The organism is Pseudomonas sp. YL2 (genome assembly GCF_023063025.1).
Classification (GTDB): domain Bacteria; phylum Pseudomonadota; class Gammaproteobacteria; order Pseudomonadales; family Pseudomonadaceae; genus Aquipseudomonas; species Aquipseudomonas putida_A.
In genome coordinates, this window is the sequence record NZ_JAJSLU010000025.1 from 1 (window position 1) to 57,671 (window position 57,671).

At 60.5% G+C, this 57,671-nt stretch carries 47 protein-coding genes and 1 tRNA gene (1 of these 48 running past the window's edge); 29 read left to right on the plus strand and 19 right to left on the minus strand.

The features are described from left to right. Window positions 1–229: 229 nt before the first annotated feature. The 10 genes from trpE to LVD08_RS26160 form a co-directional block, all read right to left on the minus strand. Window positions 230–1,711, minus strand: a complete 1,482-nt coding sequence (gene trpE / locus LVD08_RS26115) for an anthranilate synthase component I (RefSeq protein ID WP_247269627.1) — start codon at window positions 1,709–1,711, stop codon at window positions 230–232. A gap of 71 nt (window positions 1,712–1,782) precedes the next feature. Continuing rightward, window positions 1,783–2,601: a phosphoglycolate phosphatase gene (locus tag LVD08_RS26120; protein WP_047296963.1), complete on the minus strand. Its 819-nt coding sequence runs from the start codon at window positions 2,599–2,601 to the stop codon at window positions 1,783–1,785. Then, complete coding sequence (gene rpe, locus LVD08_RS26125) at window positions 2,598–3,272, minus strand: ribulose-phosphate 3-epimerase (protein WP_003228808.1); 675 nt, start codon at window positions 3,270–3,272, stop codon at window positions 2,598–2,600. Before rpe ends, LVD08_RS26120 begins: the two co-directional genes overlap by 4 nt. 80 nt (window positions 3,273–3,352) lie before the next feature. Beyond that, complete coding sequence (locus LVD08_RS26130; RefSeq protein WP_247269628.1) at window positions 3,353–4,501, minus strand: iron-containing alcohol dehydrogenase; 1,149 nt, start codon at window positions 4,499–4,501, stop codon at window positions 3,353–3,355. A gap of 222 nt (window positions 4,502–4,723) precedes the next feature. After that, window positions 4,724–5,548, minus strand: a complete 825-nt coding sequence (locus tag LVD08_RS26135) for an ABC transporter permease (protein ID WP_247269629.1) — start codon at window positions 5,546–5,548, stop codon at window positions 4,724–4,726. A 12-nt stretch (window positions 5,549–5,560) separates the two neighbouring features. Then, entirely contained in the window at window positions 5,561–6,808 is a 1,248-nt protein-coding gene (locus LVD08_RS26140) for an ABC transporter permease (RefSeq protein WP_027610728.1), read from the minus strand. 182 nt (window positions 6,809–6,990) lie between these two features. Next, the gene (locus LVD08_RS26145) at window positions 6,991–8,034 is read right to left on the minus strand and encodes an ABC transporter substrate-binding protein (RefSeq protein ID WP_027610727.1); all 1,044 of its coding nucleotides are present in this window, start codon (window positions 8,032–8,034) and stop codon (window positions 6,991–6,993) included. A gap of 48 nt (window positions 8,035–8,082) precedes the next feature. Next, window positions 8,083–9,207, minus strand: a complete 1,125-nt coding sequence (locus tag LVD08_RS26150) for an ABC transporter ATP-binding protein (protein ID WP_007966453.1) — start codon at window positions 9,205–9,207, stop codon at window positions 8,083–8,085. Window positions 9,208–9,558: 351 nt separating this feature from the next. Beyond that, window positions 9,559–10,188, minus strand: coding sequence for a response regulator (locus LVD08_RS26155; protein WP_003228820.1), 630 nt, complete (start codon window positions 10,186–10,188; stop codon window positions 9,559–9,561). A 125-nt stretch (window positions 10,189–10,313) separates the two neighbouring features. Continuing rightward, window positions 10,314–12,710, minus strand: a complete 2,397-nt coding sequence (locus tag LVD08_RS26160) for a PAS domain-containing sensor histidine kinase (RefSeq protein WP_247269630.1) — start codon at window positions 12,708–12,710, stop codon at window positions 10,314–10,316. A gap of 74 nt (window positions 12,711–12,784) precedes the next feature. On the opposite strand from LVD08_RS26160, the gene LVD08_RS26165 reads away from it, so the two are divergent. Then, the gene (locus LVD08_RS26165; protein ID WP_247269631.1) at window positions 12,785–13,774 is read left to right on the plus strand and encodes an alpha/beta hydrolase family protein; all 990 of its coding nucleotides are present in this window, start codon (window positions 12,785–12,787) and stop codon (window positions 13,772–13,774) included. 130 nt (window positions 13,775–13,904) lie between these two features. Here LVD08_RS26165 and LVD08_RS26170 read toward each other — a convergent pair whose 3' ends face one another. The 3 genes from LVD08_RS26170 to LVD08_RS26180 are packed head-to-tail and all read right to left on the minus strand — an operon-like array spanning window position 13,905 to window position 16,361. Further along, a complete protein-coding gene (locus LVD08_RS26170) occupies window positions 13,905–14,672 on the minus strand; it encodes a TerB family tellurite resistance protein (RefSeq protein WP_247269632.1) in 768 nt (255 codons plus the stop codon). A 1-nt stretch (window position 14,673) separates the two neighbouring features. Further along, on the minus strand, window positions 14,674–15,345 hold the full coding sequence (murU, locus tag LVD08_RS26175) for an N-acetylmuramate alpha-1-phosphate uridylyltransferase MurU (RefSeq protein ID WP_247269633.1): 672 nt from the start codon (window positions 15,343–15,345) through the stop codon (window positions 14,674–14,676). Beyond that, window positions 15,342–16,361 (minus strand): aminoglycoside phosphotransferase family protein, encoded by a 1,020-nt coding sequence (locus LVD08_RS26180; RefSeq protein ID WP_027610722.1) that lies wholly within the window; start codon window positions 16,359–16,361, stop codon window positions 15,342–15,344. Before LVD08_RS26180 ends, murU begins: the two co-directional genes overlap by 4 nt. A gap of 130 nt (window positions 16,362–16,491) precedes the next feature. On the opposite strand from LVD08_RS26180, the gene LVD08_RS26185 reads away from it, so the two are divergent. The 11 genes from LVD08_RS26185 (at window position 16,492) to LVD08_RS26235 (ending at window position 30,576) form a co-directional block, all read left to right on the plus strand. Continuing rightward, window positions 16,492–19,290 (plus strand): LPS-assembly protein LptD, encoded by a 2,799-nt coding sequence (locus tag LVD08_RS26185; RefSeq protein ID WP_247269634.1) that lies wholly within the window; start codon window positions 16,492–16,494, stop codon window positions 19,288–19,290. Then, window positions 19,271–20,587, plus strand: coding sequence for a peptidylprolyl isomerase SurA (gene surA, locus LVD08_RS26190; RefSeq protein ID WP_183785569.1), 1,317 nt, complete (start codon window positions 19,271–19,273; stop codon window positions 20,585–20,587). Before LVD08_RS26185 ends, surA begins: the two co-directional genes overlap by 20 nt. Continuing rightward, window positions 20,584–21,573, plus strand: coding sequence for a 4-hydroxythreonine-4-phosphate dehydrogenase PdxA (pdxA, locus tag LVD08_RS26195; RefSeq protein ID WP_247269635.1), 990 nt, complete (start codon window positions 20,584–20,586; stop codon window positions 21,571–21,573). The genes surA and pdxA overlap by 4 nt, the downstream gene beginning before the upstream one ends. After that, window positions 21,570–22,388, plus strand: a complete 819-nt coding sequence (gene rsmA, locus LVD08_RS26200) for a 16S rRNA (adenine(1518)-N(6)/adenine(1519)-N(6))-dimethyltransferase RsmA (RefSeq protein ID WP_247269636.1) — start codon at window positions 21,570–21,572, stop codon at window positions 22,386–22,388. Before pdxA ends, rsmA begins: the two co-directional genes overlap by 4 nt. 114 nt (window positions 22,389–22,502) lie before the next feature. Then, the gene (apaG, locus tag LVD08_RS26205; protein WP_247269637.1) at window positions 22,503–22,883 is read left to right on the plus strand and encodes a Co2+/Mg2+ efflux protein ApaG; all 381 of its coding nucleotides are present in this window, start codon (window positions 22,503–22,505) and stop codon (window positions 22,881–22,883) included. Continuing rightward, window positions 22,883–23,764 (plus strand): symmetrical bis(5'-nucleosyl)-tetraphosphatase, encoded by an 882-nt coding sequence (locus tag LVD08_RS26210; RefSeq protein WP_247269638.1) that lies wholly within the window; start codon window positions 22,883–22,885, stop codon window positions 23,762–23,764. The genes apaG and LVD08_RS26210 overlap by 1 nt, the downstream gene beginning before the upstream one ends. Before the next feature lie 33 nt (window positions 23,765–23,797). Next, window positions 23,798–24,127, plus strand: coding sequence for a thiosulfate sulfurtransferase GlpE (glpE, locus tag LVD08_RS26215; RefSeq protein WP_247269639.1), 330 nt, complete (start codon window positions 23,798–23,800; stop codon window positions 24,125–24,127). A gap of 294 nt (window positions 24,128–24,421) precedes the next feature. After that, entirely contained in the window at window positions 24,422–26,344 is a 1,923-nt protein-coding gene (locus tag LVD08_RS26220; RefSeq protein ID WP_003228848.1) for a PrkA family serine protein kinase, read from the plus strand. Between the two features lie 107 nt (window positions 26,345–26,451). Then, window positions 26,452–27,723, plus strand: coding sequence for a YeaH/YhbH family protein (locus LVD08_RS26225; RefSeq protein WP_003228849.1), 1,272 nt, complete (start codon window positions 26,452–26,454; stop codon window positions 27,721–27,723). Next, window positions 27,720–29,282 (plus strand): SpoVR family protein, encoded by a 1,563-nt coding sequence (locus tag LVD08_RS26230; protein ID WP_003228850.1) that lies wholly within the window; start codon window positions 27,720–27,722, stop codon window positions 29,280–29,282. The genes LVD08_RS26225 and LVD08_RS26230 overlap by 4 nt, the downstream gene beginning before the upstream one ends. A gap of 64 nt (window positions 29,283–29,346) precedes the next feature. Beyond that, on the plus strand, window positions 29,347–30,576 hold the full coding sequence (locus LVD08_RS26235) for a multifunctional CCA addition/repair protein (protein WP_247269640.1): 1,230 nt from the start codon (window positions 29,347–29,349) through the stop codon (window positions 30,574–30,576). 80 nt (window positions 30,577–30,656) lie between these two features. Here LVD08_RS26235 and folK read toward each other — a convergent pair whose 3' ends face one another. Then, entirely contained in the window at window positions 30,657–31,175 is a 519-nt protein-coding gene (gene folK, locus LVD08_RS26240; protein WP_027610712.1) for a 2-amino-4-hydroxy-6-hydroxymethyldihydropteridine diphosphokinase, read from the minus strand. Continuing rightward, a complete protein-coding gene (folB, locus tag LVD08_RS26245; RefSeq protein WP_003228857.1) occupies window positions 31,166–31,522 on the minus strand; it encodes a dihydroneopterin aldolase in 357 nt (118 codons plus the stop codon). The genes folK and folB overlap by 10 nt, the downstream gene beginning before the upstream one ends. Before the next feature lie 74 nt (window positions 31,523–31,596). Here folB and plsY point away from each other — a divergent pair, with 74 nt between their 5' ends. After that, entirely contained in the window at window positions 31,597–32,166 is a 570-nt protein-coding gene (plsY, locus tag LVD08_RS26250; RefSeq protein ID WP_097089123.1) for a glycerol-3-phosphate 1-O-acyltransferase PlsY, read from the plus strand. A gap of 23 nt (window positions 32,167–32,189) precedes the next feature. On the opposite strand, the gene tsaD is transcribed toward plsY, so the two are convergent. Continuing rightward, window positions 32,190–33,215: a tRNA (adenosine(37)-N6)-threonylcarbamoyltransferase complex transferase subunit TsaD gene (gene tsaD / locus LVD08_RS26255; RefSeq protein WP_247269641.1), complete on the minus strand. Its 1,026-nt coding sequence runs from the start codon at window positions 33,213–33,215 to the stop codon at window positions 32,190–32,192. A gap of 199 nt (window positions 33,216–33,414) precedes the next feature. Between tsaD and rpsU the strand changes: the two genes are divergently transcribed. The 15 genes from rpsU to LVD08_RS26330 all read left to right on the plus strand — a co-directional run bounded on the left by rpsU (window position 33,415) and on the right by LVD08_RS26330 (window position 53,471). Next, window positions 33,415–33,630: a 30S ribosomal protein S21 gene (gene rpsU / locus LVD08_RS26260; RefSeq protein WP_002551877.1), complete on the plus strand. Its 216-nt coding sequence runs from the start codon at window positions 33,415–33,417 to the stop codon at window positions 33,628–33,630. 481 nt (window positions 33,631–34,111) lie between these two features. After that, the gene (dnaG, locus tag LVD08_RS26265) at window positions 34,112–36,076 is read left to right on the plus strand and encodes a DNA primase (protein ID WP_247269642.1); all 1,965 of its coding nucleotides are present in this window, start codon (window positions 34,112–34,114) and stop codon (window positions 36,074–36,076) included. 67 nt (window positions 36,077–36,143) lie between these two features. Further along, window positions 36,144–37,991, plus strand: coding sequence for an RNA polymerase sigma factor RpoD (gene rpoD, locus LVD08_RS26270; protein ID WP_027610709.1), 1,848 nt, complete (start codon window positions 36,144–36,146; stop codon window positions 37,989–37,991). A gap of 126 nt (window positions 37,992–38,117) precedes the next feature. Next, the gene (locus tag LVD08_RS26275; RefSeq protein WP_115988768.1) at window positions 38,118–41,864 is read left to right on the plus strand and encodes a bifunctional diguanylate cyclase/phosphodiesterase; all 3,747 of its coding nucleotides are present in this window, start codon (window positions 38,118–38,120) and stop codon (window positions 41,862–41,864) included. Between the two features lie 15 nt (window positions 41,865–41,879). Further along, window positions 41,880–41,956, plus strand: a tRNA-Ile gene (locus LVD08_RS26280). A 577-nt stretch (window positions 41,957–42,533) separates the two neighbouring features. Beyond that, window positions 42,534–42,995 (plus strand): Lrp/AsnC family transcriptional regulator, encoded by a 462-nt coding sequence (locus tag LVD08_RS26285; protein WP_027610706.1) that lies wholly within the window; start codon window positions 42,534–42,536, stop codon window positions 42,993–42,995. A 207-nt stretch (window positions 42,996–43,202) separates the two neighbouring features. Then, a complete protein-coding gene (locus tag LVD08_RS26290; protein WP_247269643.1) occupies window positions 43,203–44,885 on the plus strand; it encodes a flavin monoamine oxidase family protein in 1,683 nt (560 codons plus the stop codon). Window positions 44,886–44,897: 12 nt separating this feature from the next. Continuing rightward, entirely contained in the window at window positions 44,898–45,692 is a 795-nt protein-coding gene (locus LVD08_RS26295; RefSeq protein WP_247269644.1) for a carbon-nitrogen hydrolase family protein, read from the plus strand. 48 nt (window positions 45,693–45,740) lie between these two features. After that, entirely contained in the window at window positions 45,741–48,158 is a 2,418-nt protein-coding gene (gene pqqF / locus LVD08_RS26300; protein WP_247269645.1) for a pyrroloquinoline quinone biosynthesis protein PqqF, read from the plus strand. A 158-nt stretch (window positions 48,159–48,316) separates the two neighbouring features. After that, a complete protein-coding gene (gene pqqA, locus LVD08_RS26305; protein ID WP_003422658.1) occupies window positions 48,317–48,391 on the plus strand; it encodes a pyrroloquinoline quinone precursor peptide PqqA in 75 nt (24 codons plus the stop codon). An 81-nt stretch (window positions 48,392–48,472) separates the two neighbouring features. After that, window positions 48,473–49,384 carry a pyrroloquinoline quinone biosynthesis protein PqqB gene (pqqB, locus tag LVD08_RS26310; protein WP_247269646.1) on the plus strand — a complete coding sequence of 304 codons (912 nt, stop codon included), beginning with the start codon at window positions 48,473–48,475 and terminating at the stop codon, window positions 49,382–49,384. Between the two features lie 141 nt (window positions 49,385–49,525). Next, window positions 49,526–50,278, plus strand: coding sequence for a pyrroloquinoline-quinone synthase PqqC (gene pqqC, locus LVD08_RS26315; protein WP_247269647.1), 753 nt, complete (start codon window positions 49,526–49,528; stop codon window positions 50,276–50,278). Next, a complete protein-coding gene (pqqD, locus tag LVD08_RS26320; RefSeq protein ID WP_247269648.1) occupies window positions 50,275–50,550 on the plus strand; it encodes a pyrroloquinoline quinone biosynthesis peptide chaperone PqqD in 276 nt (91 codons plus the stop codon). Before pqqC ends, pqqD begins: the two co-directional genes overlap by 4 nt. After that, window positions 50,522–51,694 (plus strand): pyrroloquinoline quinone biosynthesis protein PqqE, encoded by a 1,173-nt coding sequence (pqqE, locus tag LVD08_RS26325; RefSeq protein ID WP_103368690.1) that lies wholly within the window; start codon window positions 50,522–50,524, stop codon window positions 51,692–51,694. Before pqqD ends, pqqE begins: the two co-directional genes overlap by 29 nt. Next, window positions 51,660–53,471: a S9 family peptidase gene (locus LVD08_RS26330; RefSeq protein WP_247269649.1), complete on the plus strand. Its 1,812-nt coding sequence runs from the start codon at window positions 51,660–51,662 to the stop codon at window positions 53,469–53,471. Before pqqE ends, LVD08_RS26330 begins: the two co-directional genes overlap by 35 nt. A gap of 136 nt (window positions 53,472–53,607) precedes the next feature. Here LVD08_RS26330 and LVD08_RS26335 read toward each other — a convergent pair whose 3' ends face one another. Next, window positions 53,608–53,766, minus strand: coding sequence for a YqaE/Pmp3 family membrane protein (locus LVD08_RS26335; protein ID WP_003228885.1), 159 nt, complete (start codon window positions 53,764–53,766; stop codon window positions 53,608–53,610). A 196-nt stretch (window positions 53,767–53,962) separates the two neighbouring features. After that, entirely contained in the window at window positions 53,963–55,246 is a 1,284-nt protein-coding gene (locus LVD08_RS26340; protein WP_247269650.1) for an aspartate aminotransferase family protein, read from the minus strand. Between the two features lie 169 nt (window positions 55,247–55,415). On the opposite strand from LVD08_RS26340, the gene LVD08_RS26345 reads away from it, so the two are divergent. Next, entirely contained in the window at window positions 55,416–56,345 is a 930-nt protein-coding gene (locus tag LVD08_RS26345; RefSeq protein WP_096796669.1) for a LysR family transcriptional regulator, read from the plus strand. A 227-nt stretch (window positions 56,346–56,572) separates the two neighbouring features. Here the strand turns inward: LVD08_RS26345 and LVD08_RS26350 are convergent, their stop codons facing one another. Further along, a protein-coding gene (locus LVD08_RS26350; RefSeq protein ID WP_096796670.1) for an acyl-CoA dehydrogenase C-terminal domain-containing protein crosses the window boundary here: on the minus strand, window positions 56,573–57,671 show its 3' portion. It continues 680 nt past the right edge of the window; the window shows 1,099 of its 1,779 coding nt (coding positions 681–1,779); its start codon lies off the right edge, out of view — the gene reads right to left on this strand; its stop codon occupies window positions 56,573–56,575.

The window sequence follows — 57,671 nt, forward strand, 5'->3', positions numbered from 1 at the left end:
GAGGTATTGCTCTTCGCCAGGGGGGGGGGAAGGGGGGGGTCCTTTGCTATTTTTTGCTCTGAGGCAAAAAAACCCGGGCCCCCCCCACGGGCGCCTCGTTTTTTATGGCTGATCACAACACAATGTGGGAGCGGGCTTGCTCGCGAAAGCGGTGTATCAGCCGACATCCATTTTGAATGCCAGCCCGTATTCGCGAGCAAGCTCGCTCCCACAGGGAGACTGTGTGGACTCAGCTTTCCGGGGTTTGCTCGGCCAATGCCACGGCACGGAACATCGCCCGACGCTTGTTCAGGGTTTCTTCCCATTCCAGCGCCGGCACCGAATCGGCAACGATGCCGCCACCGGCCTGCACGTGCAGTTCGCCGTTCTTGATCACCGCGGTACGAATCGCAATCGCGGTGTCCATGTTGCCGTTCCAGGCGAAGTAACCGACCGCGCCGCCATACACGCCACGCTTGACCGGTTCCAGTTCATCGATGATTTCCATCGCGCGGATCTTCGGCGCGCCAGACAAGGTGCCCGCCGGCAGAATCGCCCGCAACGCGTCCATCGCCGTCAGCCCGGCCTTCAATTGGCCGGTGACGTTGGAGACGATGTGCATCACGTTGGAATAACGCTCGATGACCATTTTCTCGGTGAGCTTCACCGAACCGATTTCCGAAACCCGGCCAGTGTCGTTACGACCCAGATCGATCAGCATCAAGTGCTCGGCGATCTCCTTGTCGTCCGACAGCAGATCTTCTTCCAGCGCCAGATCCGCTTCTTCGGTAGCGCCACGCGGCCGCGTGCCGGCAATCGGGCGCACGGTGATCAGGTTGTCTTCGACCCGCACCAGCACTTCCGGCGAACTGCCGACGACGTGGAAGTCGCCGAAGTTGAAGAAGTACATGTACGGCGTCGGGTTGAAGCAACGCAGGGCGCGGTACAGATCGATCGGCGCAGCCTTGAAATCGATCGACATGCGCTGCGACGGCACGACCTGCATGCAATCGCCCGCGAGGATGTATTCCTTGATGGTGTCGACGGCTTTTTCGTAATCGTCCTGAGTAAAACTGGAGCGGAATACCGGGTCAGCCGCTTGTTGCTTGCTGAAATCCAGGCCACGGCGCGGGGTGATCGGCTGGCGCAGTTTCTCCAGCAGTGCCTGCAATTGCGCCTGCCCCTGCTCGTAAGCATCGGCTTGCGCCGGGTCAGCGAGGACAATCGCGTGCATCTTGCCGGCGAGGTTGTCGAACACCACTACCGCATCGGACACCATTAGCAGAATGTCCGGCACGCCCAGTGGATCCGGGTTCGGGCATTTGCCCAGACGCTTCTCGACATAGCGCACGCAGTCATAACCGAAATAACCGACCAAGCCACCGTTGAAACGCGGCAGACCGGCGATGCTCGGCACGTTGTAGCGGGCCTTGAAGGTTTCGACGAAGGCCAGCGGGTCTTCGACGTCATGGCTTTCGGTCTCGACGCCATCGACTGTGATGCTTACGTGATGGTCATGCACCCGCAGTACGGTGCGGCACGGCAGGCCGATGATCGAGTAACGGCCCCATTTCTCGCCGCCCTGCACCGATTCGAGCAGGTAGGAGTTGGGCTGGTCGGCCAGTTTCAGGTAGATCGACAGCGGGGTGTCGAAGTCGGCCAGGGTTTCGCAGGCCAACGGAATGCGGTTGTAGCCGTCAGCGGCCAGGCGCAGGAATTCTTCGCGGATCATGGGGTGCCTCGTGGTGTGAGGGGCAAATCAGTCAGGTGTGCAAACGCGCCGGCAAGCCGGCCAGGCATCAGTCAGGCGCGCCAACGCCAGCGGGCCAGGGCCTTGATGACTTTCATCCAGAGTTTGCGGGTGACCACCACGATGGCGTTTCCAGAATGGGATTGAGAAGCGTCGGGCAACGTTATCTCAGCGGCTGTACCGAGGCAACCGGGAATTAGCTTGCGCAGATCGTCGATCACCAGTGCCGGGGATTCCTCGGCAATCGGTCGACCGTGGTTGTAGCCGTAGCTCAGCGCCACGCACTTGACCCCCGCCGCTTTCGCCGCCAGCACGTCGCTGCGCGAATCGCCGACGAACAGCGATTGCGAGGCAGGAATGTTGGCCATCTTCATCACGAAGAACAGTGCCGCCGGGTCGGGTTTTTTTTGCGGCAGGGTGTCGCCGCCGATGATCCACTTGAAGTAGCGGCCGATCTTCATCTGATCCAGCAGCGGCGCGACAAAACGCTCCGGCTTGTTGGTGATCAATGCCATGGCCACGCCCTGTTTGTGCAGCCATTTGAGAGTGTCGCGTACGCCGGGATAGACCACGGTCAACTCGTGGCTCGCGCCATAGGCTTCCATGAATACTTCCAGCGCGTGCTCGGCCTCGACGTCATCCACCGCCGAATGATCGATGCCACCGGCCAGCGCCCGGCGCACCAGCACCGGTGCGCCATTGCCGACCCACTCGCGCACCGCCTCGATGCCGGCAGGCTTGCGGCCGAGGGAGAGCAGCATGGTGTCCACCGCCGCCGCCAGGTCGGGAACCGAGTCGATCAACGTGCCATCCAGATCGAACATCACCAACCGTGGCAGTTGCCCCGGGAACAGCTGCTCAAAACCGCTCATGGGCGCGCCAGCGCCAATTCGGAACGCATCTTGTCGATGACTTCCTGATAGTTCGGTGCATTGAAGATCGCCGAACCGGCCACAAAGGTGTCAGCGCCAGCGGCCGCGATTTCGCGGATGTTGTTGACGTTGACGCCGCCGTCGATTTCCAGACGGATGTCGCGCCCCGAAGCATCAATGATCGCCCGTGCTTCGCGCAGTTTGTCGAGGGTGCCAGGAATGAACTTCTGCCCGCCGAAGCCCGGGTTGACGCTCATCAGCAAGACCATGTCGACCTTGTCGATCACGTACTTGAGCACGTCCAGCGGGGTCGCCGGATTGAACACCAGGCCGGATTTGCAGCCGCCTTCACGAATCAGTTGCAGCGAACGATCGACGTGCAGCGTGGCTTCCGGGTGGAAAGTGATGTAGGTCGCGCCCGCCTCGATGAAGTCGCCAACGATGCGATCCACCGGGCTGACCATCAGGTGCGCGTCGATCGGCGCGGTGATGCCGTACTTGCGCAGTGCCGCGCAAACCATCGGGCCGATGGTCAGGTTCGGCACGTAGTGGTTGTCCATGACATCGAAGTGGACGAAGTCGGCACCGGCGGCCAGAACATTGTCCACTTCCTCGCCGAGGCGGGCGAAGTCGGCGGAGAGAATCGACGGAGCAATTACGAAGGGCTGCATGACGCACCTTTTCTGAGCTAAATCACGATGGCGCGCATTGTATACCTCAAGTTTCCGTGCGCGCACCGTGACCGCGATGATCAGTACGCCGCTCGGTAGATCTTCTCGATATCCGCAGCGCTGAGCTTGCGCGGGTTGTTGCGCATCAAACGCTCGATTCCCGCGGCCTCCACGGCCATGGCCGGGATCGCCTCTTCCGGCACACCGAAACTGCGCAGCCCGGCCGGAATTTCCACCGCCGCGCACAGTTCGGTCATTGCCTGCACGGCTTTGTCCGCCGCCTCGGTGGCGCTCAGATGAACGGTCTTCACCCCCATGGCCTCGGCGATATCCTGCATGCGCTCGACGCAGGCCATCTTGTTCCAGGTCATGACATACGGCAGCAACAAGGCATTACTCACGCCATGGGCGATGTTGAAACGCCCGCCCAACGGATAGGCCAACGCATGCACCGCGCCGACCCCGGCATTGCCGAACGCCATCCCGGCCATCAGGCTGGCGGTGGCCATGTCCTCACGGGCCTGCAGATTGGCGCCATTGGCGTAGGCCTTGGGCAGCGACCTGGCAATCAACCTGATTGCGCCGAGCGCCAGCGAGTCGGTGATCGGCGAAGCGTTGACCGACAGATAGGATTCGATGGCATGCACCAGCGCATCAACACCACTGGCGGCGGTGACGCTGCGCGGACAGGTCAGGGTCATTTGCGGACTGACCAGCGCCACGTCCGGCAACAGGTAGTCGCTGACGATGCCTTTCTTCAGTTGCGCGACCTTGTCGGAGAGGATGGCGACGTTGGTCACTTCCGAGCCTGTGCCGGCGGTGGTCGGGATAGCGATCAGCGGCGGGCCTTTACGCGGCACCTGATCGACGCCGAACAGGTCCTCCAGCGCACCGTGGTATCCGGCATACGCGGCGACACTCTTGGCGATGTCGATGGCACTGCCGCCGCCGAGACCGATCAAGCCGTCATGCCCGCCCTCGCGATACACGCGCATGCAATCTTCGACGATGGCGATTTCCGGGTCCGGTAGCACCCGGTCAAAAATCTCGTACTCGCGCCCGCCCAATTGGCACAGCGCCAGCTCCACGGTGCCGGACTTGACCAGCGCGGCGTCGGTGACGATCAGCGGGTTGTCGATGTCGAGGCGGGTGAGTTCGGCGGCCAGTTGCTCGATGGCCCCGGCGCCGGTAATCAGTTTGTGAGCGATTTTGAACTGGGACAGACTCATCGTGCGCAGCCTCTTATAGATGTGGGAGCTGAGCACAAGGTTAGCTGGGGTTTTGAGGTTGTCTGGCATTCACCCCATGAATGACAAAAAACTTCGCATACAACACAAATCCTTGTGGGAGGGGGCTTGCTCCCGAAAGCGGTGTGTCAGTCGACATCAACTTCAACTGATCCACCGCTTTCGGGAGCAAGCCCCCTCCTACAGTTTTGACCGTGTACGGCGTCAGACCTGCGCGGTACGCAGTTTCTCGCTACGACCGCGCAGCCATTCAAGGGTTAACAGCAGGATGACAGAGAAGGCGATCAGCAAGGTTGCCGCCGCCGCAATCGTCGGACTGAGGTTCTCGCGAATGCCGCTGAACATCTGCCGTGGCAAGGTCGCTTGCTCGGGGCCGGCGAGGAACAGCGTCACCACCACTTCATCGAACGAAGTGGCAAAGGCGAACAACGCCCCGGAAATCACCCCCGGCGCAATCAACGGCAGGGTCACCCGACGGAACGTGGTCAATGGCGAAGCGCCAAGGCTGGCCGCCGCCCGCACCAGATTGTGGTTGAACCCCTGCAACGTTGCCGACACGGTGATGATCACGAACGGCACACCCAACACCGCGTGCACCACGATCAGCGAGAAGAAGCTATTGCCCAGTCCCAGCGGTGCGAAGAACAGATAACTCGCCACACCAATGATCACCACCGGCACCACCATCGGCGAAATCACCAGCGCCATCACCAGGGATTTGCCGGGGAAGTCGCCACGTGTCAGGCCGATCGCCGCCAGCGTGCCGAAGACCATCGCCAGTACCGTGGCCGCCGGGGCGACGATGATGCTGTTCTTCAGCGCGCGCATCCACTCTGCCGAAGCGAAGAAGTCGTGATACCACTGCAGCGAAAAGCCCTGCAGCGGATACACCAGGAAACTGCCGGAGTTGAACGACAGCGGCACGATCACCAGCACCGGCAGAATCAGGAACAGCAGGATCAGGCCGCAGAGGATCCGCAAGCTGTAGAACCACACCCGTTCGATGGGCGACATGTAAGGACTCAGCATTTCAAATTCCCCTTAGCTCAGACGCAGGCGACTGGCGCCCACCAGCCAGCTGTAGATCAGATAAAGCACCACGGTCGCCAGCAGCAACAGGCCGCCCAGTGCAGTGGCCATGCCCCAGTTGATGCTGGTGTTGGTGTAGAACGCGACGAAGTAACTGACCATCTGATCGTTCGGGCTGCCGAGCAGCGCCGGGGTGATGTAGTAGCCGATGGCGAGGATGAACACCAACAGGCAACCGGCACCGACGCCGGCATAAGTCTGCGGGAAATACACCCGCCAGAAACTGGCGAACGGATGGCAGCCCAGCGAGATGGCGGCGCGCATGTAGGTCGGCGAGATGCCTTTCATCACGCTGTAGATCGGCAGGATCATGAACGGCAGCAGGATGTGCACCATCGAGATGTAGACCCCGGTGCGGTTGAACACCAGCTCCAGCGGCTTATCAATGATGCCCATCGCCATCAGTGCGCTGTTGATCAGCCCGCCCGATTGCAGCAACACGATCCACGCCGCGACCCGCACCAGAATCGAGGTCCAGAACGGCAACAGCACCAGAATCATCAGCAGGTTGCTCTGCCGTGATGGCAGGTTCGCCAGCAGGTAGGCCAGTGGATAGGCGAGGAGCAGGCAGATCACGGTGATGATCAGGCCCATCCAGAACGTGCGGGCGAAGATGTCGAGGTAGATCGCCTGATCCGGGGTGGCCGGGGCCAGTTCGCCGAGATCATCGATACGGTGATCCACCGCCGCCAGCAGGTAGTAAGGCGTGATGCTGCTGGTGTTGCGTTTGACCGCTTGCCAGTAGGCCGGATCGCCCCAACGCTCATCGAGCGCTTCGAGGGCTTCTTTATAGGAGGCCGGTTCGCTGGCGAAGGGCAGCGCCCGGGCGGTTTTGGTCAGCAGGCTGCGATAGCCGGCCAACTCCATGTTCAAGCGCTTGGACAGATCGCCCAGCGTCTGGTTTTTGCGGGCTTCGGCGAGATCTTCGCCGGCCGCTTTGTACACCGGTTCAGCGGGCAGGCCACGGCCGTCCCAACTGGCGATGGCCGCCACGGTGCGCGGCATGCCGCCGACCACTTCCGGGTTGCCGACGCTTTTGTAGAGCAGCGCCACGATCGGCACCAGAAACACCAGCAACAGAAACAGCACCAGCGGCGCAATCAACGCCTGGGCCTTCCAGCGGTTGACCCGCTCGGCGCGCTTGAGCTTCTGCTTCAAGGTGGGGCTGGCGCCCTCGTTCAGGGGAACGGCGATGGCCATGACGTACTCCGCAAATCTTTGATCGTTACAGAGGTGGCGAACCACCTCGATCGATTGATGCACACAAATCCAGATGTGGGAGCGGGCTTGCTCGCGAAGGCGGCGCATCAGTCGACATCAATGTTGAATGTGCTGATGCTTTCGCGAGCAAGCCCGCTCCCACAGGAGAGCAAGCTCTCGGATTACTTCGCAGCCCAGGAATTGAAGCGCTGCTCCAGTTGCTCGCCGTTGTCAGCCCAGAAGCTGACGTCGATCTGCACCTGGTTGGCGATGTTTTCCGGGGTGGTTGGCATGTCTTTCAGCACGTCCTTGCTCAGCAGCGGTACGGCTTGGGTGTTGGCCGGGCCGTAGGCGATGTTTTCCGAGTAGGTCTTCTGTTGCTGCGGCTGAACCGAGTAGGCGATGAATTTCTTCGCCGCTTCGGCGCGCTTGGCGTCCAGACCTTTCGGGATGGCCCACGCATCGAAGTCGTAGATGCCGCCGTTCCACACCACTTTCAGGTTGGATTCTTTCTGCACGGCGGCGATGCGACCGTTGTAGGCCGAGCTCATGACCACGTCACCGGAAGCAAGGTATTGCGGTGGTTGCGCGCCGGCTTCCCACCACTGAATGCTCGGCTTGAGTTCATCGAGTTTCTTGAACGCGCGATCCTGCCCTCCCTTGCTCGCCAGCTCTTTATAAACGTCCTTCGGTGCAACACCGTCGGCCATCAGCGCGAATTCCAGGGTGTACTTGGCGCCTTTGCGCAGGCCACGCTTGCCCGGGAATTTCTTGGTGTCCCAGAAATCGGCCCAACTGGTTGGCGCGGTTTTCAGCTTGTCGGCGTTGTACGCGAGCACGGTCGACCAGACGAAGAAGCCCACGCCGCATGGCTGAATCGCGCCTTTGACGTAGTCTTCAGTCTTGCCGAACAGCGCCGGGTCGAGCTGTTCGAACATGTCTTCATCGCAACCACGGGACAGCTCTGGCGATTCGACTTCCACCAGATCCCACGACACGCTCTTGGTGTCGACCATGGCTTTGACCTTGGCCATTTCGCCGTTGTACTCGCCGGCAACGATCTTGCCGTTGCCCGCCGCTTCCCACGGTGCGTAGAAGGCTTTGACTTGCGCCGCCTTGTTCGCCCCGCCAAACGACACCACAGTCAGATCGGGACCGGCGGCCATAGCGCTGGCCGCACCCATCAGGCCCAGGGTCAGGGCGGTGAACTTCAGGGATCTCAACATTTATTGTTCTCTCCACGTGCAGGGTTGGTGTTGGTATTGCCGGGGCGCTTAGTGCGCCTCTAGAAGAGGATCGAGTGCGCGAACGTGCTCGACCTGCCAGCCAAGCGGAACCACGTCGCCGACCGCGAGCGCTGGATCGAGCTCGGCAATCGGCTGTTTCACGAAGAAGTCGGTCTTGCCGCAGACTTCCAGGCGCACCCGGACGTGGTCGCCCAGATAGATGAATTCCGCCACCCTCCCTGAGAAGCGGTTGACGCATTGGTCGCTCGAACCGTTGAGGCTGACGCGCTCCGGACGGATCGACAGGGTCACCGGTTCGCCGGTCTGGCCGACGTTGACCGCCAGCGCCTCGACCTTCTCGCCCCGGCCCAACTCGACCACGCAACGCTCGCCGCTCTGGCTGAGCAGTCGGCCGTTGAGGCGGTTGTTCTCGCCGATGAAGTTGGCGACGAAAGTGTTTTTCGGTTCTTCGTAGAGCGTGCGCGGTGGCGCGATCTGCTGGATCTCGCCCTGATGAAACACGGCGACGCGGTCGGACATGGTCAGGGCTTCACCCTGGTCGTGGGTCACATAGACCACGGTCACGCCGAGGCGCTGGTGCAGGTGTTTGATCTCCATCTGCATGTGTTCGCGCAGTTGCTTGTCGAGTGCGCCCAGCGGTTCGTCCATCAGCACCAGTTGCGGTTCGAACACCAGCGCCCGGGCCAGCGCTACACGCTGCTGCTGACCGCCGGAGAGTTGTGCCGGATAACGCGAAGCGAAGGCGTCGAGCTGGACCATGCTCAGGACTTTCTTGACCTTGTCGCTGACGTCGCTCTTGTTCAGGCCACGTACGGTCAGCGGGAAGGCCAGATTCTCGGCCACGGTCATGTGCGGGAACAGCGCGTAGTTCTGGAACACCATGCCGATGTCGCGCTTGTGCGGCGGCACGTTGTTGATTGCACGGCCGGCCAGGAGGATTTCGCCGGCGGTCGGGGTTTCGAACCCGGCGAGCATCATCAGGCTGGTGGTCTTGCCCGAGCCGGACGGCCCGAGCAGGGTCAGGAACTCGCCTTTGCGAATGTCCAGGTTGAGGTCTTTGACGATCAGGTTCTCGCCGTCGTAGCTCTTCTGCACTCCACGAAAGCTGACCAGCACGTCACTGGCCCCTGCGTTTGAATCGACCTGGCTCATACCCACACCTTTGTTATTGGTAACTGCTGTGGATTAAGCCTAGTGGCTGGCGCCAGCCACGCAAATCGGGGCGCAGGAGAGAATCGCCTCAGCCGGATGGAAGGTTGGGGGTAGGGATTGCCCTACAAGGATGGCGCGTTTTGGCAAACGAGCTACGAGCACCAAGCGGCAAGCCACGAGAACAAGCAAAAGCGGTTGTCGCTAATGGATATGCTCGCAATATCGGGCGCTATGAAGATCCCCTGTAGGAGTGAGCCTGCTCGCGATAGCGGTGGCTCAGTCACTGAAGTATTGCCTGACAGACCGCTATCGCGAGCAGGCTCACTCCTACAGTTTTAACTGCGGTGATCTTTAGAGAAGTTTGTGCTCCATCGCGTATTTGACCAGCTCGGCCAGCGAGGTGATGTTGAGCTTCTGCATCAGCCGCGCCTTGTGGGTGCTGATGGTCTTGCTGCTCAACGCCAGTTGTTGGGCGATGTCGTTGACGTTGGCGCCCTGGGCCAGGCGCTCGAACACCGAGAACTCACGCTCGGACAGCAGCGAATGCAACGGACGCGTGTCGGTCAGGCCGACTTCGAAGACCATGCGGTCGGCCAGTTCCGGGTCGATGTAGCGTCCGCCGGCCGCCACTTTGCGAATCGCCGTCAGCAGCAACGCCGGATCGCTGTCCTTGGTGGCATAGCCCGCGGCGCCGACCTTCAGCGCACGGGCGGCCATTTGCGCCTCATCGTGCATCGACAACACCAGAATCGCCGGCGGATTGTTCAGCGCACGGATTCGCGGGATCGCCTCCAACCCATTGACGCCAGGCATCGAGATGTCCAGCAACACCACTTCACACGGCACGCTGCGCAAGGTTTCGAGGAGCTGCTCGCCATTGCTCGCCTCCCCCACCACTTGCAGATCCTTGGCCAGGCCGATCAATTGCTTGATGCCTTCACGGACGATGGTGTGGTCTTCGGCTACCAATACACGGATCACATTCTTCTCCATTATTCTTATTCAGCGCCAAGGTCATTCGCGAGCAGGCTCGCTCCCACAGGGAAGTGCATTGCAATGTGGGAGCGAGCCTGCTCGCGATAGCGTCAGCTCAAACACCACAACCTTCAAACCTCATTCACCGGCACCCAAACATTCAGACTGGTGCCCTCCCCCGGCTCACTCTCAAGCAACAAGCGTCCGCCCATGATCAGCACCCGCTCGCGCATACCGACCAAACCAAAGGACGTCGGCCGATCCGCCGCAGCGACAAAGCCTACGCCATCGTCGCTGACCGTCAGACACAACTCGTCGCCTTCCAGCGCCAGTGTCAGCTCCACAGTATGCGCCTGAGCATGGCGCATGACGTTGGTCAGCGCCTCCTGCAGGATGCGGAACAGCCCGATCGCCTTGGCATCGCTGAGCACCGGCAGATTGTCCGGCACCTGCACCAGACACGGAATCTGCGTACGCGCCTCGAAGCGCCGCGCCTGCCACTCGATCGCTGAAGCAATCCCGGCATCGAGAATCGGCGGGCGCAACGCCGTCGCCACATCACGCACCAGCTGGAACAACTGGGCGATCAGGCGTTTCATGCTGTTCAAGCGCTCGTGCAGCCCCGGGTCGAGTTGTGCGTAGGCCAGTTCGCACATCGAGGTTTCCAGCTTCAGCACCGTGAGCATCTGCCCCAGTTCATCGTGCACTTCCCGGGCGATCCGCGCCTTCTCTTCTTCGCGCACGCTCTCCAGGTGCGCCGACAATTCGCGCAGTTGCTCGCGGGAGGCGGCAAGCTCCAGCTCGATACGTTTGCTTTCGCTGATGTCCCAGACGATGCCGTCCCAGACATAGGCGCCATCCTTCAGCTGTCGGGTGATTGCCTTGATCTCGGCCCAGCGCTGCTCGCCCTGACGGGTGAGGATGCGACCCTGCCACGACCAGTCACTGTCAGTGTCCAGCGCTTGATCCTGAGTCTGGTGGTAACTGGCCCTGTCGTCCGGGTGCACCAGACTGCGCAAGCCCATGTCGCGATGGGCGATGGCGGCCGGCGCATAGCCGACCAGACTCTCGCTGCCCTCGCTGATGTAGGCGAAATCGATCTGCCCGGTCACCGGCGCCCGCTCCAGGCGAAACACCAGCCCCGGTACGTTGGCGGCGATGCCTTGCAGGCGCGCTTCACTTTCCTGCAACGCGGCCAGGGCGCGGCGGCGCTCGGTGACGTCGGTGAGATAAACCACCAGATACTCGCTGTCGCGAAAACGCAGAAAACTCAGCGAGACGTCCGCCGGCAGGATGCTGCCATCGGCGCGCACGCAACTGGTTTCAAAACTCAGCGGCCCTTCTTCACTGGCCCGCGCGCGTTTCCACAGGTTGAGCCAGCGATCCATGTGCAGGCCGGGTTCGAAGTCGATCAGCGGCCGTTCGATCAGCGCGCCCTGTGGATAACCGAGCATGTGCTCCGCAGCGCGGTTGGCGTAGCGCACATGGCTATCCCAGTTGACCCAGAGAATGCCGACGGTGCTTTGGTCGATGGAAAACTGGGTCAGGCGCAAGGCTTCTTCGCTGGCCGCGCGCAGGGCGATGTCTTCACGTGCAGCCAGCAGACGCTGTTCGAGGCTGTGTTGCTGGCGTCGTTGCCAGACAACGATGGCCAGGCAACTGAGCAACAACACCGCAAACAACAGGCTGAGGTTCTGCCAGAACCCCGGCGACTCCGTGAGCCGTGGGTACTTGGGTTGCAGCCATTGGTTGTGCAGGCGCTCCAGATCCTTGGCCGGGATCGCTCGCAAGGCGCTTTCGATGATCCCGGCCAATTGCGGCCAGTCGCGCCGCGTGGCAACCCGCAACAGCTGCGGCAAGCCGATATCGCCGACCACCACCAACCCGGCGAACTCCGGCTCGGCGGACAAGCGCCCGAGTTGCGCTTCATCTATCACGGCGTAGGACGCTTGTTGGGTCAGCAACAGTTGCAGTGCCTGACGCTCCAGCGGCACGCCTTGCAGATTCAGATGGGGATAGGTGCTGCGCAAATAATCCGCGGTGACGCTGGGCATGCGCACCGCGACGCGGGACAGGCTGTCGAGCTTTTCCAGCTCGACCACGCCGCCGCTCTTCTGGTCGCTGACCACCAGTTGCGGCACACGCATGTAGGGATCGGAAAACAGCCACAGGCGCAGCGCACCCGGGGTCTGGGTCAGGCCCGGGGCGATGTCGATTTCACCTTCGCGGGCGGCGTCTTCCAGTTGCGCCAGATCCTGAAAATTGCGCCAGCTCAGCTCGACGTTCAGGGTCTTGGCCAGCGCCTTCATCAATTCGACATTGGCCCCGGACAAGCGCTGCAAGCGCCGGTCGTATTGCGCGTACGGTGCCTGCAATACCAGACCGACGCGCAACTCACGGTGCTGCGCCAGCCATTGCTGCTCGCCGGGCGTCAACAGCGCTGCATGTGCCGCCGGCGCAGACGCCGCCCAGCCCATCAAGGGAAAACACAACCAGCCGATAACCCACAGGCAGCAAAAACGCATCATTGAAGTCTCTTGCACTGACAAATTCTGACCAACCCATTAGGCTGCCGGGATACTTTTCTGGCCTGGAATAACCGATGCCCTCTGTCTACCGCCTGGCAATGCCAGCATTGTGCCTGTCGCTGATCCTGCCTTGTGCGTTTTCCGTCGAAGCCGCCGATCCGGCACCTGCCTCCACCGCCGAGCAACCGGCCGCCGAAAAACCGGCCGAACGCCAGCCACTGCTTGAGCGTAGTCAGGAAGAAGCCTCAGCACTCGAACGCAAAGTCCCGGCACAAGAACAGCAGCAATTGCAGGCCGGCGCCGATACTTTCCTCGCCCTGTGGAAACCGGCCAACACTGCCGAGCCCAAAGGTGCGGTGATTATCGTCCCCGGCGCCGGTGAAACCGCTGACTGGCCGCAAGTGATCGGCCCACTGCGCAGCAAATTGCCCGATGTCGAGTGGAGCAGCCTGAGTATCACCCTGCCGGATCTGCAAAGCGATGCCATCGCACCGCGGGTGATTGCGCCCGCCGCCGCGCCGAAAGCCCCGGAAAGTGGCAGCAAGGATTCCACCACTGCGCAACCGATCGAACAGGCGGCGGGCGGTGAAGCGGAAGTGGCGGATCAGGTGGTCGCCGAAACGACTGAAGAACAATCCAAAGCTGATGCCGAACGGATCTTTGCGCGGATCGATGCGGCGATCGCCTACGCCGAGCAACAAAGCGCACGCCGGATCGTGGTCCTCGGTCACGGCACGGGCGCCTACTGGGCGGCGCGCTTCCTCAGCGAGCGGCAGAGTTCGCAGGTCGAGAAACTGGTGATGGTCGATGCGCAAACGCCGAGCAAGGCCAAGCCACAGCTGGCCGAGCTGACGCCGACCCTGAAGTTGCCGACCGCCGACATTTACTACATGGACAAGGCGCTGGATCGCAACGCGGCGCTGGAGCGCATGCAGGCCAGCAAGCGCTTGAAGACTTCGACCTTCAGCCAGGTGGCGCTCAAGGCGTTACCGGATAAAAAGGCTGAGCAGGAACAGCTGTTCCGGCGGGTGCGTGGCTGGTTGAATCCGCAGAAGACGGACTGATAGACCGAGTCGCCCCATTCGCGAGCAGGCTCGCTCCCACATTTGAATGCATTCCATCTGTAGGAATGCGATCAGTGTGGGAGCGAGCCTGCTCGCGAAGAGGCCCTCATCAACAACTAACTTCTAACGATCAGCGAAAATCCCGTCGCGCTCGAATCAACGTAAACGCGTTGTGCAGCTCGCGGGTTTTCTCGGTCGCCTCACGCACCTGCTCCGGCGTCGCGCCGCTGCCGGCGATCTTGTCCGGGTGATGACGGCTGAGCAGTCGGCGATAGGCGCGCTTGATCTGCGCCGGCTCGCTGGTCGCCGACACCCCGAGCAGGCGCATCGCTTCCTGATAACTCACCGCGGCACTGACAATCGGCCGTTTATTGGGCTCGTAATCATTGGCCAGCGCCTGAATCTGGTGGGTTGTCCAACCCAGCCACTTGCCCCACTGCGCCAATAATTCACGCTCACTGACGCCCGCACGACCGTCGGCCCAGACCATCCGCCAGCAGGCGCGCAACACGCCCTCGGCGGCATGCGGCTGAGCACTCAGGCGGCGCAGATAACCGCGCAGGCGGTCGCCGCCGGACTTGCCGCGATTGAACGCAGCAATCGCCCGCCGCCGTGCCGGCTCGCTCATTTCCAGGGCGTTCATTTCATGGCGGGCCTGCTGGATATGGCCGTCCGTCACTCGCCCATCACTCTTGGCCAGACGCCCGAGCAACACGAACAGCAATTCGTCGTTGCGCAACATCGGCCGTCCGCCGAGTTTTTCCCGCAAGTGCCCCCAGCTTTGCAGGTGCAGGCGCCGATCCAGCGCCTGTCCCAACAATGCCCCAAGCATGGCCCCCGGAATGCTGGCGATCGCAAAACCCGCTCCGGCTCCAATCAGAGTCCCTGGCCACAACATATCAACGACTCGCTTCTATCAATGCTTCAGCTTCGGCCAGACGCTCATGCGTACCGACATCCACCCAGTGACCTTTCAGACGCTCACCGCTGACCTGCCCGTCAGCCATGGCTTTGCGCAGCAGTGGTGCGAGCTTGAATGCGCCGTCCGCGCAGCCATCGAACAACTGCGGATGGAGCACGGCGATGCCGCTGTAGGTCAGGGTTTGCGCGCCTTGCTGGCCATCCTGTACCCGGCCGTCAGTCAGGGTGAAATCGCCCGTCGGATGATGAGCCGGGTTGTCCGCCAGTACGAGATGCGCCAGACCGTTGATCGGTTGATGCAGCACGCTGAAGTCGTAATCGGTCCAGATATCGCCGTTGACCACCAGGAACGCATCGTCACCGAGTAACGGCAAGGCGCGGAAAATGCCGCCGCCGGTTTCCAGCGGCTCACCTTCCGGCGAGTACTGGATGCTCACACCGAACTGCGAACCGTCGCCCAGGTAATCTTCGATCTGCTGACCGAGCCAGGCATGGTTGATCACGATCTCGCTGTAACCAGCCGCCGCCAGCGCGCGCAGGTGATATTCGATCAACGGCACGCCGCCGGCACGCACCAGCGGCTTGGGGGTGGTCAGGGTCAGCGGGCGCATGCGCTCGCCCTTGCCTGCCGCCAGAATCATCGCCTTCATGCGCTCACTCCGCCACGCAGACTGGCGAGCAATGCCTGCAGATCCGCCAGTTCAGGACGGCGCGCGATCACCGCTTCTATATAGGCGAAGAAACGCGGCACGTCGGCCAGGTAGCGCGGCTTGCCATCGCGATGACAGATCCGGGCGAAGATGCCGATGACTTTCAGGTGGCGTTGTACGCCCATCAGGTCGCTGGCACGCAGGAAGTCTTCGAAATCCGCTTGCACCGGGATGTCCAGCGCCGAGGCTTGCTGCCAGTAGCTTTCCAGCCAGCCACGCACGCGCTCTTCAGGCCAACTGAGGAAGGCGTCCTTGAACAGGCAGGTGACGTCGTAGGTGACCGGGCCGTAGACCGCATCCTGAAAGTCCAGTACGCCCGGATTCGGCTCGCTGAGCATCAGATTGCGCGGCATGTAGTCGCGGTGCACCAGCACTTTCGGCTGGGCCAGGGCGCTGTCGATCAGCAGATCGCTGACGGCTTGCCATTGTTGCTGCTGTGCCGCGTCGAACTCGATGCCGAGTTCGCGCTTCACATACCACTCGGGGAACAGTTCCAGCTCGCGGCGCAGCAGCGCCACGTCGTAACTCGGCAGCGGTGCGACCATCGGCAATTGCTGAAAAGCCAACAGCGCCTGCAGGGCATCGCTGAACAAAGCGTCGGCATTTTCGCTGTCGATTACGTCCAGATAGGTCTTGTTGCCCAGATCATTGAGCAAAAGAAATCCGCGTTCGAGGTCTTCTGCATAAATTTTCGGCACGTTAATTCCGGATTTCGCCAGCAAAAAGGCGATATCCACGAACGGTTTGCAGTTTTCCTGGGGCGGTGGCGCGTCCATCACGACGAAACTGCGACCCGCGCCTTCCCAACGGAAATACCGGCGGAAACTCGCGTCGCTGCTGGCCGCGGTCAACGTGGCCGGGGGCACGGCGCCCCAGCCCTGATCTGCAAACAGGATTGCCAACTGCTCATCGAGCCAAACTTTCAGGTGTTGCAAGCGTACATCTTGGTCAGGCATTGCAAGGGTCTCCGACGGCGCTAGCCGTCAAGCGGGTCATGCTTTATTATCCAGCATCTTTTTCAGACCATCGAGAGGCGTGCGGCCCACACCGCGGGCAGATGGCACGCAGGAAGCCCGGACTAATAAGATGGCATTGAAATCCCCCGCGTTTCGTAAAAAATTTCCGTTGTTGGTAACCGGCAGTCTGCTGGCTATGCAACCTCTGGCCAGTCAATTCGTTGTTGCCGCAGAGCAGTATGACTGCGCCGTCTCGGCAACGGGTGGCTGGGCGTGTGCGCCCAAGACGCCGGCAGCTGCATTGCCGCCGCGTCCGGTGCATGACGGCAGCGCTGTCAGCGCCGCCGGCGAAGCCCCGACCCAGAACGGTTCCACATCCGACACCGGCGCCAAGCCTGTGCTGGTCACCGAAGCCAAAGGCCGCGGCCTGAAATCCCGTAGCGAAGACTACAGTCACCTCGACTGGGTTCCGCGCGAGAAGCTCACCGCCGCCCAATTGGCCGAGACCGGTCCTTACTGCTCTGGTTCCTATATCGAACCAATTCGTCCTGGCATGAATGACAAGACGAATAAAAGTGACGCACCGACCTTTATCGGCGCCAAGGCCTCGCGCTACAACACCGAAGATCAGGTGGGTACGCTGGCCGGCGACGTGGTCCTGCGTCAGGGCAGCATGCAGGTCGAGTCCGACGAGGCCAGCCTGTATCAGGCCGAGAGCCGCGCCGAACTCAACGGCGACGTGCGCATCCGCGACAACGGCGCACTGATCGTCGGCGACCACGCCGATGTGCAGCTCGACACCGGTGAAGCCAAGGTCGACAACGCCGAATACGTGATGCACAAATCGCGCATCCGCGGTAACGCGCTGTACGCCAAGCGTGCCGAAAACGCGATCATTCGCTTGAAGGACGGCACGTACACCACGTGCGAACCAAACAGCAACGCCTGGCAGCTCAAGGGCAACAACATCACCCTGAACCCTGCCACCGGCTTCGGTACCGCGACCAACGTGACACTGCGGGTCAAGGACATTCCGATCCTGTACACGCCGTACATCTACTTCCCGATCGACGATCGTCGCCAATCGGGCTTCCTGCCGCCGACCATCGGCACCGGCAGCGATACCGGCTTCATGCTGGTGACCCCGTACTACTTCAACCTGGCGCCGAACTACGATGCCACGTTGTACCCGCGCTACATGAGCAAACGCGGCATGCTGGTCGAAGGCGAGTTCCGTTACCTGACCAAGTCCAGCGAAGGCCAGTTTGGTGCGGCGTATCTGAACGACGAAGATACCGATCGCAGCAAGCAGTCCGACTACGAAAAGAATCGCTACATGTACAACTGGCAGCACAAGGGTGGTCTCGACTCCCGCGTGATGACTCAGGTTGACTACACCAAGATCAGCGATCCGTACTACTTCCAGGATCTGACCACCGATCAGATCGGTGTGAAGAGCGCTGACTTCGTGAACCAGCAGGGTTCGGTGACTTACCGAGGCGACAGCTATACCGCGCGCCTGAACGCTCAGCAGTACCAACTGGCTACTGTTTCGAACATCACGCCATACGGCCGTCTGCCACAGATCACCTTCGACGGTCAGCTGCCGTATCACCCGGAAGGTTTGAACTTCGATTACGAGACCGAGATTGTTCGGTTCGATCGCGACCTGCAAAACGGCAACTTTACCAATGAAGACGGCACCATCTCGCCTCGCCTGGATACAAACGTTCAGGGCTTGGCGCGCGCCAACGGCGATCGTCTGAACCTGAAGCCGGGCGTCAGCCTGCCGATGAACTGGACCTATGGTTTCCTGAAGCCATCGCTCAAGTACCAGTACACCCAGTATCAACTGGATCTGGACGGCACCGGCAAGTCCCAGATTGCTGCGCAAACCGCCGAGCAGAACAAACTCAACGGCACCTTCGACAGCAATCAGAGCCGTGGCGTACCGATCGCCAGCGTCGACAGCGGCCTGTACTTCGACCGCAACACGTCGTACTTCGGCAAGAACTATCGCCAGACTCTGGAACCGCGTCTGTTCTACCTGTATGTACCCAAGGTTGATCAGGAAGACATTCCGGTATTCGACACCAGCGAATACACCTTCAACTATGCGTCGCTGTTCCGTGACAACCGCTTCTCCGGCTCCGACCGCGTCGGCGACGAGAACAAGCTGTCGCTGGGTGTGACCAGCCGCTGGATCGAAGACGACGGTTTCGAGCGTCAGCGCATCAGCGTCGGCCAGGCTTACTACTTCAAGGATCGTGAAGTCCAACTGCCAGGCATCGCGTTCAACGATCGTAAAGATGCCCAGTCCGACGTATCACCGTACGCTCTGGAATACGAATATCGCTGGAACCGTGACTGGCGCACCACCGCCGACTACAACTGGGACCCGGACAGCCGCAGCCCGCGTTCCGGCAGCGCGATGTTCCATTACCAGCCTGAAGACAACCCGAACAAGGTGGTCAACGTCGGTTATCGCTATCGCAACGACCAGGTTCGTTACGATCAGAACACCGGTAAATGGTCGGTGGGTGGTGGCGACTACGGCACGCCGGGCCAGCCTGGCTACGTGAAGGACTACTACAAGATCCAGCAGCATGACTTCTCGGTCATCTGGCCGATCGTTCCGCAGTGGAGCGCGATCAGCCGCTGGCAGTACGACTACAACCGCAACCGTACGCTGGAAGCCTTCGGTGGTTTCGAATACGACAACTGCTGCTGGAAACTGCGCCTGATCAATCGTTACTGGGTCAGCTATGACGAATTCAGTCAGAACGCCCCGGAAAACGAAAAAGGCGACCACGGCGTCTTCCTCCAAATTGTTCTGAAGGGACTCGGCGGCCTGACTGGCGCCAAGGTAGAGAGCTTCCTCGACAAAGGCATCCAAGGTTATCGTCAACGTGAAGACCAAGCTTTCTGATTCTCTGCGCCCGCTGCTGCTGGGCGCGCTGTTCCTGGGTACTGCGGCCAACGCCGCAGTACAGTCCATCGATAAAGTGGTCGCGATCGTTGATAACGACGTGGTCATGCAGAGCCAACTGGACCAGCGCGTCCACGAAGTTCAGCAGACCATCGCCAAGCGTGGCGGCGGCATGCCGCCTCCAGGCGTGCTGGATCAGCAGGTGCTCGAGCGCCTGATCGTCGAAAACCTGCAACTGCAGATCGGCGAGCGTTCCGGCATCCGCATTACCGATGAAGAGCTGAACCAGGCGGTCGGCACCATTGCCCAGCGCAACAACATGACCGTGGATCAATTCCGCGCCGCCCTGGCACACGACGGTTTGTCCTATGACGACGCCCGTGACCAGATCAAGCGCGAGATGATCATCAGCCGTGTGCGTCAGCGTCGTGTGGCAGAGCGCATCCAGGTCTCCGAGCAGGAAGTGAAGAACTTCCTCGCCTCCGACCTGGGCAAGATGCAGCTGTCCGAAGAACTGCACCTGGCCAACATCCTGATTCCTACACCGGAAAGCGCCAACTCTGATGCGATTCAGAGCGCTTACCGTCAGGCGATGGACGTTTACCAGAAGCTCAAGCAAGGCGCCGACTTCGGTCAGATGGCCGTTGCCAAATCCGGCAGCGACAACGCCCTGGAAGGCGGCGACATGGGCTGGCGTAAAGCTGCGCAACTGCCACCGCCGTTCGACCGCGAGTTGAGCAGCATGGCGGTTGGCGACATCACTCAGCCTGCACGCACTCCGGGTGGTTTCATCATCCTCAAGTTGCTGGCCAAACGTGGTGGCGAAGCGCAGATGCGTGATGAGGTGCATGTGCGCCACATCCTGGTCAAGCCAAGCCCGATCCGTGACGAAGCCAAGACCAAGGCCCTGGTGCAGTCGCTGTATGACCGCATCCTGGCCGGTGAAGACTTCGCTGAACTGGCGAAGAACTACTCCGAAGACCCGGGTTCGGCGCTCAACGGTGGTGACCTGAACTGGATCGATCCAAACGCACTGGTACCGGAATTCCGCGAAGTGATGGCCAAGACCCCACAAGGTCAGCTGTCCAAGCCGTTCCAGACTCAGTACGGTTGGCACGTGCTGGAAGTCCTTGGCCGCCGCGCCACCGACAGCACCGAGTCGGCTCGCGAGCAACAGGCAATGAATGTTCTGCGTAACAAAAAATACGATGAAGAGCTGCAAAACTGGCTGCGTCAGATTCGTGAAGAAGCCTACGTAGAAATCAAACTCCCTGGTGCAGACCAGGCAGCGCAGTGAAACCCAAGCGTTTCGCGCTGACACCCGGCGAACCAGCCGGCATCGGTCCCGACCTGTGCCTGCTGCTCGCCTCGCAAGCCCAGCCACACCCCCTGATTGCCATCACCAGCCGCGACCTGCTCACCGAGCGGGCCGCGCAGCTGGGGCTGGCCGTCTCTTTGCTGGAAGTGGCACCCGGTCAATGGCCGGATGCGCCAGCAGCGGCCGGCAGCCTGTACGTCTGGGACACCCCGCTGAGCGCTCTCGTGGTTGCCGGGCAACTGGATAAGGCCAACGCTGCCTTCGTTCTGGAAACCCTGACCCGCGCCGGCAACGGCTGCCTGAACGGCGACTTCGCCGGGATGATCACCGCCCCTGTACACAAGGGCGTGATCAACGAATCCGGCATCCCGTTCTCCGGACACACGGAATTTCTCGCCGACCTGACCCACACCGCCCAAGTGGTGATGATGCTCGCTACTCGCGGTTTGCGCGTAGCCCTGGTCACCACTCACCTGCCCCTGCGCGAGATTGCCGATGCAATTACGCCGGAACGGCTGGAGCGGGTCACGCGGATTCTGCACGCCGACCTGCAAGACAAATTCGGCATCGCCCGGCCACGCATCCTGGTCTGTGGGCTCAACCCGCACGCCGGTGAAGGCGGACACCTGGGCCATGAAGAAATCGACATCATCGAACCTACCTTAGAGCGCCTGCGCGGCGAGGGCATGGACCTCCGTGGCCCGCTGCCTGCCGACACTCTGTTTACCCCCAAATATCTGGAGCACTGCGACGCAGTGCTGGCGATGTACCACGACCAGGGCCTGCCCGTGCTGAAGTACAAAGGCTTCGGCGCCGCAGTCAACATTACCCTTGGCCTGCCGATCATCCGCACCTCGGTCGATCACGGCACCGCCCTGGATCTGGCCGGTAGCGGCAAGATCGACACCGGCAGCCTGCAGGTCGCCCTGGAAACCGCCTACCAGATGGCCGAGACCCGTTTATGACCGAGCAATACCAACACAAGGCGCGCAAACGCTTTGGCCAGAACTTCCTGCACGACGCCGGCGTCATCGACCGCATCCTGCGCTCCATCAGCGCCAAGCCTGACGACCGCATGCTGGAAATCGGCCCGGGCCAGGGCGCGCTGACCGCCGGCATCCTCAACTCCGGTGCGCAACTCGACGTGGTCGAGCTGGACAAGGACCTGATCCCGATCCTCAACCAGCAGTTTGCCGGCAAGAGCAACTTCAACCTGCATCAGGGCGATGCGCTGAAGTTTGACTTCAAAACCCTCAACGCCGCGCCGAACAGCCTGCGCGTGGTCGGCAACCTGCCGTACAACATCTCGACGCCGCTGATTTTCCACCTGTTGAACAACGCCGGCATCATTCGCGACATGCACTTCATGTTGCAGAAGGAAGTGGTCGAGCGCCTGGCCGCAGGCCCGGGTGGCGGCGACTGGGGTCGTCTGTCGATCATGGTTCAGTATCACTGCCGTGTGGAACACCTGTTCAACGTCGGCCCGGGCGCTTTCAACCCGCCGCCAAAGGTCGACTCGGCCATCGTCCGCCTGGTGCCGCATGCGGTACTGCCGCACCCGGCCAAGGATCATCGCCTGCTCGAGCGTGTCGTTCGCGAAGCCTTCAACCAGCGTCGCAAGACCCTGCGCAACACCCTCAAGCAATTGATGACCGCTGCCGAGATCGAAGCCGCCGGTGTCGATGGCAGCCTGCGCCCCGAGCAACTGGACCTGGCCGCATTCGTGCGCCTGGCCGACAAGCTCGCCGAGCAGGTTCCTGCCGCCCCCGCCGCCGACTGACCGGCGATGAACGCTATCGGGCAGGCCGCCACTCTGGTTTACTGCCCGATACTTGCCTAGACTGATTCCCCATCAGCTACGCCTCGCGTTCCGCTTTGCTTAAGGCCCTTTTGCATGTCCGATTCTCGTTATCAGGTCGACGTCAGTGTCGTTACCCGCTACCTGGCAGACCAATCGCAACCCGAGCACAACCGCTTCGCCTTCGCCTACACCATCACCGTGCAAAACAATGGCGCGCTCCCGGCCAAGCTGTTGTCGCGGCATTGGGTGATCACCGACGGTGACGGGCATGTCGAAGAAGTGCGCGGCGCCGGTGTCGTCGGCCAGCAACCGCTGATCGACACAGGCAAGAGCCACACTTACAGCAGCGGCACAGTGATGACCACCAAGGTCGGCACCATGCAGGGCACTTACGAAATGGTCGCCGATGACGGCAAGCATTTCGACGCGATCATCAAACCTTTCCGCCTCGCCGTCCCCGGAGCCCTGCACTGATGACGACGTACGCCGTCGGCGACCTGCAAGGCTGCCTCGATCCGCTCAAGTGCTTGCTCAAGCAAGTGGCGTTCGACCCGAAGCTCGATCGGCTGTGGCTGGTCGGCGACCTGGTCAACCGCGGCCCGCAATCGCTGGAGACCCTGCGTTTTCTCTACGGCATGCGCGATTCGCTGGTTTGCGTACTGGGTAACCATGACCTGCACCTGCTCGCTGCGGCCAACAACATTGAGCGCCTGAAGAAGTCCGATACCCTGCGCGAGATCATTGAAGCCCCCGACGCAGCCGATCTGCTCGAGTGGCTGCGCCAGCAGAAACTCATGCACTACGACGAGCAACGCGATGTGGCCATGGTGCACGCGGGCATCCCTCCGCAATGGTCCTTGCGCAAGGCCTTGAAGTACGCCGCCGAGGCCGAAGCCGCACTACGTGACGACAACCTGTTTCCGCTGTATCTCGATGGCATGTACGGCAATGAGCCGGCGAAGTGGGACAGCGATCTCACTGGCGTGACCCGCCTGCGCGTCATCACCAACTATTTCACCCGCATGCGCTTCTGTACCGCCGATGGCAAGCTCGACCTGAAGAGCAAGGAAGGTCTCGACACCGCCCCGCCCGGCTATAAGCCATGGTTCCAGCACAAAGAGCGCAAGACCCGTGGTCTGCGCATCATCTTCGGCCACTGGGCCGCGCTGGAAGGCGATGTCCGTGAACCGGGCATCTCGGCACTGGACACCGGTTGTGTCTGGGGCGGCAGTCTGACCCTGATGAACGTCGACAGCGGCGAGCGTGTGTCATGCAAATGCGATGAACACGGCGGGCTTGCGCCATCAGTCGCACCACTTATCCCCGAAACTTCGCCAGTCAGCGCGCCGCGTTAGACTGCGCATTCTGCCGAGCAACAGGAACCCGCCATGAGCGAATTCAAACGAATCCCCCCGGAACAGGCCCAGGCCCTGCGCGAGCAAGGTGCCGTGGTGGTCGATATCCGCGACCCGCAAACCTATGCCGCGTTGCACATCGCTGGATCGACCCATCTGGATAACCACTCCATTGCCGACTTCATCCGCAATGCCGATCTCGACGCGCCCTTGGTAGTGGTCTGTTACCACGGCAACTCCAGCCAGAACGCAGCGGCGTACCTGATCAGCCAGGGCTTCTCCGACGTCTACAGCATGGACGGCGGCTTCGAGCTGTGGCGTGCGACTTATCCGTCGGAAACCGCGCAAGGCACCGCCGAATAATTTTTTTGTCACGTGCAGGCCCCGGCTGCCGTGGGCCTGCGCGGGGCAGACGAACGGTCTGCCACAACTAATTACGTATCTCGCCTTTACCTCTCGAATTCCCAACTATCCTTAAGCCCAGGCCATCCAAAACAGGGGAGAGCCGGTACACCGGCGCACGGGTCATCGGGAGTGACTTTCAAGGTTGTCGACCGCGAAAGTGTTCTGGGGGGTAAACAAGCGGCCACCGCGGCTGCTTGCCAGCATCGACTGAGTGATCCGGCGTCGGCTCCACGTATCGAGCGAGGTGACGTCATGAGTATCTTTAGCCACTTCCAACAACGCTTCGAGTCCACACGCCAGGAAGAACTCTCGCTGCAGGAGTACCTGGAGCTGTGCAAAAAGGACCGCAGCGCTTACGTTTCCGCCGCCGAGCGTCTATTGATGGCCATCGGCGAACCCGAGCTGCTCGACACGTCGACCAACTCGCGGCTGTCGCGGATCTTCTCCAACAAGGTGATTCGCCGCTATCCGGCCTTTGAAGACTTCCACGGGATGGAAGAATGCATCGACCAGATCGTCTCGTATTTCCGCCATGCCGCCCAAGGCCTGGAAGAGAAGAAACAGATCCTCTACCTGCTCGGCCCCGTCGGTGGCGGTAAATCGTCCTTGGCCGAGAAGCTGAAACAGTTGATGGAAAAAGTGCCCTTCTACGCGATCAAGGGCTCGCCGGTATTCGAATCGCCTCTGGGTCTGTTCAACGCCACCGAAGATGGCGCGATCCTCGAGGAAGACTTCGGCATCCCACGGCGCTACCTGAACACCATCATGTCGCCGTGGGCGACCAAACGCCTGGCCGAATTCGGTGGCGACATCAGCCAGTTCCGTGTGGTCAAACTGTATCCGTCGATCCTCAACCAGATCGCCGTGGCCAAGACCGAACCGGGTGACGAGAACAACCAGGACATCTCGGCGCTGGTGGGCAAGGTCGACATCCGCAAACTCGAGGAATACCCACAGAACGACGCCGACGCCTACAGCTACTCCGGTGCGCTGTGCCGGGCCAACCAGGGCCTGATGGAATTCGTCGAAATGTTCAAGGCACCGATCAAGGTGCTGCACCCATTGCTGACCGCCACGCAGGAAGGCAACTACAACAGTACCGAAGGGCTGGGGGCGATTCCGTTCACCGGGATCCTGCTCGCGCACTCCAACGAATCGGAGTGGCACACCTTCCGCAACAACAAGAACAACGAAGCGTTCATCGACCGGATCTACATCGTCAAAGTGCCGTACTGCCTACGGGTCAGCGACGAGGTGAAGATTTACGACAAATTGCTGTTCAACAGTTCGCTGGCCAAAGCCCACTGCGCCCCCGACACTCTGAAGATGCTGGCGCAGTTCACCGTGCTGTCGCGCCTCAAGGAGCCGGAAAACTCCAACATCTATTCGAAGATGCGCGTCTATGACGGGGAAAACCTCAAGGACACCGATCCAAAGGCCAAGTCGATCCAGGAATACCGCGATTCGGCGGGCGTCGACGAAGGCATGAACGGTCTCTCGACCCGTTTCGCGTTCAAGATTCTGTCCAAGGTGTTCAACTTCGATCCGCATGAAATCGCCGCCAACCCGGTGCACCTGTTGTATGTGCTGGAACAACAGATCGAGCAGGAACAGTTCCAGGCCGAGACCCGCGAGCGCTATCTGCGCTACCTCAAGGAGTACCTGGCGCCGCGTTATATCGAATTCATCGGCAAAGAGATCCAGACCGCGTACCTGGAGTCTTACAGCGAGTACGGTCAGAACATCTTCGACCGCTACGTGCTGTATGCGGACTTCTGGATCCAGGATCAGGAATACCGCGATCCGGAGACCGGCGAGATTCTCAACCGTGTCGCCCTGAACGAAGAGCTGGAGAAAATCGAGAAACCGGCGGGCATCAGCAATCCGAAGGATTTCCGCAACGAAATCGTCAACTTCGTGTTGCGCGCCCGAGCCAACAACAACGGCAAGAACCCGACCTGGCTCAGCTACGAGAAACTGCGGGTGGTCATCGAGAAGAAAATGTTCTCGAACACCGAAGACCTGCTGCCAGTCATCAGCTTCAATGCCAAGGCGAGCAAAGAGGATCAACAGAAACACAACGACTTCGTTACTCGAATGGTCGAACGCGGCTACACCGACAAACAGGTAAGGCTTCTGTCCGAATGGTACCTACGGGTCCGGAAATCGCAGTAAAACAGCTACAAGCTTCAAGCTACGAGCTGCAAGAAAAAAGCATGTGAACGCTGTGCTTCTACTTGCGGCTCGCAGCTCACAACTTGAAGCTGCCCGGAGGGCCACGTATGAGCTATGTGATCGACCGACGTCTCAATGGCAAGAACAAGAGCACGGTAAACCGCCAGCGCTTCCTGCGGCGTTACCGTGATCACATCAAGAAGGCTGTCGAAGAGGCAGTCAGCCGCCGTTCCATCACCGACATGGAGCACGGCGAACAGATCAGCATTCCCGGTCGCGATATCGACGAACCGGTGCTTCACCACGGTCGCGGCGGCAAGCAGACCGTGGTTCATCCCGGCAACAAGGAATTCACTGCCGGCGAACACATAGCAAGACCTCCGGGGGGCGGCGGTGGCCGCGGTCCCGGCAAGGCTGGCAATTCCGGCGAGGGCATGGACGAATTCGTCTTCCAGATCACCCAGGAGGAATTCCTCGAGTTCATGTTCGAGGACCTTGAACTGCCGAATCTGGTGAAACGCAATCTGAGCGGCACCGACACTTTCAAGACCGTGCGCGCGGGGATCAGTAACGAAGGCAACCCGTCGCGGATCAATATCATCCGCACCCTGCGCTCGGCCCACGCCCGGCGCATTGCGCTGTCCGGCAGCAGCCGTGCCAAACTGCGCGAGGCCAAAGAGGAACTGGCGCGATTAAAGCGCGAAGAGCCAGACAACTTCGGCGATATTCAGGAACTCGAAGCGGAAATCGAGAAACTCAGCGCGCGCATTCACCGCGTGCCGTTCCTCGATACTTTCGACTTGAAATACAACCTGCTGATCAAGCAACCCAACCCCAGCTCGAAAGCGGTGATGTTCTGCCTGATGGACGTGTCCGGCTCGATGACCCAGGCGACCAAGGACATCGCCAAACGCTTTTTCATCCTGCTGTACCTGTTCCTCAAGCGGAACTACGACAAGATCGACGTAGTGTTCATCCGCCATCACACCAGCGCCCGGGAAGTGGACGAGGAAGAGTTCTTCTACTCGCGGGAAACCGGCGGCACCATCGTCTCCAGCGCCCTGAAGCTGATGCAGGAGATCATGGCCGAGCGCTACCCGAGCAACGAGTGGAACATCTACGCCGCGCAGGCTTCCGACGGCGACAACTGGAACGATGACTCGCCGATCTGCCGCGACATCCTGATCAATCAGATCATGCCGTTTGTGCAGTACTACACTTATGTGGAGATCACCCCGCGCGAACACCAGGCCCTCTGGTACGAATACGAGCGCATCGCCGAAGCCTTTTCCGACACGTTTGCCCAGCAGCAACTGGTCTCGGCCGGGGATATCTATCCGGTCTTCCGTGAACTCTTCCAGCGCAGGTTAGTGACATGACCGCCAAAGAGCAGAAACGCCAACCCATTTCCACCGGCTCCGAATGGACGTTCGAGCTGATCCAGGCCTACGACCGCGAGATCGCCCGGATTGCGGCCGGCTACGCCCTGGACACCTATCCCAACCAGATCGAAGTGATCACCGCCGAACAGATGATGGATGCCTATGCCTCGGTCGGCATGCCACTGGGCTATCACCACTGGTCCTACGGCAAACACTTCCTCAGCACCGAGAAATCCTACAGCCGCGGCCAGATGGGGCTGGCCTACGAGATCGTGATCAACTCGGATCCGTGCATTGCCTATCTGATGGAAGAAAACACCATCTGCATGCAGGCGCTGGTGGTGGCACACGCGTGCTATGGCCATAACAGTTTCTTCAAGGGCAATTACCTGTTCCGCACCTGGACCGATGCCAGTTCGATCATCGATTACCTGGTGTTCGCCAAGCAGTACATCATGCAATGCGAGGAGCGCCACGGTATCGATGCGGTGGAGGACCTTCTTGATTCCTGCCATGCGTTGATGAACTACGGGGTCGACCGCTACAAACGTCCCTACCCGATATCCGCCGAGGAAGAACGCCGGCGGCAGAAGGATCGTGAAGAACACATGCAAAAGCAGATCAACGATCTGTGGCGCACCATCCCCAAAGGCGCGGACAAGTACAGCGACAAGGACAACGCCCGGTTCCCGGCCGAACCGCAGGAAAACATCCTGTATTTCATCGAGAAGCACGCGCCGTTGCTGGAGCCGTGGCAACGGGAGATCGTGCGGATCGTGCGCAAGATCGCCCAGTATTTTTATCCACAGCGTCAGACGCAGGTGATGAACGAAGGCTGGGCCACCTTCTGGCACTACACCCTGATGAACGACCTGTACGACGAGGGCCTGGTGACTGACGGGTTCATGATGGAATTCCTCACCTCGCACACCAGCGTGGTGTTCCAGCCAGGCTTCGACAGCCCTTACTACAACGGGATCAACCCTTACGCACTGGGTTTCGCGATGTATCGCGACATCCGCCGCATGTGCGAAAACCCCACCGAGGAAGACCGGCGCTGGTTCCCGGACATCGCCGGTTCCGACTGGCTGTCGAGCATCAAGTTCGCCATGAGCAGCTTCAAGGATGAGAGCTTCATCCTCCAGTACCTTTCACCCAAGGTGATCCGTGACCTGAAGCTGTTCAGCATCCTCGATGACGACCAGAAGGACGATTTGCTGGTGCCGGCGATCCACGACGAAACCGGTTACCGGATCATCCGCGAAACCCTGGCCGCGCAGTACAACCTCGGCAACCGCGAACCGAACGTGCAGATCTACAGCATCGACCGACGCGGCGACCGCTCGCTGACCCTGCGTCACCAGCAACATGACCGCAAACCCTTGGGCGATTCCACCGACGAGGTACTGAAACATCTGCACCGGTTGTGGGGCTTCGACATTCACCTGGAAACCCTTCAGGGCGACCAGATCATGAAAACTCACCACGTACCGCCGCGAAGTGAACACAGCGAGGGTGATTACGGTCGACTCGACCTTGCCGTGATTCATCTCTAGATGCGGTTCTGACCTCCGAAAGTCCGACACAAGGGTTATCCTGTCGGGCTAACGGAGGTTTTTTATGCAGATTTTCAAGGTTGGCGGTGCGGTACGCGATCGCTTGCTGGGTATGCCGGTCACCGACGTTGATCGGGTGGTGGTGGGCGCGACCACTGAGGAAATGCTCGCCCAGGGCTTTCGCCCCGTGGGTGCGGATTTTCCGGTATTCCTTCACCCGAAAACCGGCGAGGAATACGCCCTTGCCCGCACCGAACGCAAAAGCGGTCGCGGTTATGGCGGGTTCACTTTTCATGCAAGCCCCGAAGTCACTCTGGAAGAAGACCTGATCCGCCGCGACCTGACCATCAATGCAATGGCCGAGGACGACCAGCAAAACCTCACCGATCCTTATCATGGGCAACGCGATCTCGAAGCGCGGATCCTGCGCCACGTTTCCCCCGCATTCGCCGAAGATCCGCTCCGCGTGCTGCGCGTTGCGCGCTTTGCTGCCCGTTATGCCAGTCTTGGCTTCACTGTCGCACCAGAAACACTGGAACTGATGCGCCAGCTCAGCGAGTCCGGCGAACTGCAGGCGCTGACCGCCGAACGCAGCTGGAAAGAAATCTCCCGCGCACTGATGGAAGATCAGCCGCAGGTATTCATCCAGGTGCTGCGCGATTGCGGCGCACTGAAAGAACTGATGCCGGAAGTCGACGCGCTGTTTGGCGTGCCACAACCGGAAGTGCATCACCCGGAAATCGACACCGGCCTGCACACTCTCAGCGTTCTGGAGCAATCAGCGCTGCACAAACAACCGCTGACGGTACGCTGGGCTTGCCTGCTGCATGACCTCGGCAAAGGCCTGACGCCGGAAGAAGAGTGGCCACGACATATCGCCCATGAACACACTGGGTTGAAGCTGATCAAAGCAGTCAACGAACGCTTCAAGGCACCGAAGGATTGTCAGGAGTTGGCCTTGCTTGTCGGCAAGTACCACACCCACTGTCACCGGGCGCTGGAATTGAAAGCCTCAACATTGCTGGAGCTGTTGCAGAGCTTTGATGTGTATCGACGACCGCAGCGGTTTGAAGAGTTTATCGGCGCATGCGAAATGGACGCCCGAGGCCGTAAAGGGCTGGAGCAGAGAAGTTATCCACAGGCCGATTATTTACGCGGCGCTGCCCAGGCTGCGCGGGAAGTCGCGGTGCAGCCGTTGCTGGAGAAGGGATTCAAAGGCCCGGAACTGGGCGAAGCGCTGAAGCGAGAACGACTGAAGGCGCTAAAAGCCTACAAAGACAAGGCGTCAGCCTGAAAAGCTTCGCGAGCAAGCCCGCTCCCACAAGGGGAATGCATTCCAAATGTGTGGGCTTGCTCGCGAAAGCGGCCGTTAATTCAACGTAAATCCGAAGACGTCAGTTGCTGCCCACGCCACTCAAAGGCCACCGGCGCCAACACCTGATCAATCTGCGCCTCGGCCCACAACGTCGCGAAGCTTTTTCCCACACCCGGATGCACTCGATCCGGCGCAATCAGCGACAGCGGCCACAACACAAAGGCGTTTTTTAGGATTTCGGCACGCGGCAGGATCAAGCCGTCGAAGTTACCGGTCAGATCGCCGTATAACAGCACGTCGATATCGAGCGGCAGCCCCTTGCGATCCGGCGCATAGCGACCGTTATCGGCTTCGATGAATTTCAGGCGCCGATCCAGCTCCATCAAGGGCAGATCGGTAAGCGCCGAAACCACGAAATTGAAGAAAGGCCCGCTCTTGATCCCCACCGGCTGACTCTCGAACACCGCCGAACAGCGGATATCCACCAGAAACGTCGCCAAAGCGTCGAGCCCGGCGCGCAAATGGGTTTCGCGCTCGATATTGCTACCGAGCCCGAGGTACACCTGAGTCAGCGACATCCGCGCTCGATCTCCACACCCACGCCACCCTTGGCCGCCGGCACTGCGCCAGGCTTGGTCAGCTTCAGGCGAACCCAGGTGATCTTGAACTCGGCCATCAGCACTTCGACCAGGCGCTCGGCAAAGGTCTCGACCAGTTGATACTGGGATTGCTCGGCAAAGGCCTGGATACGCGTGGAAACGCTGGCGTAATCGAGCGCCAGGGTCAGGTCGTCACCCGCGGCGGCCGGGCGATTGTCCCAGGCGAAGCTCAGATCAAGACGCAGGCACTGTCGAATGCCCCGCTCCCAGTCGTAAGCACCGATCACGGTGTCGACTTCCAAGCCCTCGATAAACACTCTGTCCAAGCACTTTTCTCCGCTGCACGACAAGGGCGCAATGCGCCGTTAGAATCAGGGCGTCCTCGCCCGGAATAGTTAGCATGTTTTGGTTACTGGCGACTCTCGCCTACCTGCTCGGCTCTCTGTCCTTCGCCATTTTGCTCAGCCGCCTGACCGGAAACCCGGATCCGCGAATGAGTGGCTCGGGTAATGCCGGCGCCACCAACATGCTGCGCCTGGCCGGTCGCAAACTGGCGATCCTGACCCTGCTGGGTGATCTGTGCAAAGGCCTGGTACCGGTGCTGATCGCAGCGGCCGCTGGCCTTTCGTTGCAGGATCAGGCCTGGATCGGCGTGTGCGCCGTTATCGGTCACCTGTTCCCGCTGTATTTCCGTTTTCGCGGCGGCAAAGGCGTCGCCACGGCTGCCGGCATGCTGCTGGGCCTGTATCCACCCGCCGCACTGCTGGCGGTGTGCGCCTGGCTGCTGACGTTCTACCTGACCCGTACCAGCTCGCTGGCGGCGTTGATCGCCACGCCCCTGACCTTGCCCTTGCTCGCCTGGCAGGAACCGGAAGCGCTGCTGCCGATGAGCGCATTGACATTGCTGATCGTCTGGCGCCACCGCGGCAATCTACGCGACCTGTTTGCCGGGCGCGAACGGCATTTTTAAATACCGCTCAGCCACACCGCCAATCACAGTGCCGACAACTGCTCCATCGGCCAGCGCGCCTGCACGCTGATCGCCAGACTTTCCTGCTGACCGGCCTGCAAACGCTGACAACCGGCAAACGCGATCATCGCGCCATTGTCGGTGCAGAACTCCGGGCGGGCGTAGAACACATCGCCCTGCATGTCGCCGAGCATCTTTTCCAGCGAAGCGCGCAAGGCCTTGTTGGCGCTGACGCCGCCAGCGATCACCAGACGCTTCATGCCCGCGTGTTTCAGGGCGCGCTTGCACTTGATGGTCAAAGTCTCCACCACGGCCTGCTGGAACGCCAGCGCGATGTCGCAACGGGCTTGCTCGCTGTCGTCCCCGGCGTTGAAGCATTGCTGCCAGGTATTGAGAGCAAAGGTCTTCAAGCCGCTGAAGCTGAAATCCAGGCCCGGGCGATCACACATCGGACGCGGGAAGGTGAAACGTCCTGCGACGCCCTTCTCGGCCAGCTTGGCGATTTCCGGCCCGCCCGGATAATTGAGGCCCATCATTTTCGCGGTTTTGTCGAACGCTTCGCCGGCGGCATCGTCGAGGGTCTCGCCGAGCAGGCTGTATTGGCCAATGCCATCGACCTGAACCAGCTGCGTATGCCCACCGGAAACCAACAAAGCGACGAACGGGAATTCCGGCGGCTTTGGCTCCAGCATCGGCGCCAGCAAGTGGCCCTCCATGTGGTGCACACCAAGTGCGGGAATGCCCCAGGCAAACGCCAGCGCCTGAGCGCACGAGGCACCCACCAGCAGCGCCCCGACCAGGCCCGGGCCCGCGGTGTAGGCGATCGCATCAATCTCGGTCGGCACGCAGTCAGCCTCGGCCAACACCTGACGAATCAAGGGCAGCATGCGTTTGACATGGTCACGCGAGGCCAGCTCCGGCACCACGCCGCCATAGACGCGGTGCAGGTCGATCTGGCTGAACAGCGCGTCGGCCAGCAGGCCGCGTTCACTGTCGTATAATGCGACGCCGGTTTCGTCGCAGGAGGTTTCTAATCCCAGTACTAGCATGGGTTTGCGCCTTGTTTAGGCTGAATTCGAAGGCGCGCATAATAGTCGCCATGCGATGCCCCGACTAGCGGTTTTCGATCAGAGGCTTTGCATTCCGAGCGATGAGGGGTTAACATCCGCAACCCTTAAAAACCGACGTCTTCAAGTGCTCTTTTGCCGCGAGGATGTTGACCCCGGTAATGAATGAAGGTAGCTCTGGATGCCAGCCGTCAAAGTTAAAGAGAACGAACCCTTCGACGTAGCTCTGCGTCGTTTCAAGCGCTCCTGCGAAAAAGCCGGTGTACTGGCTGAAGTTCGTAGCCGCGAATTTTACGAGAAGCCAACTTCTGAGCGTAAGCGCAAAGCAGCAGCCGCTGTTAAGCGTCACGCCAAGAAAGTTCAGCGCGAACAGCGCCGCGCCGTTCGTCTGTACTAATACACAGACGATCGTAGCAAGCTTCTTGCCTAAGCCCGGCCCTCAGCCGGGCTAATGGCATTTGCGTAAAACGCTTGATGCTTCACCGTCGAAGCCGCACATGCGACCGAGACAAATCTGCTTCACGCGTCAGACCTGGCTCTTTTGCCAGCGGTGCACGTCTTTTCTGACGAGCCTTTCAAGGCTACTGACGAGCACACCCACTGATTCCTCTTACGACGATCAGCCCAAGGCACCTGCATGCGTGCCCGTTTTATTGAGCTATCCGGGGCCATTTATCGGCCGTCAGCGGATTCAGCGCAACACTTTCAAATAGTCGAAAACTGATGAGTACTAACGTCAGTGGTTTTTCGGCAGATACACTTCCCGACAGCGATCACGCAACCGAACCCGGTCGAGCCGCCCACTTTGTGCGCCTCACTCAAGACCTGCGTCCGGCCGCCCTTCGCATCGGACTCATTACAGCGCAGACGAGAACGCCATGGCCGGGCTGATTCCCCAGAGCTTTATTGACGACCTCCTGAACCGCACCGACATCGTCGACGTGGTCAGCTCGCGTGTGCAACTGAAAAAGGCCGGCAAGAACTACACCGCCTGCTGCCCGTTCCATAAAGAGAAAACCCCATCGTTCAGCGTCAGCCCGGACAAGCAGTTCTATTACTGCTTCGGTTGCGGCGCCGGTGGCAACGCCCTCGGCTTTCTCATGGACCACGACAACCTGGATTTTCCCCAGGCGGTTGAGGACCTGGCTAAAGCCGCCGGCATGGAAATCCCCCGCGAAGAAAGTGGCCGCCCGCACAAACCGCGGCAGCCAACCGATTCGCCGCTGTACCCGCTGCTCACCGCCGCCGCCGATTTCTACCGCCAGGCGCTCAAGAGTCATCCGGCGCGCAAGGCTGCGGTGGATTATCTCAAGGGCCGCGGACTGACCGGCGAGATCGCCCGGGACTTCGGTCTCGGCTTCGCGCCGCCGGGCTGGGACAACCTGTTCAAACATTTGAGCAGCGACACTTTGCAGCAGAAGGCCATGATCGACGCCGGCCTGCTGATCGAGAACGCCGAAACCGGCAAACGCTATGACCGCTTCCGCGATCGCGTGATGTTCCCGATTCGCGATACCCGCGGCCGCATCATCGCTTTCGGTGGCCGGGTACTCGGCGACGACAAGCCGAAATACCTGAACTCGCCGGAAACCCCGGTCTTTCATAAAGGCCAGGAGCTCTACGGCCTCTATGAAGCACGCAAGAACAACCGCAACCTCGACGAAATCATCGTCGTCGAGGGTTACATGGACGTCATCGCCCTCGCCCAGCAAGGTTTGCGCAATGCCGTCGCGACCCTGGGCACTGCAACCAGCGAAGAACACCTCAAGCGTCTGTTTCGGGTAGTGCCGAACGTCTTGTTCTGTTTCGACGGCGACCAAGCCGGCCGCAACGCCGCATGGCGCGCACTGGAAGCAACATTGCCGTGCCTGCAGGACGGGCGCCGCGCGCGCTTTCTGTTTTTGCCCGAAGGCGAAGACCCGGACACCCTGGTTCGCGCCGAAGGCACTGATGCCTTCAAGGCCCGAATCAACCAACATGCGCAACCGCTGGCCGATTATTTCTTCCAGCAACTGACCGAGGAAGCCGATCCGCGCTCGCTCGAAGGCAAGGCCCATATGGCCACCCTCGCCGCGCCGCTGATCGACAAAGTGCCGGGCGCCAACCTGCGCATCCTGATGCGCCAGCGCTTGACCGAAATTACCGGTCTGAGCAGCGAAACCGTCAGCCAGCTGGCGCAAAGCGCGCCGCAGGAAGCGCCTCCCGCCTACGATCCGGGCATCGATTACGACGCAATGCCGGATTACAGCGACTACCATCAGCCGCAGGCACAAGACATGTATGTGCCGCAGCAGGAGTGGACGCCGAAGAAACCCGGCGCCGGCGGCAAGAAATGGGACAAGAAACCCTGGGACAAGAACGGCAAGCGTGGCGGCGATCGCGATCAACAACGCCCGCGCACGCCGATTGGCGTCGAATCACCGACCCTGACCGCCCTGCGAACATTGCTGCATCACCCGCAACTGGCCGAGCGCGTCGAGGACGCCGGGCACATTGCGGACGAAAATCAGACCAACGCACAGTTGCTTGTGTCGCTGCTCGAAGCCGTACAGAAGAATCCCAAGCTAAACTCATTTCAGTTGATCGCGCGATGGCACGGCACTGAACAGGGTCGCTTGTTGAAAGCGCTGGCGGAAAAGGAGTGGCTGATTGACGGAGAAAACCTTGAACAACAGTTTTTCGACACCATTACTAGCTTGTCAGCCCGCCAACGCGAGCGAAATCTGGAACAGTTGCTCAGGAAAGCGCGTCAAAGCGAACTGAGCGCCGAAGAGAAAAATCAACTGCGCGACCTTTTAAGTCGCAATGTTTCCGCATCAAACCCGACCTCAACTGGCGCGTGAGGTCATAGCTCAGGTATAATCCTCGGCTTGTTTTTTGCCCGCCAAGACCTTCAGTGGATAGGGTGTTATGTCCGGAAAAGCGCAACAGCAGTCTCGTATTATTGAGTTGATCAAACTGGGTCGTGAGCAGAAGTATCTGACTTACGCCGAGGTCAACGACCACCTGCCCGAGGATATTTCAGATCCGGAGCAGGTGGAAGACATCATCCGCATGATTAACGACATGGGGATCCCCGTACACGAGAGTGCTCCGGATGCGGACGCCCTTATGTTGGCCGACGCCGATACCGACGAGGCCGCTGCGGAAGAAGCAGCCGCTGCGTTGGCAGCGGTGGAGACCGATATCGGTCGCACCACTGACCCGGTGCGCATGTACATGCGTGAAATGGGTACGGTCGAGCTTCTGACTCGTGAAGGCGAAATCGAAATCGCCAAACGTATCGAAGAAGGCATCCGTGAAGTGATGAGCGCGATCGCGCACTTCCCTGGCACGGTTGACCACATTCTCTCCGAGTACACTCGCGTCACCACCGAGGGTGGTCGCCTGTCCGACGTGTTGAGCGGTTACATCGATCCGGACGACGGCATTGCGCCGCCGGCTGCCGAAGTGCCACCGCCGATCGACGCGAAAGCCGCCAAGGCTGACGACGATACCGACGACGATGACGCCGAATCTTCGGATGACGAAGAAGAAGCCGAAAGCGGTCCGGATCCGGTCATCGCGGCCCAGCGTTTTGGCGCTGTGTCCGATCAGATGGAAATCACCCGCAAGGCCCTGAAAAAGCACGGTCGTCACAACAAGGCAGCGATTGCCGAGTTGCTGGCCCTGGCCGAGCTGTTCATGCCGATCAAACTGGTGCCGAAGCAATTCGAAGCCCTGGTCGAGCGTGTTCGCAGCGCCCTGGATCGTCTGCGTCAGCAAGAGCGCGCGATCATGCAACTGTGTGTACGTGATGCACGTATGCCTCGCGCCGATTTCCTGCGTCAGTTCCCGGGCAATGAAGTCGACGAAAGCTGGTCCGACGCCCTGGCCAAAGGCAAGAGCAAATACGCCGAAGCCATTGGTCGCGTACAGCCGGACATCATCCGTTGCCAGCAGAAACTGATCGCGCTGGAAACCGAGACCGGCCTGACCATCGCTGAAATCAAGGACATCAACCGTCGCATGTCGATCGGTGAGGCCAAGGCCCGCCGCGCGAAGAAAGAGATGGTTGAAGCCAACTTGCGTCTGGTGATCTCGATCGCCAAGAAGTACACCAACCGCGGCCTGCAATTCCTCGATCTGATCCAGGAAGGCAACATCGGTCTGATGAAAGCGGTGGACAAGTTCGAATACCGTCGTGGTTACAAGTTCTCGACTTATGCCACCTGGTGGATCCGTCAGGCGATCACTCGCTCGATCGCCGACCAGGCCCGCACCATCCGTATTCCGGTGCACATGATCGAGACGATCAACAAGCTCAACCGCATTTCCCGCCAGATGCTGCAGGAAATGGGTCGCGAACCGACCCCGGAAGAGCTGGGCGAACGCATGGAAATGCCTGAGGACAAGATCCGCAAGGTATTGAAGATCGCTAAAGAGCCGATCTCCATGGAAACCCCGATCGGTGATGACGAAGACTCTCATCTGGGTGACTTCATCGAAGACTCGACCATGCAGTCGCCAATCGATGTTGCAACCGTTGAAAGCCTGAAAGAAGCGACCCGCGAAGTGCTGTCCGGCCTCACTGCCCGTGAAGCCAAGGTACTGCGCATGCGCTTCGGTATCGACATGAACACCGACCACACACTCGAAGAAGTGGGCAAACAGTTTGACGTAACGCGTGAGCGGATCCGTCAGATCGAAGCCAAGGCGCTGCGCAAGCTGCGCCACCCGACGCGAAGCGAGCATCTGCGCTCCTTCCTCGACGAGTGATACCAGAACCCCCGGCCCAGGCCGGGGGTTTTGTTTATGCGGCAGATTAAATCCCTCGCACCGCCCCTCCCCGGCATACCCCGTCTACACTCGAAACAATGAATCCCGTGCCATAACGAGACGGTTATGCCCAGACTGGCGCCCGTGCTTTTCTTGCTGTCACTGATGATCTGGACCGCAACGGCTGACGCGCTGACTCTGACCGATGAAGAACGTAGCTGGCTGGCGGCTCACCCGGACTTGCGCCTGGGTGTCGATGCATCGTGGCCGCCGTTCGAATTCCGCGATGAACAGAATCGCTATCAAGGCCTGGCCGCCGACTATATCGACGTGATCCGCCAGCGCCTGTCGATCAAACTCAATCCGGTCGAGCCATCGAGCTGGACCGAAGTGCTGGCGCAGGTGAAAACCGGCAAGATCGACCTGCTGCCAGGAATCATGTCCACGCCGGAGCGCCAGAACTATCTGTCGTTCACCCGCCCCTACCTCGACTTTCCGATCGTGATTCTCGCCCATATCGGCGGCGCACAACCGCGCAAAATCGAGGACCTGTACGGTCTGAAGATCGCGGTGGTGGAGAACTACGCCCCCCACGAACTTCTGCGCACCCACCATCCCGACCTGAATCTGGTGGCCATGCCCAATGTCAGCTCGGCCTTGCAGGCTCTGGCTACCGATGAGGTAGACGCCGTGGTCGGCGACCTTGCCTCCAGCGTCTGGAGTCTGCGCCAGCTCAAGCTCGACGGTTTATACGTCAGCGGTGAAACGCCGTATCGCTATCAGTTGGCAATGGGCGTACCCCGCGACAACAAAATGCTGGTGGGTATTCTGGACAAAGTCCTGGCGGACATGAGCCCCGAGGAAATCAGCAGCATTCAGGAACATTGGGTCGGTAATGTTCTGGACCATCGGACATTCTGGTCGGATCTTCTGATCTATGGCCTTCCTGGCCTGTTGCTGCTGGTCAGCATTCTGGCGGTGGTCATTCGCATCAATCGCCGCTTGAGTTCGGAAATCGCCCGCCGCGTCGACCTAGAACAGGAATTGCGCAGCAGCGAATATCATTACCGCGGATTGGTCGAGAGCCTTTCGGCCATCGCCTGGGAAGCGCGCATGAGCGACTTCACCTACAGCTATGTGTCGCCGCATGCCGAAGATCTGCTCGGTTATCCACAGGCGCACTGGCTGATTCCGGGCTTCTGGCGCAACATCATTCACCCCGCCGACCTGACCCGCGCCCAGGCCATTTGCGATGAGGCGGTACGCGACGGACGCGATCACACCCTCGACTATCGGGTGATCACCGCTGACGGGCGCTGCCTGTGGGTGCGTGACATTGTCAGTCTGATTGAACATGGCCACGAGCCTGTGATGCGCGGGCTGATGATCGACATCAGCGAAACCAAGCGCACTGAGGAGGCGCTGCGGCTGTCGGAGCAGAAGTTCGCGTCGGTGTTCCAGCAATGCCCGGATATCCTCGTGATCGCGCGGTTGTCCGACGGCTGTCTGCTGGAGGTCAACGAAGCCTTTGAAGAACAGATCGGCCTCAAGGCCAAGGACGTCGTCGGCCAGACCGCCACCGAACTCAACATCTGGGGCATCCCCGGGGTCGGGCCCGGGCTGTTACAGCGCTTGCAGGCCGGCAGTATCCGCAACCTGGAGATGCCCTTTCGCCGCAACAACGGCCAGGTATTCACCGGTCTGATCTCGGCCGAACCCTTCGACCTCGACACCACTCCGGCGCTGGTGGTGGTCGTGCGCGACATCACTCAACTCAAGGAAACCCAGCAGCAACTGCAAACCTCCGAAGAGAAGTTCGCCAAGGCCTTTCACGCCTCGCCGGACGGCTTGTTGCTGTCGCGTCAGAGCGATGGCCTGCTGCTGGAGGTCAACGAGGGTTTCAGCCGAATCACTGGGTTCAACAGCGCGATGTCGGTGGATCGCTCGGCGCTGGATCTGGGGATCTGGGTCAATCTCAACGAGCGCAAGCAGATGCTCGACCTGTTGCACCGCGATGGCTTCGTGCGCGATTTCACCTGCCATATCCGTCGCAGCGACGGGCAGATCCGCCTGTGCGAAGTGTCCAGCCGTCCGCTGCCGATCGGCGAAGAAGACTGCATGTTGACCATTGCCCGGGACATCACCGAGCGCCATTTGATGCAGGAAAAACTGCAGCAGGCCGCCACCGTATTCGAGAGCACCGCCGAAGGCGTGTTGATCACCGACACCCAGCAGCACATCAGCGCGGTGAACCGTGCGTTCACCGAAATCACCGGCTACAGCGAAAGCGAAGCCCTCGGCCACACCCCGCGCCTGCTCGCCTCGGGGCTGCACGACAGCGCGTTCTATGCGGCGATGTGGCACCAATTGACTGCTGAGGGACACTGGCAGGGCGAGATTTCCAACCGGCGCAAGAACGGCGAGTTGTATCCGAGCTGGCTGACCATCAGCGCGGTACGCAACCGCGACAAGTTCATCACCCACTTCGTCGCGGTGTTCGCCGATATCTCCAGCCTCAAACACGCACAAGCCAAGCTCGATTATCAGGCGCACCACGACCCGCTCACCGGCCTGCCGAATCGCACCCTGTTCGAAAGTCGCCTGCTCACCGCGCTGAACAGTCAGCAGGAAAACGGTGGTCAGGGCGCGGTGCTGTTCCTCGACCTCGACCGTTTCAAACACATCAACGACAGCCTCGGCCACCCGGTTGGCGATCTGCTGCTCAAAGGCATTGCCGTGCGTTTGAAAGAACAACTGCGTGATATCGACACCGTCGCACGACTGGGCGGTGATGAATTCATCATTCTGCTGCCGGGTCTGCAACAAGCCAGCGATGCCGACAACATCGCATTCAAACTGCTCAACTGCTTTGGCGCACCGTTTCAGGCCGGTGAGCACGAGTTCTTCATCAGCGCCAGCATCGGCACCAGCCTCTATCCACGGGATGGCTGCGATGTCGCCACCTTGGTGAAAAACGCCGACGCGGCGATGTACCGCTCCAAGGCCAAGGGCCGCAACCGCGTCGAAAGCTACACTCGCGACCTCACTGCCCAGGCCAGCGAGCGCGTGGCACTGGAGCACGAACTGCGCCGGGCCATCGAGCGCGAAGAGTTGTTCCTCTACTACCAACCGAAAATCAGCCTCGACGACCATCGCCTGGTCGGTGCCGAAGCGCTGATCCGCTGGCGCCACCCGACCTTCGGCGAGGTGCCGCCGGAGCACTTCATCCCGTTGGCCGAAGAGAACGGCATGATCCTGCAGATCGGCGATTGGGTGCTCGAGACCGCCTGCCGGCAGATGTTCGAGTGGAATCAGATCTACGACAGCCTTGGCCCGCTGTCGGTCAACCTGGCCGGCGCGCAACTGCGGCAACCGAATCTGCTCGGACGCATCGAACAACTGCTCAGGGACAACCGTCTGCAGCCGGATTTACTGCAACTGGAAATTACCGAAAACTTCATCATGAGCCAGGCCGAGGAGGCCTTGGCGGTGCTGCACCAGCTCAAACACTTGGGCGTACAACTGGCGATCGACGACTTCGGCACCGGTTATTCTTCGCTCAGTTACCTCAAACGCCTGCCGCTGGACATCCTCAAGATCGACCAGTCCTTTGTTCGCGGACTGCCCGATGACCCGCACGACGCGGCGATTGTCCGCGCGATCATCGCTCTGGGCCGGAGTATGCAATTCACCGTGATCGCAGAAGGCGTCGAGACCCAGGCCCAGCAACAATTCCTCGCCGCCGAAGGTTGCGAACAGATCCAGGGCTACATCGTCAGCCTGCCGCTGCCCCCGGAAGAATTCGCCGCAACGTTTCTTCGTGTAACCGTATCGGATTATTCGGATAGCACAGCCGCCAAACCGTCGCTATAATCCGCGGCCTACTGAGGGCCTATAGCTCAGTTGGTTAGAGCAGAGGACTCATAATCCTTTGGTCCACGGTTCAAGTCCGTGTGGGCCCACCACATTTGAAAGCCGCGCTACATGCGCGGCTTTTTCTTGGGCGATCAGTTGAGGGGACAATCTTTGCGAGCGCAATGTTCGGAAGACCTCCCCGAAGGCTGTAGGAATGTTCCGAAGTTATGTTTTCTCCCCTCCCCGCGCCTTGTTGACTGTTTCCCCAGACAAGTAATCTCCGGACGCCACTGCCCGTCCAGGATTGTTTTTATGCTGGCGATCTTTTGTACAAGCGGTACATTCTTGAAGACAAAGAAAAGGGCAGCCATTTGGCTGCCCTTGATATTTAAATCCTGATATTTGCATCCTCAGGAAATGGGATGAAGAGGTCTCACCTTACACCGATGTTGCAGCATCGCTGAGGTACCTACGTCTGCTAAAGCCCTGCAAGGCAGCAGATTTCGCGCTCTTGTTGGCATTCTTGATAAATAGGCCCGGCAAGTCAAACCAAATATTTGATGTTTGTTTTGGCGCAACAATTGCCTCCACGCATAAGTGACGTGTTCAGTCATCGCCAGCAGCGTGTCGCTGATAGTGCCTGTAACATGCAAACTCATCCGCCCTCGACAGTCACGGAGCCGACCCTTGCCCGACACCCGCCCACCCGCCCTCGACGAAATCGACCGCCAGCTGATCGCCGCCCTGCAAATCAACGCCCGCGAAAGCGTGGCCATGCTTGCCCGGCAGCTGGGCATTGCGCGGACCACCGTCACATCGCGGTTGGCGCGGCTGGAGAGGGCCAAGGTGATCACCGGTTATGGCGTACGTTTGGGGCAGCGCGTGGTCGATGGCGGGTTGCAGGCGTATGTCGGGATCAAGGTGCAGCCGCGTTCCGGCAAAGAGGTATTGCGCCGGTTGAGCGCGATGGCGCAGGTGCAGCAGTTGTGTGCGGTGAGTGGCGAATTTGATTATGTGGCGTGGTTGCGCACCGACTCGCCGGAGCAACTGGATCAATTGCTGGATCAGATCGGCAGTGTGGACGGGGTGGAGAAGACCACGACGTCGATCATTTTGAGTAGCAAGATTGATCGAGGGCAGCCGGTTTGAGTGCTGGTGAGCTTGATGGCCTCTTCGCGAGCAGGTTCATTCCTACATTTGGTCGGTGTGTAGTCAGCAAACGTCATATTGATCAATTAATTAGCAAAACGACGACACTTTGCGTCTTATTAACGTGTTCTACGCTCCCTAGAATGGCTGGCATCTTTTCCTATACTCAGACGCGCATCCTGCGTCGGGTCGCCAGCAAGGTCAGCCATGAACAAGAACAATCGCCATCCTGCAGACGGTAAGAAACCCGTTACCATTTTCGGCCCGGACTTTCCGTTCGCCTTCGACGACTGGATCGAACACCCGGCCGGTCTCGGCAGCATTCCTGAACACCATCACGGCGCTGAAGTGGCGATTGTCGGCGCGGGTATCGCGGGTCTGGTGGCCGCCTACGAACTGATGAAGCTCGGCTTGAAACCAGTGGTGTACGAGGCCTCGAAACTGGGTGGCCGCCTGCGTTCGCAAGCGTTCAACGGCACCGATGGCATCGTCGCGGAACTGGGTGGCATGCGTTTCCCGGTGTCCTCTACTGCGTTTTATCACTACGTCGACAAGCTCGGTCTTGAGACAAAACCTTTCCCGAACCCGCTGACGCCGGCTTCCGGCAGCACCGTGATCGACCTCGAAGGCAAAACCCATTACGCACAAAGCCTGAAGGATCTTCCTGCACTGTTCCAGGAAGTGGCTGACGCCTGGGCGGATGCGCTGGAGGCCGGCTCGCAGTTCGCCGATATTCAGCAAGCGATCCGCGACCGCGATGTGCCACGCCTCAAAGAGCTGTGGAACAAGCTCGTTCCGCTGTGGGACGACCGCACGTTCTACGACTTCGTTGCCACTTCCAAAGCCTTCGCCAAACTCTCGTTCCATCACCGCGAAGTGTTCGGTCAGGTCGGTTTCGGTACCGGCGGCTGGGACTCGGACTTCCCCAATTCGATGCTGGAAATCTTCCGCGTGGTGATGACCAACTGCGACGATCACCAACACCTGGTGGTTGGCGGTGTAGAACAAGTGCCACAAGGCATCTGGCGGCATGTGCCGGAGCGCTGCGTGCACTGGCCGGAAGGCACCAGCCTGAAATCCCTGCACCGTGGCGCGCCGCGTTCCGGCGTGAAGAAAATCGCTCACGCGCCGGACGGCCGTTTCGCCGTCACCGACAACAACGGCGACACCCGCGAATACGCCGCCGTGCTGACCACCTGCCAGAGCTGGCTGCTGACCACGCAGATCGAATGCGACGAAACCCTGTTCTCGCAGAAGATGTGGATGGCGCTGGATCGCACGCGCTACATGCAGTCGTCGAAGACCTTCGTGATGGTCGACCGGCCATTCTGGAAGGACAAGGATCCGCAAACCGGCCGCGACCTGATGAGCATGACCCTCACCGATCGCCTGACCCGCGGCACCTATCTGTTCGACAACGGTGACGACAAGCCGGGGGTGATCTGCCTGTCCTACTCGTGGATGAGCGACGCGCTGAAGATGCTGCCGCACCCGGTGGAAAAACGCGTAGAGCTGGCGTTGAACGCGCTGAAGAAGATCTATCCGAAAGTCGATATCGCCGCGCGGATCATCGGCGATCCGATCACCGTGTCATGGGAAGCCGACCCGTACTTCCTCGGCGCATTCAAAGGCGCCCTGCCCGGCCACTATCGCTACAACCAGCGCATGTACGCGCACTTCATGCAGGACGACATGCCCGCCGAGCAACGGGGGATTTTCATCGCCGGTGACGACGTGTCGTGGACGCCGGCATGGGTCGAAGGCGCGGTGCAGACTTCACTCAACGCGGTGTGGGGGATCATGAAGCATTTCGGTGGTTCGACACATAAAGAGAACCCGGGCCCAGGTGATGTGTTCAAAGACATCGGCCCTATCGCCCTGCCCGAGTAAGAGGATTCCCCGATGCGTGTAGCCCTTTACCAATGTCCACCGCTGCCCCTGGAACCCGCCGCCAACCTGCATCGCCTGCAGCAACTGGCAATGGAGGCGAAGGGTGCCGACCTGCTGGTGCTACCGGAGATGTTCCTGACCGGCTACAACATCGGCGCCGAGGCAGTCAGTACGCTGGCCGAGGTCTACAACGGTGAATGGGCGCAACAGATCGGTCGAATCGCCAAAGCCGCCGGGCTGGCGATTGCTTACGGTTACCCCGAGCGCACGGCCGACGGGCAGATCTACAACGCCGTGCAGTTGATCGACGCGCACGGCGAGCGCCTGTGCAATTACCGCAAGACCCATCTGTTCGGCGACCTGGATCGTTCGATGTTCAGCACCGGCGAAGATGCGTTTCCGGTGGTCGAGCTCAACGGCTGGAAGCTCGGTTTCCTGATCTGCTACGACCTGGAGTTTCCCGAGAACGCGCGGCGTCTGGCGCTGGCCGGCGCCGAGCTGATTGTGGTGCCGACGGCGAACATGATTCCGTTCGATTTCGTCGCTGACGTTACCGTGCGTTCCCGTGCCTTCGAAAACCAGTGTTACGTGGCGTACGCCAATTATTGCGGGCAGGAAGGCGAGATCCACTATTGCGGACAAAGCAGCATCGCCGCGCCGGACGGCAGCCGTATCGCCCAGGCCGGACTCGATGAAGCATTGATCGTCGGTGAGCTGGATCGACAGTTGATGGCAGATTCCCGCGCCGCCAATCGCTACCTCAACGACCGTCGTCCCGAGCTTTACCACGCGTTGAACAAGCGCTGACCCCACCCAATCCGCTAGCATTGGCACTTCACTGTTCTGGAAGTGCCCATGCCTGCGCCGACTCACCCCCGCCCCCACACCGAAACCCTGCCAAACGGCTTGCGCGTGACCCTGCGTCAGGTGCCCGGCTTGAAGCGCAGTGCCGCTGCGTTGCGGGTGGCTGGCGGTAGCCATGACGTGCCACTCAAGTGGCCGGGGCTGGCGCATTTTCTTGAGCATTTGCTGTTTCTCGGCACTGAGCGTTTTCCTGCGAGTCAGGCGCTGATGGCCTACGTGCAAAGTCACGGTGGGCAAGTAAACGCTAGCACTCGTGAACGCACCACCGACTTCTTCTTCGAACTGCCGACCTCGGCCTTCAGTACCGGGCTTGAGCGTCTGTCAGACATGCTCGCCCAGCCGCGTATGAATCCGCACGATCAGTTGCGCGAACGGGAAGTGCTGGACGCGGAATTCGTCGCGTGGTCGCAAGATCCGACGGCTCAGCAGGAACTGGCGCTGTACGAGGGATTGCCGGCCGCACATCCGCTGCGCGGGTTTCATGCGGGAAATCGCGACAGCCTGAAAGTTGAGTTACCAGCGTTTCAACAGGCGCTGAAAGATTTCCACCGGCAGTTTTATCGCACCGGACAAATGACGCTGAGCCTGGTCGGGCCGCAGAGCATCGAGGAATTGCGCGTACTGGCGCAGCAGTTCGCCGCCGTGCTGCCGGCTGGGGATAAGGTCGAGCAAGCAGCGCCGCTGCCATTGGCGGTAAAAAGTTATCAACAGGTCGGCGAGCGAAGCAGCCATCTGTTGTTCGCTTTCGAAGCACTGCCCGACTCGTCCGCCGAAGCGCTGGCGTTTCTCTGCCATTGGCTGAACAGCGCCAAGCCCGGCGGTTTGCTCGTCCATTTGCAGCAACACCGCCTCGCGGATAGTTTGAAAGCCGTGCCGCTGTATCATTTCGCCGGGCAAGCGCTGCTGCACCTGCAATTCACCGCCCCCGCCGAATCCCTCAGCGTCATTGGTGAACAGCTGCTGGACTGGTTGAGCTTCTTTGCCGCGCAACAGGACTGGGCAGCGCTGCGCGGGGAATACGCCAAACTGCTGGAACGTCAGCAGCAAGTCAGTGGCGCACTGCAACTGGCGCGGCTCGACAGTGAACAACGCGAAAACGGTCTGTCGGAAAACGGCGTCGTTGCGCTCAAACAGATTCTGCGCGACATCGGCGTTGTGGATAACTTCAGCGACCATTGGCACCTGCCTGCCGCCAATCCTTTTCTAGGCTCCAACGAGCCGCTGGCCAACGCCGGCCTGATTCGCGGCCAGACCAGCGCCCATCGTGGCTTGCGGACTTTCGCTCAGGATCGCTCGCGCGGTCGGCGTGAGCGTTCGCCGATGCAATTCAGCCAGGCGTTGCCGGATCATACCGACCACGGCGCAATTTACTTGCGTTGGCAAACGCAGGCGGCGGCCGGCACAGATCTGCAAGGCAAGCTGCGACGCAGTCTGTGGGAAACGCAGGAAGACGCGCGGCAGGCCGGCGTCGAATTGGCGTTCAGCGCCACCGGCACGCAGTGGCTGCTGAAACTGACGGGCTTGCAGGAGCCGATGCCCAGTGTCCTCGAACACGCGCTGAAATGTCTGACGCAAATTGACGCCGATTCAGCGAGCGTAGAGCCAGAAGCGCCGTTGATACCGATCCGCCAGTTGCTCAAGGCGTTGCCTGAATATTGTCTGTCATCGGCCGTCGAGTCGAACGACGTCAAACAGCTGTGGACAACTTCGCGCTGGGACGGACTGGCCCTTGGCCTCAACGCACAGACGCAATCAGCCATGGGCCTGGCCCTGAGCCGCATCCCCGGCACACCGGACAATCAATTGCCGGCAGCGACGGCGATCAACCCGCAACATCTGTGGAGCCACATCGACACCGCGTCCAGCGAGCATGCGTTGCTGCTGTTCTGCCCGAGCACCGGCCGCGAGATCGCCGACGAAGCCGCCTGGCGCTTGCTCGCGCAGCTGTGTCAGACACCGTTCTATCAACGCCTGCGAGTCGAATTGCAATTGGGCTACGCCGTGTTCAGCGCCCTGCGGCAGATGCATGGCCAAAGCGGATTGCTGTTTGGTGTGCAGTCGCCAAATACTGAGCCAGTTGAACTGCTTGGGCATGTCCAGCAGTTCCTCGAGGGCATTCCTGCGCTTATCGAAAACCTCGATGAAGAGCGTTTCAACGAGCAGCGCCAGTCACTCGCGGATCAGTTCGCTGAGAGACATCTGTCCGACAAGGACGCCTCCGAGTTGCTGTGGCAGGCCAAGCTCGCTGGCCACTCGTCGGATTACCTGGCGCAACTGCACACGGCCATCGGCCAATTGGAACGCTCGGCACTGCTGGCGACAGCGCAGCGGTTGCTCAACGCCGAGGGCGGCTGGCGCTGCCTGGCCAGCGAATCGTCACCCGGCGCGCCGTGGCAAGCGACAAAATGATCATTACCAAGGCTGCAAGGAGCTTTCTCAAAGATTCACGGGCAATACCGTTGAAATTTTGAGTAACATAGCAGCCTAACTATTTGGAACATCCCGGCGCGGCCATGGACTATAACTATGGACAGCGCTATCCCACCCACCCAATGAGGAGTCACCCTATGTCCTGGACAAAACCGGCTTACACCGACCTGCGTATCGGCTTCGAAGTCACCATGTACTTCGCCAGCCGCTGAGTTCTGCCTACGCAGACTTGCAGTGCAACGCCTCGGCTCGCCGGGGCGTTTTATTTTCAGCGTTGAAAGATGGGAGCGTTCATGTTCGTCCAGATTCTGGGTTCGGCCGCCGGTGGCGGATTTCCGCAGTGGAACTGTAACTGCGTCAATTGCGCAGGCTTTCGCGACGGCAGCCTGAATGCCAAGGCCCGTACCCAATCGTCCATCGCAATTTCCGATGATGGCGTGAACTGGGTGCTGTGCAACGCTTCGCCGGACATCCGCGCGCAACTGCAGAGCTTCGCCCCGATGCAACCGGGCCGCGCCCTGCGCGACACTGGCATCAGCGCGATCATCCTGATGGACAGCCAGATCGACCACACCACCGGCCTGCTCAGCCTGCGCGAAGGCTGCCCGCATCAGGTCTGGTGCACGAACATGGTTCACGAAGATTTGAGCACCGGTTTCCCGCTGTTCAAGATGCTGACCCACTGGAACGGCGGACTGAACTGGAACCGCATCGACCTCGACCAGAGCTTCACCGTTGCGGCCTGCCCGAACCTGCGCTTCACCCCGCTGCCGTTGCGCAGCGCCGCGCCACCGTACTCGCCGCACCGTTTCGACCCGCACCCGGGCGACAACATCGGCCTGATCGTCGAAGACCTGAACACCGGCGGCAAACTGTTCTATGCACCGGGGCTGGGCAAGGTTGATGCGCCATTGCTGGAGATCATGGCCGGCAGTGATTGCCTGCTGGTGGACGGAACGCTGTGGGATGACGATGAAATGCAGCGCCGTGGCGTCGGCACCCGCTCCGGTCGCGAGATGGGCCACCTGGCACAGAACGGCCCCGGCGGCATGCTCGAAGTGCTGGAGCAGTTGCCCGAGCAGCGCAAGGTGCTTATCCACATCAACAACACCAACCCGATTCTCGATGAAGAATCGCCGGAGCGCGCGGAGCTGGCGCGGCGTAATGTTGAAGTGGCGTTTGATGGCATGAGTATTGTGCTGTAAGCCTTTGAGACCGCTGCGCGGTCTATCGCGAGCAGGCTCACTCCTACATTGGAATGCGATCACCTGTAGGAGTGAGCCTGCTCGCGATAAGGCCGGCACAGACACCAGATATTTCTAGGGTTGTTCCCCCGGAGAACCGCAATGACCGACACCCCGCTGTCCCCCACCGAATTCGAAGCCGCCCTGCGCGCCAAAGGCGCCTACTACCACATCTACCACCCGTATCACGTGACGATGTACGAAGGCCGTGCCACCCGCGAGCAGATTCAGGGCTGGGTCGCCAACCGCTTCTACTATCAGGTGAACATCCCCCTGAAAGACGCGGCGATCCTCGCCAATTGCCCGGATCGCGAGATTCGCCGCGAGTGGATTCAACGCCTGCTCGACCACGATGGCGCCCCCGGTGAAGACGGCGGCATTGAAGCCTGGCTGCGGCTCGGTCAGGCGGTCGGCCTCGACCCGGATCAACTGCGCTCCCAAGAACTGGTGCTGCCCGGCGTGCGTTTCGCCGTCGATGCCTACGTCAATTTCGCTCGCCGCGCCAGTTGGCAGGAAGCCGCCAGCAGCTCGCTTACCGAACTGTTCGCGCCGCAGATCCACCAGTCGCGTCTCGACAGCTGGCCGCAGCATTACCCGTGGATCGACCCGGCCGGTTACGAATATTTCCGCACTCGCCTGGGTCAAGCGCGGCGCGATGTCGAGCACGGTCTGGCGATCACGCTCGAGCACTACAAGACCCGCGAGGGTCAGGAGCGCATGCTGGAAATTCTCCAGTTCAAACTGGACATTCTTTGGAGCATGCTCGATGCCATGAGCATGGCCTACGAACTGAATCGCCCGCCGTATCACAGCGTTACCGAGCAGCGGGTCTGGCACAAAGGAATCACCCTATGAGTTTTGATCGCAGCAAGATCCCGACCTGGCGTCCCGGCTACCGTTTCCAGTACGAACCGGCGCAAAAAGGTCACGTGCTGCTTTACCCCGAAGGCATGATCAAGCTCAACGACAGCGCCGCGCTGATCGGCGGTTTGATCGACGGTGAACGCGATGTCGCGACGATCATCGCCAAACTCGACGAGCAGTTTCCCGGCGTGCCCGAGCTCGGTGAAGACATCGAGCAATTCATGGAGGTTGCCCGTGCGCAGCACTGGATCGAACTTGCCTGAAGCATCGGTGCAAGTACCGCCAAAATCTGAAGTCGGCCTGCCGCTGTGGCTGCTCGCCGAGCTGACCTACCGCTGCCCGCTGCAATGCCCGTACTGCTCCAATCCGCTGGATTTCGCCGAGCAGGGCAAAGAGCTGAGCACCGAGCAGTGGATCAAGGTCTTCCGCGAAGCGCGGGAGATGGGCGCGGCGCAACTGGGCTTTTCCGGTGGCGAACCGCTGGTGCGTCAGGACCTCGCCGAGCTGATCCGTGAAGCGCGACAGTTGGGTTTCTACACCAACCTGATCACTTCCGGCATCGGTCTGACCGAGCAGAAGATCAGTGACTTCAAGAAGGCTGGTCTCGATCACATCCAGATCAGTTTCCAGGCCAGTGACGAGCAAGTGAACAACCTGCTCGCCGGCTCGAAAAAGGCCTTCGCGCAGAAACTGGAAATGGCTCGCGCGGTGAAGGCCCACGGCTATCCGATGGTGCTGAACTTCGTCACCCACCGGCACAACATCGACAAGATCGACCGCATCATCGAGCTGTGTATTGCGCTCGAAGCGGACTTCGTCGAACTTGCCACCTGCCAGTTCTACGGCTGGGCACAGCTCAACCGTGTCGGCCTGTTGCCGACCAAAGAGCAACTGGTGCGCGCCGAACGCATCACCAACGAATACCGCGCCAAACTGGAAGCCGAAGGGCATCCGTGCAAGCTGATTTTCGTCACCCCGGACTACTACGAAGAACGCCCGAAAGCCTGCATGAACGGTTGGGGCAGCATCTTTCTGACGGTTACCCCGGACGGCACTGCCCTGCCCTGTCATGGTGCCCGACAGCTGCCGGTACAATTTCCCAACGTGCGCGACCACAGCATGCAGCATATCTGGTACGACTCGTTCGGCTTCAACCGCTTTCGCGGTTACGACTGGATGCCCGAGCCATGCCGCTCCTGCGACGAGAAGGAACAGGACTTCGGCGGCTGCCGCTGTCAGGCGTTCATGCTCACGGGGGACGCGAGCAATGCCGACCCGGTGTGCAGCAAGTCCGAACATCACGGCGTGATTCTCAAGGCCCGAGAAGAAGCCGAGACCGCCACCCAGACCATCGAACAACTGGCCTTCCGTAATGAACGAAACTCACGCCTCATCGCCAAGGGCTGAGCCTTTCAGCGCCGCCCAGGCTGTCGCCGCCGGAATGGATTTCGCCGAACTGCAACTCGGTGCCCACGGTTTGTTCTGGAATGAATATCGCCCGGAAGATGCCGCGTGCCGGATCTGGCACTGGCGAGACGGCGTGGCGAAATGTCTGACGCCGGATGGCTTCAGTGTGCGTAGCCGGGTGTACGAATATGGCGGTGGCGCGTTTTGTCTGACGCCGGACGGGGTGGTTTTCGTCAATGAGGCGGATCAGCAGTTGTATCGGCAGACGCTGGATGGCGCGCCCGAGGTGCTGACTTCTGGCGAGTGTCGTTATGGCGATCTGCATTTTGCTTTCGGCCAAGTGCTGGCGGTCGAGGAACTGCGCGACCAGCATCGGCTGGTAGCGATTGATCTGGCCGACGGCACCCGGCATTTGCTGGCTGAAGGTGCGGATTTTTATGCAGCACCGGTGATCAGCCCGGACGGTTCGCGATTGGCCTGGATCGAGTGGAGTCGGCCGCATCAGCCTTGGACATCCACGCGATTGATGGTGGCCGAGCGTCTGGCTGAGGGTGGCTTTGGCGCACCGCGTTGCGTGGCGGGGGCTGACCTTGAAGAGTCGATCCAGCAACCGCGGTTCGACGCGAAAGGACGCTTGTTATGCCTGACTGATCGCGGCGGTTTCTGGCAGCCGTGGGGCGAAACGTCCGACGGTTTGCAGCGACTGCCCTGCGCCGAGGCCGATCATGCGCCCGCCCCGTGGCAAATGGGGGGCTGCACCTGGATGCCGGTGGGCGATTCGTTTCTGGCGAGCTGGAGCGAAGGCGGTTTTGGTCGCCTGGCGCTCGACGGTGAAGATTTCACCGGCGACTACAGCCGCTTCCGCCATCTGGCGCTGGATCAGCAATTCATCTACTGCATTACCGCCTCGCCGATCAGCCCTTCGGCGGTGATCGCCATCGATCGCACGACCCACTCGGTGCAAGTGCTGGCCGGTGGTGTTGCACCTCTGCCGGCGGAGCGCATCAGCCGTCCGCAGACCTTGCGCTACCCGAGCGGCAGCGGTGAGGCTCACGGCTTCTTTTATCCGGCGATGAACGACGAAGCCCGGCCGCCACTGGTGGTATTCATCCACGGCGGCCCGACCTCGGCCTGCTACCCGATGCTCGACCCGCGCATTCAGTACTGGACGCAGCGTGGTTTCGCCGTCGCCGACCTCAACTATCGCGGCAGCAGCGGTTACGGTCGCAAATATCGTCAGGCGTTGCATCTGAGTTGGGGTGAGGTGGATGTCGAGGATGCTTGCGCGGTGGTGGCGTATCTGGCCGAGCAAGGTCTGATCGACGGCGAGCGCGCGTTTATCCGCGGCGGCAGCGCCGGGGGTTACACCACGTTATGCGCGTTGGCGTTTCAGCAGGTGTTCCGCGCGGGCGCCAGCCTCTATGGCGTCAGCGACCCGGTGGCACTGGCCCGGGCAACCCACAAATTCGAAGGTGATTATCTCGACTGGCTGATCGGCGATCCCGAACAGGATGCCGAGCGCTACGCCGCCCGCACGCCGCTACTGCATGCGAGCAACATCCGTGTGCCGGTGATTTTCTTCCAGGGTGAACTGGATGCGGTGGTGGTGCCGCAACAGACCCGCGACATGGTCGCGGCGCTGGAGCAAAACGGTATCTCGGTCGAGGCGCATTACTACGCCGACGAACGCCATGGTTTCCGTCGCGCCGCCAATCAGGCGCATGCGCTGGAGCAGGAGTGGCGGTTTTATCGGCGGGTGATGGGGTTGGCGGACTAAACACCGCATTTACATTTCAAAATAGCGGTGCCCCTATCGCGAGCAGGCTCACTCCTACAGTTGACCGTGTTCACAACACAAATCCCCTGTGGGAGTGAGCCTGCTCGCGATGGCTTTTTATCTGACTCGGCGATACTCAGCGCTTGGCGATGATGTACACCGCATGCACGATCCCGGGAATGTAGCCGCACAGCGTCAGCAGAATGTTCAGCCAAAACGCCCCGCCGAACCCGACCTGCAGAAACACACCCAGTGGCGGCAACAGAATGGCGATGATGATACGAATGAAGTCCATGGGTCAGCTCCTGAATGGGGGTTGGCTCACATGAGCCATACACGCTAATCGACCTGCGCCGTTCGTCAGGGTTCAGTGCAAACGCCATTTGATCGCCACCATCGGGCACAAAAAAACGCCCCACGCCAAAAGAATCAGGCGTGGGGCGTGCGTTATACCGCGAGACGGTTCTTCAAATCGGGTAGGAAACTTCAGCTCAGACGGCAATCCCTTTGCGGCATTGCAGTTGCGCGGTACGCACTCGCGAGAAGGCGCGGGCCAGGCGCAGGAGCATTTCGTCGATGTTGGCCTTGCTGACGGTGAGTGCCGGGGTGAAACGCAGGCAGTTGGCTTGCGGCGCGTTGAGCAGCAGGCCTTCATGCAAGGCGGCTTTGACTACGGCATCGGCAGAATCCTCTGACAGGCTCAGTCCCCAGAACAGGCCTTGACCACGCAGTTCGCCATGCCCGTAGCGGTGTGCCAATCGAGCTAGACCTTCGCGCAGGTGCTGGCCGAGGTCTTTGACCTGCTCGAGAAATACCCGATCCTGCACGCTATCAAGCACCACCAGACCGGCCGCTGTCATCAGCGCGTTGCCGTGATGAGTGCCGCCCAGTTCACCGGCGTCAAAACAGCAGGCCTTGCCACGGGCCAACAACGCCGCCAGCGGAACGCCGCCACCGAGGCCCTTGCCGAGCACAACGATATCGGCGCGCACGCCGTAGGACTGTTCGGCGAGCAATGTGCCGCAGCGCCCGATGCCGGTCTGCACTTCGTCGAGGATCAGCAAAATGCCCAATTCTCGGCACAGACGCTCGACGCCTTTGAGGTAATGCTCGGTGGCCGGAATCACCCCGGCATCGCTCTGGATCGGTTCGAGCATGATTGCCACGGTTTGCGCATCGACAGCCGCATGCAGCGCCGGCAAATCGTTGAACGGCACCAGATCGAAACCCGGCAGCAACGGCGCGAAGCGGTTGTGCAGATTGCAACTGTCCGAGGCGGAAATCGTCGCCAGGCTGCGGCCATGGCAACCCTGCTTCGCGACGATGATCCGCGAGGCGCCGCCGCGATTCAGTTGCCCCCATTTGCGCGCCAGTTTGATCGCCGCTTCACAGGCCTCGCTGCCGCTATTGAGCAGGTAAGCCTGATCGCTGGAAGTGCTGGCGCACAGGCGCTCGGCAAGGCTGAGCACGCCGCGGTTGTGCAGATTGAAACCGGGATTGATCAACGCCTGGGCCTGACTGGCGATGGCCTTGACCAGCGCCGAAGGGCTGTGGCCGAGGCTGTTGGCGCCGCCGGCCTGGGAGAAGTCGAGATAAGCGCGGTCGTTGCTGTCCCACAACCAGGATCCCTGGCCACGCACGAAGACCTGCGCCGCTCGCTCGACGCTGGGCATCAGTCGCTCGGCATTCAGGCTATCGCCTGCCTGGGGTGGACCGGCCTCGAAAGCGAGGTCATCGAGACTCGGCGCCTGACGCCGCAGACTGAACAGATTCATTGCAAAAAACCTCGCTTGAGGTTTTTTGAACCGCCTATGCAAACACTGTCGAAGCAAACGCTATTCATCGCGCTCTCTGGCCCTGTAAGCCTTGTGATTGCGGTTAGACTAGGCTCACTGACGGCTTCGGGCCATTTCGATTTACCAGCATTTTCGATAAGCATTACTTATGGATTTCAAACAACTGCGTTATTTCGTCGCGGTCTACGAAGAGGGTCATGTCGGCCGGGCCGCCGAACGCCTGTCGATTTCGCAACCGGCGCTGTCGCAGCAGATTCGTCAGCTCGAACAGAACCTCGACGTCACGCTGTTCGAACGCAGCAGCAAACGCCTGTTGCCGACCCTTGCCGCGCACACGCTGTACAACCACGCCGTGCCGCTGCTCGACGGTTTGCAGCGGGCGCGGGAAGCGCTGGGCAACTTCAAGGGGCAGGCCTTGCGTACGCTGGCGATCGGCGTACTGCAAACAGTGCACACCAGCCTCGTGCCGCAAATGCTCGAACGGGTGCGCAAGGCGCAGCCGCATCTTGTGGTGCAGATCTATGAACTGACGGGGCTGGAGATCGAGCGCCGTTTGCTCAACGGCTCACTGGACATCGGCATCAGCTACCTGCCGCCGCGCCAACCGGGGCTGCATGGCGTGATGTTGTATGAAGATGAGCTGACGCTGGTCATCCCGGCGGATCACCCGCTGCGTGAATTCAAGAAGGTCTCGATGCGGCAGGCAGCGGAATTGCCGATGTTGCTGCTGGGCGAAGAGTTTCAGATCCGGCAGATCTGGCAGGCGCAACTGACCAGCCTGGGTCGGCGCCCGCAAGTGCAGGCCGAGCTGAACAATATGCTGGGGATTCTCGACAGTCTGCCGCACACCAAGCTGGCAACGGTGCTGCCCGGGCGTTCACAGAAGGAATACGACGATGAGGATCTGTTGTGGAAGCCGTTGAGCGAACCACGGGTGCCGCTGAAGGTTGGGCTGGTGTGCCGCGATGTGCAACGCCAGCAGGCGTCTTTGGCGTTACTGCGCACATTGCTGGAAGAAGTGATTCAGCGTGAAGACAAACCGCTAAAAGCCGCGCCGCCACTGGATCCGCTGGCCTGAAAACTTTTCTGCAGGCAAAAGAAAACCCCGCCGAAGCGGGGCTTTGCAGACTGTTTCCCTGACATCCATTTCACTCCGCCACCCTGGCAGAATCCTACGTGTCCGTGTTGTTGCTTTGCGCTTCCTGCGCGACGTCCATGAGTTGTAGATTAGCTGTGGATCCAATCTACGCATATGGGAGAACAGCAGCACGTCATGTAAGAGAATGCTTACATGACGTTACATCATCAGAACTGCTCAGCATTCAGCAGGAACAGCGACTCGCTGCCAGCCTTCACCGATGCGCTCAGCGAGTGGATACGCGGCAGCAGACGGGCGAAATAGAAGCGTGCGGTACCCAGCTTGCTGGCGTAGAAATCCTCCTGGGCTTCTTTGCCTAGCGCGGCTTTCGCCATCAGTGCCCACATGTAGGCATAAGCGGTGTAGCCGAACGCTTGCAGATATTCGACCGAGGCCGCGCCGATTTCGTTCGGATTGGTTTTCGCCCGATCCAGCAGCCACGCCGTCAGCTCGTCGAGGGTGCTGACGGCATCGTTCAGCGGCTTGGTGAATTCACCGAGGTCAGCGCTGGCGGTCGCGGTGAAGTGGCGGATCTCGTCAGCGAACAGCTTGTAGAACGCGCCACCGCTGCCGACGATCTTGCGCCCGACCAGGTCCAGCGCCTGAATGCCGTTGGTGCCTTCGTAAATCTGGGTGATGCGCACGTCACGCACCAGTTGCTCCTGACCCCACTCGCGGATGTAGCCGTGGCCGCCGAAAATCTGCTGGCCGTGCACGGTGGTTTCCAGGCCCAGGTCGGTGAGGAATGCCTTGGCCACCGGAGTCAACAGCGCGACCAGATCTTCTGCGCGCTTGCGGGTGGTCGCGTCTTCGCTGAACTTGGCGGTGTCGAGTTGCATCGCCACGTAAGTGGAGAAGGCGCGACCGCCCTCGTTCGAGGCTTTCATGGTCAGCAGCATGCGACGCACGTCCGGGTGAACGATGATCGGGTCGGCAACCTTGTCCTTGTTCTGCGCGCCGGTCGGCGAACGGCTCTGCAGACGATCGCGCGCATATTCGACGGCGTTCTGATAGGAACGCTCACCGCTGGCCAGACCTTGAATACCGACGCCCAGACGCTCGTAGTTCATCATGGTGAACATCGCCGCCAGGCCCTTGTTCGGCTCGCCGACCAGATAGCCCACAGCTTCATCGAAGTTCATCACGCAGGTCGCGGACGCCTGGATGCCCATCTTGTGTTCGATCGAACCGCAGTTCGCCGGGTTGCGCGCGCCCAGGCTGCCATCAGCATTGACCATGAACTTCGGCACCAGGAACAGCGAGATG

Bases quoted from the DNA above. Each gene is read 5' to 3' on its own strand.
- rpe (WP_003228808.1), bottom strand. From the start codon at position 3,272: ATGCAGCCCTTCGTAATTGCTCCGTCGATTCTCTCCGCCGACTTCGCC.
- rsmA (WP_247269636.1), top strand. From the start codon at position 21,570: ATGACCGAGCAATACCAACACAAGGCGCGCAAACGCTTTGGCCAGAAC.
- pqqF (WP_247269645.1), top strand. From the start codon at position 45,741: ATGCCTGCGCCGACTCACCCCCGCCCCCACACCGAAACCCTGCCAAAC.
- LVD08_RS26220 (WP_003228848.1), top strand. From the start codon at position 24,422: ATGAGTATCTTTAGCCACTTCCAACAACGCTTCGAGTCCACACGCCAG.
- pqqC (WP_247269647.1), top strand. From the start codon at position 49,526: ATGACCGACACCCCGCTGTCCCCCACCGAATTCGAAGCCGCCCTGCGC.
- rpoD (WP_027610709.1), top strand. From the start codon at position 36,144: ATGTCCGGAAAAGCGCAACAGCAGTCTCGTATTATTGAGTTGATCAAA.
- LVD08_RS26275 (WP_115988768.1), top strand. From the start codon at position 38,118: ATGCCCAGACTGGCGCCCGTGCTTTTCTTGCTGTCACTGATGATCTGG.
- plsY (WP_097089123.1), top strand. From the start codon at position 31,597: ATGTTTTGGTTACTGGCGACTCTCGCCTACCTGCTCGGCTCTCTGTCC.
- LVD08_RS26130 (WP_247269628.1), bottom strand. From the start codon at position 4,501: ATGAGTCTGTCCCAGTTCAAAATCGCTCACAAACTGATTACCGGCGCC.
- LVD08_RS26145 (WP_027610727.1), bottom strand. From the start codon at position 8,034: ATGTTGAGATCCCTGAAGTTCACCGCCCTGACCCTGGGCCTGATGGGT.
- trpE (WP_247269627.1), bottom strand. From the start codon at position 1,711: ATGATCCGCGAAGAATTCCTGCGCCTGGCCGCTGACGGCTACAACCGC.
- LVD08_RS26335 (WP_003228885.1), bottom strand. From the start codon at position 53,766: ATGGACTTCATTCGTATCATCATCGCCATTCTGTTGCCGCCACTGGGT.
- LVD08_RS26230 (WP_003228850.1), top strand. From the start codon at position 27,720: ATGACCGCCAAAGAGCAGAAACGCCAACCCATTTCCACCGGCTCCGAA.
- glpE (WP_247269639.1), top strand. From the start codon at position 23,798: ATGAGCGAATTCAAACGAATCCCCCCGGAACAGGCCCAGGCCCTGCGC.
- LVD08_RS26210 (WP_247269638.1), top strand. From the start codon at position 22,883: ATGACGACGTACGCCGTCGGCGACCTGCAAGGCTGCCTCGATCCGCTC.
- LVD08_RS26330 (WP_247269649.1), top strand. From the start codon at position 51,660: ATGAACGAAACTCACGCCTCATCGCCAAGGGCTGAGCCTTTCAGCGCC.
- rpsU (WP_002551877.1), top strand. From the start codon at position 33,415: ATGCCAGCCGTCAAAGTTAAAGAGAACGAACCCTTCGACGTAGCTCTG.
- LVD08_RS26340 (WP_247269650.1), bottom strand. From the start codon at position 55,246: ATGAATCTGTTCAGTCTGCGGCGTCAGGCGCCGAGTCTCGATGACCTC.
- LVD08_RS26165 (WP_247269631.1), top strand. From the start codon at position 12,785: ATGCCCTCTGTCTACCGCCTGGCAATGCCAGCATTGTGCCTGTCGCTG.
- LVD08_RS26140 (WP_027610728.1), bottom strand. From the start codon at position 6,808: ATGGCCATCGCCGTTCCCCTGAACGAGGGCGCCAGCCCCACCTTGAAG.
- tsaD (WP_247269641.1), bottom strand. From the start codon at position 33,215: ATGCTAGTACTGGGATTAGAAACCTCCTGCGACGAAACCGGCGTCGCA.
- LVD08_RS26150 (WP_007966453.1), bottom strand. From the start codon at position 9,207: ATGAGCCAGGTCGATTCAAACGCAGGGGCCAGTGACGTGCTGGTCAGC.
- dnaG (WP_247269642.1), top strand. From the start codon at position 34,112: ATGGCCGGGCTGATTCCCCAGAGCTTTATTGACGACCTCCTGAACCGC.
- LVD08_RS26345 (WP_096796669.1), top strand. From the start codon at position 55,416: ATGGATTTCAAACAACTGCGTTATTTCGTCGCGGTCTACGAAGAGGGT.
- LVD08_RS26185 (WP_247269634.1), top strand. From the start codon at position 16,492: ATGGCATTGAAATCCCCCGCGTTTCGTAAAAAATTTCCGTTGTTGGTA.
- LVD08_RS26295 (WP_247269644.1), top strand. From the start codon at position 44,898: ATGCGTGTAGCCCTTTACCAATGTCCACCGCTGCCCCTGGAACCCGCC.
- folK (WP_027610712.1), bottom strand. From the start codon at position 31,175: ATGTCGCTGACTCAGGTGTACCTCGGGCTCGGTAGCAATATCGAGCGC.
- LVD08_RS26225 (WP_003228849.1), top strand. From the start codon at position 26,452: ATGAGCTATGTGATCGACCGACGTCTCAATGGCAAGAACAAGAGCACG.
- LVD08_RS26180 (WP_027610722.1), bottom strand. From the start codon at position 16,361: ATGCCTGACCAAGATGTACGCTTGCAACACCTGAAAGTTTGGCTCGAT.
- murU (WP_247269633.1), bottom strand. From the start codon at position 15,345: ATGAAGGCGATGATTCTGGCGGCAGGCAAGGGCGAGCGCATGCGCCCG.
- LVD08_RS26135 (WP_247269629.1), bottom strand. From the start codon at position 5,548: ATGCTGAGTCCTTACATGTCGCCCATCGAACGGGTGTGGTTCTACAGC.
- LVD08_RS26160 (WP_247269630.1), bottom strand. From the start codon at position 12,710: ATGATGCGTTTTTGCTGCCTGTGGGTTATCGGCTGGTTGTGTTTTCCC.
- apaG (WP_247269637.1), top strand. From the start codon at position 22,503: ATGTCCGATTCTCGTTATCAGGTCGACGTCAGTGTCGTTACCCGCTAC.
- LVD08_RS26290 (WP_247269643.1), top strand. From the start codon at position 43,203: ATGAACAAGAACAATCGCCATCCTGCAGACGGTAAGAAACCCGTTACC.
- pqqB (WP_247269646.1), top strand. From the start codon at position 48,473: ATGTTCGTCCAGATTCTGGGTTCGGCCGCCGGTGGCGGATTTCCGCAG.
- pqqD (WP_247269648.1), top strand. From the start codon at position 50,275: ATGAGTTTTGATCGCAGCAAGATCCCGACCTGGCGTCCCGGCTACCGT.
- LVD08_RS26120 (WP_047296963.1), bottom strand. From the start codon at position 2,601: ATGAGCGGTTTTGAGCAGCTGTTCCCGGGGCAACTGCCACGGTTGGTG.
- LVD08_RS26170 (WP_247269632.1), bottom strand. From the start codon at position 14,672: ATGTTGTGGCCAGGGACTCTGATTGGAGCCGGAGCGGGTTTTGCGATC.
- LVD08_RS26235 (WP_247269640.1), top strand. From the start codon at position 29,347: ATGCAGATTTTCAAGGTTGGCGGTGCGGTACGCGATCGCTTGCTGGGT.